At 68.3% G+C, this 48,880-nt stretch carries 42 protein-coding genes and 1 tRNA gene; 24 read left to right on the top strand and 19 right to left on the bottom strand.

Features of this window, described 5'->3' with window-relative positions; all coding sequences use genetic code 11:
* Nucleotides 1-1,679, top strand: a 1,679-nt coding sequence (locus NBW77_RS06010; RefSeq protein ID WP_250279384.1) for a MinD/ParA family ATP-binding protein, incomplete at its 5' end; no start/stop codon positions are given.
* 27 nt (nt 1,680-1,706) lie between these two features.
* Here NBW77_RS06010 and NBW77_RS06005 read toward each other — a convergent pair.
* Nucleotides 1,707-2,897, bottom strand: a complete 1,191-nt coding sequence (locus NBW77_RS06005) for a geranylgeranyl reductase family protein (protein WP_242605464.1) — start codon at nt 2,895-2,897, stop codon at nt 1,707-1,709.
* A 13-nt stretch (nt 2,898-2,910) separates the two neighbouring features.
* Nucleotides 2,911-3,873 carry a DUF5926 family protein gene (locus NBW77_RS06000; RefSeq protein ID WP_250279383.1) on the bottom strand — a complete coding sequence of 321 codons (963 nt, stop codon included), beginning with the start codon at nt 3,871-3,873 and terminating at the stop codon, nt 2,911-2,913.
* A gap of 317 nt (nt 3,874-4,190) precedes the next feature.
* On the opposite strand from NBW77_RS06000, the gene NBW77_RS05995 reads away from it, so the two are divergent.
* Nucleotides 4,191-4,706, top strand: a complete 516-nt coding sequence (locus NBW77_RS05995) for an ATP-binding protein (protein WP_131744663.1) — start codon at nt 4,191-4,193, stop codon at nt 4,704-4,706.
* A gap of 229 nt (nt 4,707-4,935) precedes the next feature.
* Nucleotides 4,936-5,673, top strand: a complete 738-nt coding sequence (gene purQ / locus NBW77_RS05990; RefSeq protein WP_131744662.1) for a phosphoribosylformylglycinamidine synthase subunit PurQ — start codon at nt 4,936-4,938, stop codon at nt 5,671-5,673.
* A 174-nt stretch (nt 5,674-5,847) separates the two neighbouring features.
* Here purQ and NBW77_RS05985 read toward each other — a convergent pair whose 3' ends face one another.
* A complete protein-coding gene (locus NBW77_RS05985; RefSeq protein WP_242605462.1) occupies nt 5,848-8,337 on the bottom strand; it encodes a SpoIIE family protein phosphatase in 2,490 nt (829 codons plus the stop codon).
* A gap of 710 nt (nt 8,338-9,047) precedes the next feature.
* On the opposite strand from NBW77_RS05985, the gene NBW77_RS05980 reads away from it, so the two are divergent.
* Nucleotides 9,048-9,407 (top strand): hypothetical protein, encoded by a 360-nt coding sequence (locus tag NBW77_RS05980; protein WP_131744660.1) that lies wholly within the window; start codon nt 9,048-9,050, stop codon nt 9,405-9,407.
* A 126-nt stretch (nt 9,408-9,533) separates the two neighbouring features.
* Here the strand turns inward: NBW77_RS05980 and purL are convergent, their stop codons facing one another.
* Nucleotides 9,534-11,840, bottom strand: coding sequence for a phosphoribosylformylglycinamidine synthase subunit PurL (gene purL / locus NBW77_RS05975; RefSeq protein WP_131744659.1), 2,307 nt, complete (start codon nt 11,838-11,840; stop codon nt 9,534-9,536).
* A 110-nt stretch (nt 11,841-11,950) separates the two neighbouring features.
* Entirely contained in the window at nt 11,951-13,114 is a 1,164-nt protein-coding gene (locus NBW77_RS05970; protein WP_242605461.1) for a DUF3027 domain-containing protein, read from the bottom strand.
* Here NBW77_RS05970 and NBW77_RS05965 point away from each other — a divergent pair.
* From NBW77_RS05965 to NBW77_RS05950, 4 genes are all read left to right on the top strand, one after another.
* On the top strand, nt 13,098-14,636 hold the full coding sequence (locus NBW77_RS05965; RefSeq protein WP_131744658.1) for an MFS transporter: 1,539 nt from the start codon (nt 13,098-13,100) through the stop codon (nt 14,634-14,636). The two genes, NBW77_RS05970 and NBW77_RS05965, sit on opposite strands and share 17 nt — an antisense overlap.
* 70 nt (nt 14,637-14,706) lie before the next feature.
* Complete coding sequence (locus NBW77_RS05960; protein ID WP_242605460.1) at nt 14,707-15,153, top strand: YgdI/YgdR family lipoprotein; 447 nt, start codon at nt 14,707-14,709, stop codon at nt 15,151-15,153.
* 52 nt (nt 15,154-15,205) lie between these two features.
* Nucleotides 15,206-16,114, top strand: a complete 909-nt coding sequence (mqnB, locus tag NBW77_RS05955; protein ID WP_250279382.1) for a futalosine hydrolase — start codon at nt 15,206-15,208, stop codon at nt 16,112-16,114.
* A complete protein-coding gene (locus NBW77_RS05950) occupies nt 16,111-16,941 on the top strand; it encodes a 1,4-dihydroxy-6-naphtoate synthase (RefSeq protein ID WP_131744657.1) in 831 nt (276 codons plus the stop codon). Before mqnB ends, NBW77_RS05950 begins: the two co-directional genes overlap by 4 nt.
* 97 nt (nt 16,942-17,038) lie before the next feature.
* Here NBW77_RS05950 and NBW77_RS05945 read toward each other — a convergent pair whose 3' ends face one another.
* Complete coding sequence (locus NBW77_RS05945; RefSeq protein WP_131744656.1) at nt 17,039-17,434, bottom strand: cold-shock protein; 396 nt, start codon at nt 17,432-17,434, stop codon at nt 17,039-17,041.
* Between the two features lie 271 nt (nt 17,435-17,705).
* On the opposite strand from NBW77_RS05945, the gene NBW77_RS05940 reads away from it, so the two are divergent.
* The gene (locus tag NBW77_RS05940) at nt 17,706-18,014 is read left to right on the top strand and encodes a hypothetical protein (protein ID WP_175324610.1); all 309 of its coding nucleotides are present in this window, start codon (nt 17,706-17,708) and stop codon (nt 18,012-18,014) included.
* Here NBW77_RS05940 and larE read toward each other — a convergent pair.
* Nucleotides 18,011-18,952, bottom strand: a complete 942-nt coding sequence (larE, locus tag NBW77_RS05935; protein WP_502799442.1) for an ATP-dependent sacrificial sulfur transferase LarE — start codon at nt 18,950-18,952, stop codon at nt 18,011-18,013. The genes NBW77_RS05940 and larE overlap by 4 nt on opposite strands.
* Nucleotides 18,953-19,016: 64 nt before the next feature.
* Between larE and purS the strand changes: the two genes are divergently transcribed.
* Nucleotides 19,017-19,271, top strand: coding sequence for a phosphoribosylformylglycinamidine synthase subunit PurS (gene purS, locus NBW77_RS05930; RefSeq protein WP_131744655.1), 255 nt, complete (start codon nt 19,017-19,019; stop codon nt 19,269-19,271).
* A 40-nt stretch (nt 19,272-19,311) separates the two neighbouring features.
* On the opposite strand, the gene NBW77_RS05925 is transcribed toward purS, so the two are convergent.
* Complete coding sequence (locus tag NBW77_RS05925) at nt 19,312-19,512, bottom strand: zinc ribbon domain-containing protein (protein ID WP_131744654.1); 201 nt, start codon at nt 19,510-19,512, stop codon at nt 19,312-19,314.
* Nucleotides 19,513-19,733: 221 nt separating this feature from the next.
* On the opposite strand from NBW77_RS05925, the gene NBW77_RS05920 reads away from it, so the two are divergent.
* The 4 genes from NBW77_RS05920 to NBW77_RS22025 all read left to right on the top strand — a co-directional run bounded on the left by NBW77_RS05920 (nt 19,734) and on the right by NBW77_RS22025 (nt 23,818).
* Nucleotides 19,734-20,084, top strand: a complete 351-nt coding sequence (locus NBW77_RS05920; protein WP_131744653.1) for a rhodanese-like domain-containing protein — start codon at nt 19,734-19,736, stop codon at nt 20,082-20,084.
* A gap of 108 nt (nt 20,085-20,192) precedes the next feature.
* On the top strand, nt 20,193-21,017 hold the full coding sequence (locus NBW77_RS05915; protein WP_242605458.1) for an HNH endonuclease family protein: 825 nt from the start codon (nt 20,193-20,195) through the stop codon (nt 21,015-21,017).
* Nucleotides 21,018-21,201: 184 nt separating this feature from the next.
* Nucleotides 21,202-23,592: a sensor domain-containing protein gene (locus NBW77_RS05910; RefSeq protein WP_250279381.1), complete on the top strand. Its 2,391-nt coding sequence runs from the start codon at nt 21,202-21,204 to the stop codon at nt 23,590-23,592.
* 100 nt (nt 23,593-23,692) lie between these two features.
* On the top strand, nt 23,693-23,818 hold the full coding sequence (locus tag NBW77_RS22025) for a hypothetical protein (RefSeq protein WP_284346890.1): 126 nt from the start codon (nt 23,693-23,695) through the stop codon (nt 23,816-23,818).
* A gap of 93 nt (nt 23,819-23,911) precedes the next feature.
* Here NBW77_RS22025 and NBW77_RS05905 read toward each other — a convergent pair.
* A tRNA-Leu gene (locus tag NBW77_RS05905) sits at nt 23,912-23,994 on the bottom strand.
* 112 nt (nt 23,995-24,106) lie between these two features.
* Between NBW77_RS05905 and NBW77_RS05900 the strand changes: the two genes are divergently transcribed.
* Genes NBW77_RS05900 through pknB form a run of 7 tightly spaced genes read left to right on the top strand, consistent with a single transcriptional unit; the run spans nt 24,107 to nt 34,194 of the window.
* Nucleotides 24,107-25,669, top strand: a complete 1,563-nt coding sequence (locus tag NBW77_RS05900) for an FhaA domain-containing protein (RefSeq protein ID WP_250279380.1) — start codon at nt 24,107-24,109, stop codon at nt 25,667-25,669.
* Between the two features lie 6 nt (nt 25,670-25,675).
* Nucleotides 25,676-26,200, top strand: a complete 525-nt coding sequence (locus NBW77_RS05895; RefSeq protein WP_131744629.1) for an FHA domain-containing protein FhaB/FipA — start codon at nt 25,676-25,678, stop codon at nt 26,198-26,200.
* Nucleotides 26,197-27,621, top strand: coding sequence for a PP2C family protein-serine/threonine phosphatase (locus NBW77_RS05890; RefSeq protein ID WP_131744630.1), 1,425 nt, complete (start codon nt 26,197-26,199; stop codon nt 27,619-27,621). The genes NBW77_RS05895 and NBW77_RS05890 overlap by 4 nt, the downstream gene beginning before the upstream one ends.
* 10 nt (nt 27,622-27,631) lie before the next feature.
* Entirely contained in the window at nt 27,632-29,113 is a 1,482-nt protein-coding gene (locus tag NBW77_RS05885) for an FtsW/RodA/SpoVE family cell cycle protein (RefSeq protein ID WP_131744631.1), read from the top strand.
* The gene (locus tag NBW77_RS05880; RefSeq protein WP_250279379.1) at nt 29,110-30,564 is read left to right on the top strand and encodes a peptidoglycan D,D-transpeptidase FtsI family protein; all 1,455 of its coding nucleotides are present in this window, start codon (nt 29,110-29,112) and stop codon (nt 30,562-30,564) included. The genes NBW77_RS05885 and NBW77_RS05880 overlap by 4 nt, the downstream gene beginning before the upstream one ends.
* Complete coding sequence (locus tag NBW77_RS05875) at nt 30,561-32,285, top strand: serine/threonine-protein kinase (RefSeq protein ID WP_502799441.1); 1,725 nt, start codon at nt 30,561-30,563, stop codon at nt 32,283-32,285. Before NBW77_RS05880 ends, NBW77_RS05875 begins: the two co-directional genes overlap by 4 nt.
* Nucleotides 32,269-34,194 (top strand): Stk1 family PASTA domain-containing Ser/Thr kinase, encoded by a 1,926-nt coding sequence (gene pknB, locus NBW77_RS05870; RefSeq protein ID WP_250279378.1) that lies wholly within the window; start codon nt 32,269-32,271, stop codon nt 34,192-34,194. Before NBW77_RS05875 ends, pknB begins: the two co-directional genes overlap by 17 nt.
* Before the next feature lie 85 nt (nt 34,195-34,279).
* Here the strand turns inward: pknB and NBW77_RS05865 are convergent, their stop codons facing one another.
* The 3 genes from NBW77_RS05865 to NBW77_RS05855 all read right to left on the bottom strand — a co-directional run bounded on the left by NBW77_RS05865 (nt 34,280) and on the right by NBW77_RS05855 (nt 37,769).
* The gene (locus NBW77_RS05865) at nt 34,280-34,927 is read right to left on the bottom strand and encodes an aminodeoxychorismate/anthranilate synthase component II (RefSeq protein ID WP_131744649.1); all 648 of its coding nucleotides are present in this window, start codon (nt 34,925-34,927) and stop codon (nt 34,280-34,282) included.
* Nucleotides 34,928-35,048: 121 nt separating this feature from the next.
* Nucleotides 35,049-36,860 carry an AMP-binding protein gene (locus tag NBW77_RS05860; protein ID WP_165485719.1) on the bottom strand — a complete coding sequence of 604 codons (1,812 nt, stop codon included), beginning with the start codon at nt 36,858-36,860 and terminating at the stop codon, nt 35,049-35,051.
* Nucleotides 36,861-36,986: 126 nt separating this feature from the next.
* Complete coding sequence (locus tag NBW77_RS05855; RefSeq protein WP_131744634.1) at nt 36,987-37,769, bottom strand: DUF881 domain-containing protein; 783 nt, start codon at nt 37,767-37,769, stop codon at nt 36,987-36,989.
* Between the two features lie 257 nt (nt 37,770-38,026).
* Here NBW77_RS05855 and NBW77_RS05850 point away from each other — a divergent pair, with 257 nt between their 5' ends.
* The gene (locus NBW77_RS05850) at nt 38,027-38,287 is read left to right on the top strand and encodes a cell division protein CrgA (protein ID WP_131744635.1); all 261 of its coding nucleotides are present in this window, start codon (nt 38,027-38,029) and stop codon (nt 38,285-38,287) included.
* Between the two features lie 176 nt (nt 38,288-38,463).
* On the opposite strand, the gene NBW77_RS05845 is transcribed toward NBW77_RS05850, so the two are convergent.
* Complete coding sequence (locus NBW77_RS05845) at nt 38,464-40,404, bottom strand: glycoside hydrolase family 15 protein (protein WP_131744636.1); 1,941 nt, start codon at nt 40,402-40,404, stop codon at nt 38,464-38,466.
* Between the two features lie 155 nt (nt 40,405-40,559).
* Here NBW77_RS05845 and NBW77_RS05840 point away from each other — a divergent pair, with 155 nt between their 5' ends.
* Nucleotides 40,560-41,087 (top strand): PH domain-containing protein, encoded by a 528-nt coding sequence (locus tag NBW77_RS05840; RefSeq protein WP_349816973.1) that lies wholly within the window; start codon nt 40,560-40,562, stop codon nt 41,085-41,087.
* An 18-nt stretch (nt 41,088-41,105) separates the two neighbouring features.
* On the opposite strand, the gene NBW77_RS05835 is transcribed toward NBW77_RS05840, so the two are convergent.
* Nucleotides 41,106-41,864 (bottom strand): rhomboid family intramembrane serine protease, encoded by a 759-nt coding sequence (locus NBW77_RS05835; RefSeq protein WP_242605455.1) that lies wholly within the window; start codon nt 41,862-41,864, stop codon nt 41,106-41,108.
* A gap of 295 nt (nt 41,865-42,159) precedes the next feature.
* Entirely contained in the window at nt 42,160-42,684 is a 525-nt protein-coding gene (locus NBW77_RS05830; protein ID WP_131744639.1) for a peptidylprolyl isomerase, read from the bottom strand.
* Nucleotides 42,685-42,996: 312 nt separating this feature from the next.
* Between NBW77_RS05830 and NBW77_RS05825 the strand changes: the two genes are divergently transcribed.
* Nucleotides 42,997-43,752 (top strand): hypothetical protein, encoded by a 756-nt coding sequence (locus NBW77_RS05825; protein ID WP_131744640.1) that lies wholly within the window; start codon nt 42,997-42,999, stop codon nt 43,750-43,752.
* Between the two features lie 29 nt (nt 43,753-43,781).
* On the opposite strand, the gene NBW77_RS05820 is transcribed toward NBW77_RS05825, so the two are convergent.
* The 4 genes from NBW77_RS05820 to NBW77_RS05805 all read right to left on the bottom strand — a co-directional run.
* A complete protein-coding gene (locus NBW77_RS05820; RefSeq protein ID WP_502799440.1) occupies nt 43,782-45,530 on the bottom strand; it encodes an FAD-dependent oxidoreductase in 1,749 nt (582 codons plus the stop codon).
* Between the two features lie 28 nt (nt 45,531-45,558).
* Entirely contained in the window at nt 45,559-46,827 is a 1,269-nt protein-coding gene (locus tag NBW77_RS05815) for a helix-turn-helix domain-containing protein (protein WP_250279377.1), read from the bottom strand.
* A 529-nt stretch (nt 46,828-47,356) separates the two neighbouring features.
* Nucleotides 47,357-47,893: a methylated-DNA--[protein]-cysteine S-methyltransferase gene (locus tag NBW77_RS05810; RefSeq protein WP_131744642.1), complete on the bottom strand. Its 537-nt coding sequence runs from the start codon at nt 47,891-47,893 to the stop codon at nt 47,357-47,359.
* Between the two features lie 106 nt (nt 47,894-47,999).
* Nucleotides 48,000-48,880 (bottom strand): phosphotransferase enzyme family protein (locus NBW77_RS05805; RefSeq protein WP_250279376.1); only part of this gene is annotated, 881 nt, incomplete at its 5' end.

Here is a 48,880-nt window from a genome sequence, read left to right as displayed (position 1 = left end):
CACCGCCCCAGTCACCACCGCCCCAGTCAGCGCCGCCCCAGGTACCCGCGCCTCATCTCCCCGGGTCCGCCGGCTTCGGTCCAACACAGGTCGACCAGCGGGTTTCCGTCGTTCCGTTCCGGCACGAGGAGCGCCCGGACGGCGCCGGACGGACTCCCGCGCCGCCAGCCGTACCACCACCCGGAAGACCCCTCGATGCCCGGGACACCCACAACAGCGGATACAACCTCGTCCACGAACAGACCGGTTACGTGAGCCCCGTCCATCCACAGGCGCCGGATTACCACAACGATACCCAGTACCCGGACGACACCCGGTACCCGCCGGACTTCGACTCCGCCGATCCACTGGGTGTCCCACGCGGCACCCCGGACGTGACGGTCGGCGCACCCCTTCAAAGCGAAGATCACTTGTCATATCCGCCCATCTCGGCGGACTACCCGGCCCAGGCACCGTCGGCCCAGCAACCGGCTGGTCCGGCCACAGCGGCACTGTCGCTGGACCAGCCGGGTATCCCACCGCTCTACCGCGACAACGGCCGTGGTTACCCCGATGGGCAGGGGCCTGGGCCGGCATTCCCCGGTCTGCCCTACTCCGGAGGATCACAGCCGGGTCCCCCGTACCCGGACAACTCCTACCCCAGCACCGAGTATCCGGCGCCACCGCCCACCGGCGTCCTGCCTGCCCACACCGACGCCGCGAACGGCAGGCCGGACGGGATGCGCCAACCTGGCGGCGCATCCAACCGGCTGCTGACCAGCGCCCTGCTCCCGACCCCACCGGACACCGCATCCAGCGGCTGGCGCAAGGTGATTTTCAGGGCTTCCGGTGGGACGATCAACCTGGGGCCCTCCGCCGACGAGGCCCGCCACCGCCGGCTCGTCACGCACATCCGCACCCCGCTGTACGACTGCCACCGGATCGCGGTCATGTCCCTGAAGGGCGGTGTCGGAAAGACCACCACCACCGTGGCCCTGGGGTCGGCCCTGGCCAGCCTGCGCGGAGACCGGGTCGTCGCGATCGACGCGAACCCGGACCGGGGAACGCTCGGCGCGAAGGTACCGCGGACGTCCGCGAACACCGTCCGGGACCTGCTCGACAACGCCGGCTCACTCCACCGTTACGTGGACGTGCGCAGGTACCTGTCGCAGTCCGACAGCCGCCTTGAGGTCCTCGCGTCCGCGAACGACCCGGAGATCTCGGAGGCGTTCGCCGACACCGACTACCTCGCTGTCGATGACATCCTGCAGCGGCACTACTCGATTCTGCTGACCGACTGCGGCACCGGGATTCTGCACAGCGCCATGCCCGCCGTCCTGAAACTCGCCGACACACTGGTGATTGTCAGCAGTTCCAGCGCGGACGGCGGTTCTTCCGCCAGCGCCACGATGGACTGGCTGGAGGCGCACGGGTACGCCGAGCAGGTCCGCGAGGCGGTGACGGTCATCTCGACGTTCCCGGTGAACGGCGAGTCCGTGGATGTGGCCGCGCTCGAACAGCACTTCGCCGCCCGCACCCGGCGGGTCGTCCAGGTGCCCTATGACCCGCACCTGGCAATCGGTGGCCGCATTGTCCTGGAGGACATGCGAAAACCGACCAGGCAGGCGTTCCTGGAAATTGCCGGCGCGGTTGCCGAACGGTTCGGGCTGGAAAGTTCGCGTCCCACACCGGCCGGGTAGATCGGCTCCGCCGGGTCACGGCAGGGCTCAGCGGGTGATTGCGGCGGTCACCCGGCGGACACCCGGGCGGCGCAGCTGTCTCGCCACCGTGGACCTGCCCTCCACGATCCGCCCGAACAGGCCGAACGTACCCGGCACGCAGGTCAGCAGCGCGTGAAGCACCCAGGGACGGCGGACGAACACAGCCTGCACCTCATGGCCGGCGTCCATCTCGGGCCCGAGCACCGCCTCGATACGGCGGGGATAGTCCGCGAGCGCGGACAGCTCACCAGCGGCGGCCCGCGCGGCGGCCTCTCCGGCGAGGCGTCCCGACCGCAGCGCGAACGAGATTCCCTCTCGGGTCCACGGGTCGAGCAGACCCGCCGCGTCCCCGGCTACCAGCACCCGGCCACGACACAGCGGCGAGCCGGCGGCACGCACCCGCGTCAGATGCCCCGAGTCGTGCAGCGGCCGCACCCCCTCCAACCCGAGCCTGCGCACCAGGTCTGCGTAGTACCCCCGCAGCGCGCCACCGTCGGCCCGGGATCCGATCACACCGACGGTCAGGATGTCGCCCTTCGGGAACAGCCAGGCGTACGAACCGGGCACCGGGCCCCAGTCGAGCAGAACCCGACCGGCCCACCGGCCCGCGACGCGGGAGCTGACCGGGAACTCGCCTTCCAGACCGACGTCCACCTGATCACACCGGACACCGACATAGGTGCCGGTCCGCCCGGACGTGCCGTCCGCACCGACAACGACCCGCGCACGGACGTCCGGCCCACCACGCGCCGACACGACGACACAACCGTCCTGTTCGGCCTGTTCCCGCAGGCCGGTGACGTGGACGCCGGTCCGCAGGCCCGCCCCGGCGGCGCGGGCCGAGTCGACCAGCGCCTGGTCGAACTCCGACCGCATCACCATCGACAGCATCGGCCGACCGGGCCGTCGGCGGGTCCGGGCCAGCCCGCCGTCCAGGGACACGGTGAGCTGGTCGATACTCCCGCGGACCAGCCCCGACAGGTCAACGCCCGCATGATCGACCGAAAGGCCGACCAGACCGCCACCGCAGGTCTTGTAGCGGGGTAGCTCGGCCCGTTCCAGCAGGCAGACCGTGGCCCCGGCCCGGGCTGCCGCGCGGGCGGCGCTGGCTCCCGCCGGGCCGGCACCGACCACTACCACGTCGAAGATCCCGTGGGACGCCTCACCGGGCGTGTCGGACGGCATATCGGACGGCATGTCGGACGGCATGTCAGCGCAGGGTGAGGGTCCGGCCGACCACGCCGGCACGCATCCGGCGCTCCGACGGGCTGAGCGGGCCGAGGTCGGCGACCGCGTCCTCCAGCCGGTCCCGCAGCGTGGCAGCCGGCGTCTCGCAGCTGTCCGCGTCGGCGCCCGGCGCCAGGTCCCACACCGGGACGACGAGGCCGTCCGCCCGGAACGAGCCGATGAAACGGGATCCGTCACCCACGGTGAGTTCGCCGGCAGCGGCCAGCCGGGCGAGGGCGTCGAGCAGGAGTTCCTCGTCGTAGGGCTGGACCCACCGCAGATGTGCCCGTTCTCCGGGACGACACCAGTAGGCCGCGTCCACCGAGACCAGCCGAGCGGTCGGGACGACGGAGGCGTTGGCCCGTTCCAGGACGGCGGCGACCTCCTGGTCAAGGCTGCCACCGTCCTCGGCCGGGGGAAGCCACCACGCGAACCCGGGATGGACGGTGATGTCCAGCGGCGCCGGGTCGAGAAGGTCCAGCAGCGTCGGACCGGTCCTGCCCGCGTCGGCAGCGGGATCCCCCGCCGTAGCCGGCGGTAGGATCACCGGGCTTGCGTACTTCCCCTCAAGGGCCGCGAGCAGCGCCCGCGCGATATCGACGCTCGCGTCGTTGGTGGCGATGCCCGTCTGCATGGCGAGAACGATGTCGCCGTTGTCCCGGACGAGCGCGGGCGCGGCCTGCGGCAGGATCGTTCCGAGCACGATAACGCGGTCGGCGTGCTCGGGATGCTCCGCGAGAAAGCCCGCGGACAGCTTCAGCGGGGCGGTGGCGCTCGGAACGAGTTCACGCAGGGCCACCAGATCGGGCTCGTCGGCGCGGCCCACGAAGGGACGCAGTACAGGCGTGGGCCGCCGCCGCACGCCATGGCATGCCTTGTAACGGCGTCCCGACCCGCACGGGCAGGGTGACCTCGGCCCGACGACCGGATGCTCTGCCGCGTCCACGTCCGCCTCGGAAGCATCCGGCCCTGGCCCGGCCGCGTACGACGACGTGACGCTGGGCGCGCGAGGCCCGGAATAGGACGGTACGGGACGGTGGGCGGTCTGTCGGCGGACGATCGTGCACTCCTCAGTTTGGCGGATCAGCTTGGCGGACTTGATACGCCCGCAAGGCTAGTACGTGCCACCGACATCTCCCGGCGACCCACCGCGGCTCGTCGCGGGCGGTTCGCCACCTCGCCACCTCGCCACCTCGCCCCGGCCGTCCTGCCCGAAGGAGTTCAAGTCGGTTAGTGGTCACTTGCCGGGGTACCACTGCCGACATGGAGATCAGATTTTCGCTGTCCCTCCCCCGCGAGGAGATCTCCATTCCCGTCGTCCGTCGGATGTGCGCCCAGTCGCTGAAGGTTCTCGGCGTGCATCAGGACTGCATCGACGACGTCGGACTCGCGCTGACCGAGGCGTGTGCCAATGTCTTGCAGCATGCCCGGGCTGACGACTGGTATCAGGTATTCGCTGACGTCGACAGCCAGGCGGCGGTCATCGATGTGGTGGACAACGGAGGTGGTTTCGACCTGCTCGACACGGACACCGTGATTATGGATGTGCCTGCCGAGGAAACGGTCTGCGAAAACGGCCGTGGAATCTGTGTGATGCGCGCGCTCATGGATGACGTCCGGTTCGACACGGTGCACGAGCCGACCCGCGGCACTCGGGTTCATCTGGAAAAACTGCTTCTGTGGGACGAGAGCGCGCCGGCGAACCGGCTCGATCGGCATGCCACCCGGTGCGGATCGTGGACCGACGGCAGACCGCTGTCCGCAACGGCCCACCGCTGACCACGACCCGCCGCGACCCACCAGCACCGATCACAGCCGATCACAGCCGATCACAGCCGATCACAGCCGATCATGAACACCGGGTCGTCGACTGATCGCCGATACACTTTCGGTACCCACTGCCCGGTCGAGCCGATCAACGGGCGCACCCGGGAACCGCGCCACGGCCAGATCTCGGGATGGCCAGATCGCGGGACGACCAGATCGCGGGACGACCAGATGAGGTGGCATGAACAGCGACCAGGACGTACCGGTCGACAACACAACGCCGGTCACGCGACGGATTGGGGTGGTGACATTCCCAGGCTCGCTGGACGACCGGGACGCCGCCAGAGCTGTCCGCCTCGCCGGCGGCGAAGCTGTTGCACTCTGGCACGGCGACATCGAACTGTCCGGTGTGGACGCGGTGGTCCTGCCCGGCGGATTCTCCTACGGCGACTACCTGCGCGCCGGCGCGATCGCGCGCTTCTCTCCGATGGTCGACGCCATCGTGAACGCGGCCCGTGACGGACTGCCCGTCCTCGGTATCTGCAACGGATTTCAGGTGCTGTGCGAGGTGGGACTGCTGCCCGGGGCGCTCACCCGAAATGCCGGCCTGCATTTTGTCTGCCGGGATCAGCCACTACGGATCGAGAACACCACGACCGTGTGGACGTCGGAATACTCGGCCGGCGAGAAGGTGGTCATCCCGGTGAAGCACGGCGAGGGCCGCTACGTGGCCGGTCCGACGACCCTTGCCGAGCTTGAAGGCGCAGGCCGGATCATTGCCCGCTATCTCGGCGGGAACCCGAACGGATCGGTCGGCGACATAGCGGGCATCTGCAACGCCGAAGGCACGGTTGTCGGGCTGATGCCCCATCCCGAACATGCGGTCGAACCGCTGACCGGCCCCGGCTCGGACGGCCTGGCAATGTTCGCCTCGGTCGTTTCCGGCGCGCTCGCCGACAGTCCGGTCACCCGTCCCTGACATTCCCCGTCCCTGACATCCCCTGGCCGTGACATCCCCCGGCCGTGACAGCCCCGTCCCTGACATCCCCTGGCCGTGACAGGCCGCCGATGATCGTCGACTTCCGGGGAGTCTGGGAACGGACGCGGACTGGAGTTCGGTGCTCCCGCACCTCGGTGTCACAGGTCAGGGGTGTCAGCCGGTGGGGAGGGGCTGCTCGGCCCAGATGGTCTTGCCACTGCGGGTATGACGGGTGCCCCAGCGCGTCGTGAGCTGGGCGACGAGGAACAGGCCGCGTCCCCCTTCGTCGAAACTGTGGGCCCGCCGCAGGTGCGGGGCGGTGCTGCTCGCGTCGGAGACCTCGCAGATGATGCCGCTGTCCAGGATCAGCCGCAGCTCGATGGGGATGCGGGCGTGGCGGATGGCGTTGGTGACGAGTTCGCTGACGACCAGTTCGGTAGTGAAGGTGGCTTCGTCCAGTCCCCAGACGGTCAGCTGACGGGATGCCTGCGCGCGGGCGTGCGCGACGATGGCCGGATCGTCGGACAACCCCCAGGAGGCGACCTGCCCGGCGTCGAGGGCACGGGTCCGGGCAACGAGCAGGGCGACATCGTCCGTGGGACGGTCAGGCAGCAGGGTCGCCAGCACGGTGTCGCAGATGGTCGCCAACGAGCGCACGGGACCAGTCAGGGCACCCCGCAGCTCACCCAGACCCGTGTCGATGTCGCGGCCGTGAGATTTGAGCAGGCCGTCGCTGTAAAGGACGAGCAGGCTGCCTTCGGGTAGTTGGATGTCCCAGGCTTCGAAGGGCAGGCCGCCGAAGCCGAGTGGGGGGCCGGCTGGTACGTCCAGGAAGTCCACGGTGCCGTCGGGCGTGACGACGGCCGGCGGGGGGTGACCGGCACGCGCCATCGAGCAGATACGGGAGACCGGATCGTAGACCGCGTACAGGCAGGTGGCTGCTATATCGCTGGATGCGATGTCGTCGGCCGCGATGTCGCCGGTGGTCATACCGCTGACGGCGCTTTCCACGAGGGTGTTCTCCTCGGCGCTGAGGCGGATGACCACGTCGTCGAGGCGGGTGAGGAGCTCGTCGGGGGCGAGGTCGACGTCGGCGAGGGTGCGCACGGCGGTACGTAGCCGGCCCATGGTCGCGGCCGCGTGGATGCCGTGGCCGACGACGTCACCGACGACCAGGGCGACCCGCGCGCCGGACAGCGGGATCACGTCGTACCAGTCGCCGCCCACCCCGACGCCGGAGCCCGCGGGCAGATAGCGGGAGGCGACCTCTACCGCGGTCTGTGCGGGGAGACCCTGCGGGAGGAGGCTGCGTTGAAGGGTGACGGCCGTGGTGCGTTCGCGGGTGTAACGGCGGGCGTTGTCGATGGAGAGAGCCGCTCGGGCACACAGGTCCTCGGCGAGGATCAGATCGTCCTGCTCGAACGGCTCCGGACGCCGGTGGCGGGCGAACATGACCGCGCCAAGGGTGGTCCCGCGGGCCCGTAGCGGCACGACCATGATCGAGTGGAACCCGAAGTCGCGGATTCGGGCGGCCCTGGGCGGGCTGTCGGTGATCCAGGCAACAAGGTCGGGGTCGGTGACCCGGTAAAAGCGGGACCGGCCGGTGGCCACAACGCGGGCGAGGGGCGAGAACTCCGGATGGGTTTCCATCGTCCCCAGCTCGACCACGGCCTCGGGGCAGCCCTCGAGGACCGACTGGTGTGCGGTGCGGTTGAGCGTGACGCTGCCGGAAAGCGGTCCAGCTACCGGCTCACCACCACTGAGCACGGAGTCCAGCAGATCAACGCTGGCCCAGTCCGCGAGCCGGGGAACGGCCAGATCGGCCAGCTCCTCGACTGTCCGCGTCACATCCAGGGTGCTGCCGATGCGGGTGCTGGCCTCGTTCAGTAGAGCGAGACGCTTCCTTGCCCAGTGCTGCTCGCTGATATCAGTCACAGCCTCAACCACCCCGTGTAACCGGCCGGTCGGATCCTTCACCGGCCAGAGCCCGACGGACCAGACGTTCTCGTGGGCCCGGTCAGGGCTGCGGGCCATGATTTCGAAGACCACAGGTTCCCCGCTCCTCACCACCCGGGCCATCTGTCTCTCGGCCAGTTCGGCGGCGGGGCCGGGCATCAGATCTGTCAGGAACAGCCCGCGTGCGTCGTCTTCTTCCATGCCGAGCGCCTGACACAACACAGCGTTCACCCGCAGAACCCGCAGGTCCGTGTCGCAGAACAGCATGCGCATCGGGGACTGGTCGAACCCCCGGTCCACCAACGTCCGTGTTTCCTCGCGCCTGCGCAGCTCCTCCGACGCGGCGATCAGGAACCACTGGACCTTCCCATAATTATCCACCAGCGGGTACGCCCACAACTCCACATCCAGAATGCGACCGTCCTGATGCTGTAGCGCCACCTGCCCGCTCCACGCCTCCAGCGCCGCCGCCGACCGCCCGGCCGCATCGGGTAGGTCCGCGGCAAGCAGCTCCGCCGCGGACCTACCCGTCACCTCGGCCGGCTTGTAACCGAACAGCCGCTGGGCGCCGGCGCCCCATCCCGTGATGACGCCCTGGGCGTCGACCGCAGCCATGGCCGCGTAGGCTTCCGGATAGAAGTCATCGAATCGGGCTTCTCGGACACCGGGATGCCGCCGCCCATGCCCACCGCCGTCCAGGTCGCCCACGCCGAATCCTCCCCTCCGCTGATCCCGGAGGAAGCAGCACATGACAGCCCTACCCGTGGGACGACGGTCAACACCCTCCCCCTCCCCGCTGCGGTTCTCGACGTATTCCGGACCGGGTCGGCAGGCGTTACGGTCCCGATCGCCGTGGTCATCCGATCGCCATAATCGGCTCCATGCAGGATGGGTATTCCGACGGGACGGACCTGGAATCATGCTGGTGGAGCTCGATCACATGGCCGAACTCCCCGGCTACGAACCGAGAGAAGGTCTTCGGCGGACCGCGTCCAGGTCCGGCGCACCACCAGAAATCGCAAGGGGAGAAACAAGAAGGCGGCCTCGGCAAGCAGGTTGGCAACGCTGCCGCACCGGTGCGGCAGGGCCACCAGGGCGCCACCAGGGCCACCAGGGCCACCAGGGCCACCAGGGCCAGGGAAGGAGCCCGCACGCCGGGCCTGGTGTATGCCGCACGACTCCCGCCGCACCTTGACTGTACAGGCGTGCCGGCGCACCGTTATATCCATGCGCTGAACGACGTCCATACGCTGAACGGAGAATTTATTTTATTTCGTGGAGGCCGCGTGAAGATTCTGGTTCAGGATCGCATGTCAAATAGTCACCCGCCTACCAGGACCGGCCGAGCCGGCGCCTCCTTACGAGCTCAGGTCATTACTTTCCGCATGCGCATACCCCCATCAAGGATGGATGAAACCATGTCAAAGAACATGCTCCAGGGGGCGGATGACCCTGCGTCACCCGCATCGGATGACGCAGGCAAGGCACGGCTGCCCACCGCATTGATCGAAAGCCAGCAGACGTTCTCGCGTATGTGGACGCTGACCCGCAGCCTCACCGAGGCGGTCGCGACCGAGCAGACGACCGTAGCCGCCCTCGCCCTCGCCTACGCAACCCACGCCCCCGACGCCGAGGTGACGGACGCCGAACGCGTCTGGCGGTACGCGCATCAGGTGCGTCACTCACTGCAGGAGCAGCTGGCGGCCGGGGCGCTCGGGGTCATCTGCGACGAGCTCGCCGACCGTCTTCTCATCGCCGCCCGCGCGGGCGACGTATGAGCCCGACCATCCACACCAACGCTCGACGGCGAGACCCCGATCCGACACCTCGGCCCATGTGCGGCCGACGCCGCGATAGTGACGGCCCCAGCGGACATCGGTCGGAGCCGTAGGTAGTTTCCGTCGCTACACCGACGGTTTCCACCTACGGCTTTCGACTGCCATGGCGCCGAAGAGGGCTGGCAGAGTGGACGAATGGGCGGCCCGCAACTCGTCCAGACCGACGGTGAAGGCGTCCTGGACATCGAGGATGTCGCCGTCCACCACACCGATACGCCGCCACGGCAGTCCACGGGCACCGCACATGTCGGTGAAGCGCAGCTCCTCCGACCGGGACACGGCCACCAGCGCGCGTCCCGCCGACTCGCTGAACAGCTCGGTGAACACGTCCGCGCCGCGGGGGAGGACGACCCTGGCGCCGCGCCCGCCACGCAGGCACGACTCGACCAGCGCCTGTGCCAGACCACCGTCGGACAGGTCGTGCGCCGCGCTCAGCATGCCGTCGCGTGAACCCGACACCAGGATCTCCGCGAGCCGCTTCTCGGCCGCGAGATCGACGACGGGTGGCTGCCCGCCGAGATGCCGGTGCGCCACCCACGCCCACTCGGATCCGCCGAACTCCGCACGGGTCTCACCAAGCAACAACAGCGAGTCACCCTCGTCGGTGAAGCCGATCGGAACCCTCCGGGCCACGTCGTCGAAGATGCCGAGGACGCCGACGACCGGCGTCGGGTTGATCGGAGTGGGCCCGGTCTGGTTGTAGAAGGACACGTTCCCCCCGGTCACCGGCAACCCGAGCTGACGGCAGGCGTCCGCGAGGCCCCGGGTTGTCTCGGCGAACTGCCACATGACCTCCGGGTCCTCCGGGGAGCCGAAGTTCAGGCAGTTCGTGACCGCGATCGGTACCGCCCCGGCCGCCGCCACGTTGCGGCACGCCTCGGCGAGGGCGAGCTGGACGCCCGCGAACGGGTCGAGCCGCGAGTGCCGCCCATTGCCATCCGTGGCCAAAGCGATACCGAGGCCTGTCTCCTCGGAAAGCCTGACCACCCCGGCGTCCTCGGGCTGCGCAAGCACCGTGTTCGCCTGCACATACCGGTCGTACTGGTCGGTCACCCATTCCTTGGAACACAGATTCGGTGAGGCGATCATGGTCAGTAGCGTCGCGCGCAGTTCGTCACCAGTGGTCGGACGCGGCAGTGTCGCCGGGTCGTCCGCACGCAGGGTGTCCAGCTCCGCGGGCCGACGGATCGGCCGGTCGTACACGGGCCCGTCGTCGGCGAGCGATCCGGGCGGGACGTCGACGACAACGTCACCGTGCCAGCGGATGACCAACCGTCCACTGTCGGTAACGGTTCCGATCCTGGTGGCAAGGACACCCCAGCGGTCGGCGACCGCCAGCACCTCGGGCAGCGCATCCGGGGTGACGATCGCGAGCATCCGCTCCTGGGACTCACTCGCCAAGATCTCGTGCGGCACCATCGACGCCTCCCGCAGGGGCACGAGGTCGAGGTCGACCGCCATCCCGCCCGGGCCGCCGCCGGCGAGCCCGGCCGCGGTCGTCTCGGTCAGCGCGCAGGTGAGCCCGGCGCCACCGAGGTCCTGGATGGCAACGACCAGTCCACGGTCGAACAGTTCCAGGCAGGACTCGATGAGAATCTTCTCGGTGAACGGGTCACCGACCTGAACGGCCGGGCGGCGCGCCGGCCCGCCGCCCTCGTCGAAGGTCGCGGACGCTAGCACCGACACCCCGCCGATGCCGTCCCGGCCGGTCTTCGCGCCGAGCAGGACGACCGCGTTGCCGACCCCGGTCGCTGCCGACGTCTGCACCCGTCCGACCGGCATCACCCCCACGCACAAGGCGTTGACCAGCGGATTCCCGAGATAGGTCGGGTCGAAGACGACCTCGCCGCCGATCGTCGGCAGGCCTAGGCAGTTGCCGTAGCCGCCGATGCCCGCAACCACCCCTGGCAGCACTCGGGCGGTGTCGGGAGCATCGGCGTCACCGAACCGCAGCGGGTCGAGTACAGCGATCGGCCTGGCTCCCATGGTGAGGATGTCGCGGACGATCCCACCGACGCCTGTCGCCGCGCCCTGGTAGGGCTCGACAAAGCTCGGATGGTTATGTGATTCGATCTTGAATGTGACAGCAAGGCCTTCACCGACAGCAACCACCCCTGCGTTCTCGCCCATCCCGACGAGCAGACGGTCACCGGCAGGCGTGTCGCGGAACTGCCGCAGATGCACCTTGGATGACTTGTACGAGCAGTGCTCACTCCACATCACCGAATACATGGCGAGCTCGGCGTCGGACGGTGTTCGCCCGAGCGTGGAAACGATGCGGGCGTACTCGTCGTCGGTCAGGCCAAGTTCGTGGTAAGGCTGCGGAACGTCGCCGGACGGGACGATGGCGGGGGCGCTGGGTGTGCCGGTCACACCGTCCATCTTCCCGGACGCTCCCGGCAGGACAAACCTTGTCGCCCCACCCCGTCCGGCATGGGGGCCGGGCCGGGGGCAGGGGCAGGGGCAAGCCGACGACCAACGGCTCAGGAGTGGCCGTAGGGCTCCGGTCCGGCGCTTTCGCCCGCGGACGCGTACCCGGAGTCGTCGGGGACCGAGCCGGGCGGGTGCGCGGTAATACCGACAAGTTCCAGGTCTGTCGGCTCCAGATCGGACGGGTCGTCGTCATACACGATCGACTCAGGATGCGCGGACGGAGCGACCAACGCCTCCGAATGGGCGCCGCAGCCATGGTCGAGCGTGGTCACCCGCCCGTCGTCCGGAGCCATCTCGTTCGCGCACACCCCGAACAGGCGTCCGAGGATTCCAGCGAGGCGTACATGAAAGCCGCAGGTCAAGCAGGCGGCAGGGGCGACCCGGGCGATCGAGGCCTCCGGGCCGGACTCTCCCGCATACCAGCGGGCGACAGCGTCATCGCGACCGACCAGGGACAGCAGGCGTGGGCGACCGAGCCCGAACTCATTCCACGCATCGGTGTCGACGAACTCCTCGACGTCCCCGAGACGCAGGGTGAGCCGCGGGTCGTCCGCGGCGGTCGGCAGCAGGTCACCGACCCCTACATCACCGGGACGCAGTCGCTCCGACCACGGCACCCACGGCGGGGCGGTCATCGCAAGATCACCGGGCAGTAGCACCACATCGTCCACCGTGACCTTCCGCATCCGCGAGGCACGGGTGACCACGACTGTCCAGACCCAGCCGGGGTAGGCCCGGACCGTGCAGGCGAACCGGTGCAGCACGAGCCGTTCGCTCTCGGCCTCGACGCCGAGATGCTCACCCACGGCGTCCGGATCACCGGCCTCGGCGACCGCGGCGGCTCGGGCCTGGTCAACAGCCGTGGCGCATACGGCATCCAAGGTGGGCGCCTTCGGCGCTCTGGGGGACCGCGCAGGCCGTGAAACCACCGGTGACCGTGGGGCCGCTGACGACCGGGACGCCGGAGCGACCGGACCCGGTTCGTCCGGCCCGGCGGCGGGCCTGTCGGGAACCGGCGCTCCCACACCCGGCGTTGCCGGGGTTGCCTGGGTTGCCTGGGTCGTCATGATTGCCGGGGTTGTCGGTGTTGCCGGGTCGAGCTGTACGTCCTGAGCCTCCACGACACATATTGTCGCCCACAGGTTCGGGAACTGCGCCGCGTGGTCGTGGTGGCCCTCCCCGGGGAGGACAGTCAGCATGGTGAGCGTGGGCACCGGCGTATCCATGGGGGTCCGGAAACTACGTGCGTCCGTGCGTCGCGGCGGCGCCGAACAGTCCGGGCTCGCTTCCCTGACAGAGCTGTCCTTCGTCAACGCGGCCGGGGACGCCCTGGTGACCGTGACACTGGCCGGATCGCTCTTCCTGACCGTACCGACCGGCGAGGCCCGGTCCAAAGTCGGCATGTACCTATTGATCACGATGGTGCCGTTCGTCCTGTTGGCGCCGGTGATAGGCCCGGTGCTGGACCGGTTCGCCTACGGTCGCCGGACCGCCCTGGCCGCGATCTGTCTGGCCCGCGGCATGCTCGCCTGGCAGCTTGCCGGCGCGATCAACGAACGGCTACAGGTCTACCCGCTCGCGCTGGGCCTGCTGGTGCTGTCCCGGGCGTTCGGCGTAGCCCGCAGCGCGGTCATTCCCCGGGTCACACCGCGGAGCCTGACCCTCGTCAAGGTCAACTCCCGGATCTCCCTGGTCAACATCGTGGCCGGATCGGTGGTGGCGCCGCTCGGTCTCGCCATCGCGAAGATCCCCCTCGTCGGCTACCCATGGGTGCTGCGGATCTGCGCCATCGTCTACATGGCGGGCGTCCTGCTGGCATTCAACCTGCCCAAACACGTCGATTCCGCCGCAGGTGAGAAGCGCGCCTTTGTCCTGAAGGAGATCCTCACCCATCGGGACATCACCGGACGGCTGCGCCGCGTCCTGGGCGGGCTTCCGGTTGCCCTCCGAGCGTCCCTGGTGCTGCGCGGCCTGGTCGGATTCCTCACCTTCTACCTCGCGTTCCTGCTACGGACGAACGGTGGCAACAACCTGTGGCTCGGCGGGCTGGCGATCTGCGCCGGCGTGGGTAGCGGCCTCGGCGTGTTCATCGGCGGGCGACTCGGCCGCCGGCGCCCGGAAGCGCTGCTGATCCTGTCCCTGCTCATGGCGGCGGGCGGATGCCTCGGCGCCGCCATCAACTACATGAAGCTCACGTCGCTACTCGCCGCGTTCCTGGTGACCATGGCCGGTTCCATGAGCAAACTCGGACTGGACGCGATCATCCAACGCGACATCACCGAGGACACCCGCAACTCCGCGTTCGCCCGCTCCGAAACCGCGCTTCAGCTTGCGTGGGTCGCGGGCGGCGCGTTCGGCCTCGTCGAGATACCGGGAACGCTTGGCTTCGCGGTGGCTTCCGCGGCGGTTCTACTCACGATGTTCGTGGAGGTCCGAGCGCTGCACCGCTCGCGGACCGCGGCCCGTACCACCCTGGCCCGTACCACCCTGGCCCGCACCGGCATGGCCCACTTCGATCCAGGCCCGCCGGGCAAGCCGTTGCCACATACACAGGCCTTCGAGGCGCCTGTTCCCGCGGACATCAACCCGCCGACCCTGGTGGACCCGCACCCGTCTACCGTCCCGGACAAACCCGACCGGGACGCAACCGCGAGGCCCGAGACGGATCCCCTCGCATCACAGCCGACCATCCCGCAGCGATCCCCTTACCGCCGGTGGGAACGAGACCTCCGGTGAGACCGATAACCCACCGTTTAGGGCGCGAGCCGACCGGCCCCCGGCCTGCGGAGAAGGATAATCTCCGATCGTGTCCGTATCTCGGCTAATCCCCCGCGCCCGGTGGCGACGCCTCGCCGCGCTGCCTGTCCTCGGCGCGCTCGTCCTGGTACTCGCCGGTTGCGACCGGCCGACACCGCTGGTGACCATCCAGTCCGGAAGAAACTTCGTACAGGCGCACGCCGCCCAGTATGATCGCGACGGTGCGGTGATCAAGGATGCCGGCTACCAACCGCCGGTCCTGCGCGCCGTTCCAGGAGACAGCGTCAACATCGACGTTCCGAAGTCGGTTGCCGACAACGGGTACTTCCTGGCGTCCAACGACACCCGCATCTCCGACATCATCACGGTGCAGCACTACCGGCTGACCGTGCCGGACGGACGGGGCCAGGTGAACCTGACCATCTTCCAGGCCCCTCACGGCGGCTCGAACGGGGCGTCGGGAAGCTGGCCGTTCCGTCTCGTCGTCCAGCCATAGCATTCATGAACTCAGGCGTCAGCTTTCATGAGGTCGGCTCCATGAGGTCCCGGTGAACCGGGTCCTGGTTGTCACAGCGGTCAGTCCGGAGGCGGACGCAGCCTGCGCCGGGATGATGGGTCCCTGGCAACCACGGGCCAACGCATCCGCCTCGGCACAGCCGTCCCGCGGCGGTCCCGGGCCGTCCTGGGACCGCCAGCTGCTCACGGCCGTGCGACTCGGTCCCTATCTGGGACGCCGATCCGGTGCGTTGACCGTCCTGGCCGCGGGAGCCGCCGGTCCGGCGGCGGCGGCCGGCACCGCGACAGCGCTGGCGACCGCCCGTGCCACCGGGGAACCGTTCAGCCTGGTCATCTCCCTTGGTGTCGCAGGCGGTTTCACCGGCCGGGCCGACATCGGTGACCTGGTTGTCGCGGATGCAGTGGTCGCCGCGGATCTCGGTGCCGAGTCCGGCCTCGACACCTCGGCCTGCGGGCCAGGGCAACGGCCCTCACCCTCGACACCTTCCGCATCCGGCGATTTCCTGAGCCTGGACTCACTCGGGCTCGGACCGTCCGTGCTGACGCCGCACGAAGGCGTCGTCCGGCGGCTCGTCGAACTTCTCACCGGCACCGGGCGTACGGTCACCACCGGGCCGGTCCTCAGCGTCTCGACGGTCACCGGGACCGACCAGCGGGCCGCCGCCCTGGCTCTGCGGTTCGGCCCGGTCGCCGAGGCCATGGAAGGGTACGCGGTCGCCGTCGCAGCGTCCGCGTTCAACACCCCGTTCGCGGAGGTCCGCGCAATCAGCAACCTGGTCGGTCGCCGCGACCGATCCGCCTGGGACCTGCCAAGGGCCTTCGCCGGGCTGAGCGCGGCCACGGCCGGACTCGCCGCCGGCATCGACGCTCTCACCGCCGTCCTGGAAACCCCCGGCAGCGCCGAACCGGCCAGGCCGGTCCCCGGACCCGGTATGTCATGACCGGTTCGAGGCCGCCATCCCCGCTTCAGCTGGCGATCTCCCCGTGCCCGAACGACACGTTCGCGTTCCACGCGCTGACACACGGGCTGGTCAAGGGCATCCCCGAGGTCACGGTGACCTTCGCCGACATCGACATGCTGAACACCCGGGCCGCGGACGGCCTCGACGATCTGGTGAAGGTGTCCTACGCGGCCCTGCCATGGCTGCTGGACTCCTACCAGCTGTTGTCGGCCGGCAGTGCGCTCGGACGCGGGTGCGGGCCACTCGTCCTCACCACCGGACGGGACGACCTTCGCGGCGCGCATGTGGCGATCCCCGGTATGCGCACGACCGCATACCTGCTGTTTCGCCTCTGGTCCGAGCGGCATGGGGTGGGCGGTATCGACGTCCTACCGTTCGACAAGATCATGCCGGCGGTGCGGGACGGGCAGTACGATGCCGGCCTGGTGATCCACGAATCGCGGTTCACCTACCCGTCCTACGGCCTCACCGCCATCGCCGACCTCGGCGACTGGTGGGAGTCCGAGACCGGTCTACCCATCCCGCTCGGTGCCGTCCTCGGCCGACGCGACCAGGACGGTACCGCGTTGTCGTCCGCGGTACGGGCCAGTGTCGCGATGGCGCTTGCCGACCCGGAAGCGTCGCGGGCGTACGTCCTCGGCCACGCGCAGGAAATGGATGCGGGCGTGGTGGACGCCCACATCGGGCTGTACGTCAACGGCTACACCCTCGAGCTCGGCGACGAGGGTTACGCGGCGGTTGAGGTGTTACTGGGGCGGGCGGCAGCCGCTGGACTCGTCCCGCCCCTACCCACCCCGCTGCGCTGAACCGAACGGACCCGTGCTGCCACCGCGCCGGCGTCCCGCAGCCGGCACAACCCGCAGCCGGCACAGCCCGCAGCCGACTCCGGGCTGGTGGCCCCGCTCAGGTATCCAGTTCGTCGGCGACCGCGTGGACGACCTTGGCCACCTTCGCGGCGGTCCGACGGTCGGGGTAGCGGCCCCGACGCAGTGAGCCCTGCACCTCGTCCAGTAGTTTGATCATGTCTTCGACCATGCTGTGGAGTTCGTCGGGACTGCGCCGGGCCGCATGGGCGGCGGCCTTCGCCACCGACGGCGGAGCCGCGAGCACCCGCACCGACAGCGCCTGGTCTCCACGACGGCCCGCGGCGACACCGAACTCGACCCGGTCGCCGGGCTTGAGTTTCTCCACGCCGGCCGGTAACGCGCCCTTGTGAACGAACACGTCACCGCCGTCGTCACGGCTGAGAAAACCGAAGCCCTTGTCGACGTCGAACCACTTGACTTTGCCGGTGGGCACGGGCGACCTCGTTCTGCGTCACGAAGGGAGACTGTCGATGAGATGTCGAGGTCTCCAAGGCTATCCGGGGACACGCCGACGGGTGGTCATGCGTGGTTATTCGTAACCCGGAAACCATCCGTGGCTGTTCGGGCAGCTCGGGATGACCGACATCCCTGGATCTTCCCGCATCCCCGACACATCCCGACTTCCTGGCACGGACACCCCGCATGGTCCGTAGGCTGGCGCATGTGGACGAGGAACAGCCGCACCGGCCAAAGGTGGCGCGATCATGAGTCTGTCCGCGCCGCCGGAGGCCCCAGGGGAAATCCGGAACCGGGCTGACCTGCTTGTCCGGACGGGCGTGGTGCTGTTCGCGATCGGGCTCGTCGCCACCGCGGCCGTCATCATCCCGTTCTTCTTCGGCGTGACCGAACGACCCGTCTGGCTGAACGTGCTCGCGGCCGGCGGGCTGACCGTCGGCTTCGCCGTCGCGCTCCTCGGCATCGTGGCCATGGTCCGCTCCCCTGCCCCGGTTGATGACGTCGACGAGACGGACCCGACTCCCGACACCGACACCGACACCGACACCGACGTCTAGTGTCCGGGAGGCGTCAGCAGCTCGTTCATGGAGCCGGAACGGAAGCCGCGTTGATCGATCTCCACCCGGTCGAAGCCCTCGACCACCGCCAGCAGATCCGGACGTGCGGTCAGGGCGCCCACCCGGTCGGCATCCACCTCGACCAGTGCCGTGTCGTCGAGGTCGCGGACCCGCAGATTCGTCACGCCCAGCTCGGCGGTGGCCATGGCCAGCCGTAGGGCGACCTCGGCCCGTTCGACCCGGGCAAGGCGCGCCGGCGACACCTCGGTGCCGTAGGAGATGCGGCTCGCCAGGCAGGCGGCAGCCGGCTTGTCCCAGGTCGACAGACCCCAGCGTCGCGATGCCTCACGGACCTCGGCCTTGGTCAGACCGGCGTCCCACAGCGGGGTACGCGCCCCCCGGACCGCGGCCGCCCGGATACCCGGTCGGAACCCGGCGACGGCATCGTCGGCGTTCGTACCGGTCACCACGTGGGCCAGCCCGAGGGAGTCGGCGAGCGGACGCAGTGTCTCGGTGAGCTCCGCCTTGCAGAAGTAACACCGGTCGGAGCCGTTGGCCCGGTAACCCGCCCGTCCCATCTCGTTGGTGGACGGCGTGAGATGGCGAACCCCGAGTTCGGCGGCGAAGCTCGTGGCGGCCCGCAGCTCCGCGTCCGGCAGGGACGACGAGACCGCGGTGGCGGCCACCACCGCATCCACGCCGAGTGTCCGGACCGCGGCGGTGAGCAGGAAGGCCGAGTCCGCGCCCCCGGAGAAGGCGACCAGCACGGATCCCAGTTCGGCGAGCCCGGCCGCAAGCCTGGCCAGCCGCTTGTCCAGATCGGATCCGACGACAGATCCAGGGGCGGAAAATCCAGGGGTGGAGTCCCCCCACGCGGCTGCCTCCGACGGCCCGGATACCTCTGACAGCTCGGCTGCCCATGATGCGGATGTCGACACGGATCCGAGCGTAGTGACCGGGTACGCCGCGAGGTCACATCGTCCACGGATAGGGTCTTCAGACGTGGCCAGGGTCGTAGTGGACGTGATGCTGAAGCCGGAAATCCTCGACCCTCAGGGACAGGCGGTGCTGGCCGCGCTGCCACGGCTGGGAGTGTCCGGCATCGTCGGGGTGCGCCAGGGCAAGCGCTTCGAGCTGGAGGTGGACGGCGAAACGGACGCCGAGGTACTCGCCCGGATCGACCGGCTCGCCGCGTCCCTGCTCGCCAACCCGGTGATCGAGGACTATGTCGTCCGGGTCGAGTCCACGCCCGGCTAGCGCCGCGTCGACCGACCTGGGCCGACCGTCGTGGAGGAGTTCAGGCGGTCGGGTCGGTCGGGGAGAGGAACTCAACCCGGCGTCCGCACGAGTCGCAGACGGCGACGCGAGCATCCGGCTCCTCGTCCGCGGGGACAAGGTGCGCCAGCGGGACGATTCCGCCGCACCACGGGCAGGTGAGCCACGGCCCGTCCGCCCCGCGCCCTGATGACTCCACATCCAGCGATTCCACGTTAGTCACGGTCCCACCGCGCACCTGCCCGCGTGGGCAAAAAGGACCTTCGATGACCGAAGCCAACCACGCAGGGCCATCGGCCCCGGTCACCAACGGCACAACGACAGGACTCCCGAAAAAACCGGACACCCATCGGCGGATGCGTACGGCCCAGGTGCGAGACTCCTGCCATGCCGGAACTGCCCGAGGTGGAGACCCGGGCTCTCTTCCTTTGACAGGATGGTCGGGTGAGCTCGGACCAGATACCTACAGTCTCCGTCGACCAACTCCCGGCCGAGACGTCGACGGATGCCGAACTCCTGCTCCTCGACGTCCGGGAACCCGACGAGTGGGATGCCGGGCACATCGCCGGCGCGGTGCACATCCCCATGGGAGAACTCCTCGACCGTCTCGACGAGGTGCCGCGCGAGCGGGACGTGGTGGTCGTCTGCCGCTCCGGGCAGCGCTCAGCCGCGGTCACGGCCTACCTTCACCGCTCGGGTTGGCAGGCCCGGAACCTCAACGGCGGAATGATCGCCTGGAATGCCGCGGGGCGTCCGATGCAGAACACCGCGCCGCATCCGCCGGCTGTGATCTGACCGCTGTCCACGGCGGCGGCCGCTGCGGCTGCGGCGGCCGCCCTACCGGCCCACGGCAGGGTGGCCGACACACCGATCCATGGCCGGCCATATCGCACGGTGGGTGACGTGGGTGACGTGGGTGACGAGACACTGGGCGTTATGACCGACCACCAACCCGCTCCGTTGACAGCCTTACCGGTTTCGTGTGCCGAGCGGAACCACAGTCGCCCGGTTCCGGCTCCAGCCATCGCCAGGATGCGGGCGCTGTGCGTGGCCCTTGCGGTGTGCCTGGGGCTTGGCTTCGTCGCGGCCGGCTGTGGAGCTGCCGACAACGTGGGGGCGCAGGCGAACGCCGGTGCGGGCGGCGGAGCCGGCGGGCGCGGGCAGGCCACCGTCGCCCGGACCGCCATCACCACGCTCCAGTCCATTCCGGTCCGCGCGGCGACAACATCACCGCAGTACCGGCGGGACGAGTTTGGCACCGCCTGGCAGGACGTCGACGGGAACGGCTGCGACACGCGCAACGACATCCTGCACCGGGACCTGACCCTGGTGAACGTGAACAAGAATGACTCGTGCATCGTGCTGACCGGAGAGTTGAAGGATCCGTACACGAACCGGGTTCTCCGCTTCAACCGTGCGCGGGCCGCGTCCGCCATCCAGATCGACCACGTGGTGGCGCTTTCGGATGCCTGGCGGACGGGGGCGGCATCCTGGTCGCCGGAGAAGCGGGTCGAGTTCGCGAACGACCCGGAGAACCTGCTTGCCGTCGACGGTCCGACGAACCAGGCCAAAGGTGACGACGACGCCTCCGAGTGGCTGCCGCCGAACCAGTCGTTCCAGTGCCCGTACGTGGCTCGACAAATCGGGGTGAAGGCCCGTTATGGGCTGTGGGTCGAGACGGCCGAACGCGACGCCATGCGCCGCGTACTCGCCAAATGCGCAGGTTAGAGCGATCGGGAATAGGGCTGTCCGGCTCGCGGCCTCCTGATCGAGCTCCCCACCCTCACACACCCTTGGTTACATCTGGCAACTATTCAAGTACAATTAACGTTCTCGTTACCAGAGCGAGCCTGCTGTGAGGGCTCCTCCCGGAACCCTCACAGCCATGTGGATGTAGTGAGTGGGTGATGGCGTGGTGGGACGGGAGGGGGAACGGCTGGACCTGTTCGACCGACTGGAGATCGGGATGGCCGTCATCGGTGTCGCTGATCGTCGGGTACGGCGGGTGAATGCGGCGACGTGTCGGATCCTGGGTCGTAGCGAGGCGGACCTGGTCGGTGGCACCTGGGACAGGCTGATCCATCCGGCCGACCGGGCGGAACAGTCGGGCTTGGCGGCACCGTCGGCAACCGAGGGACGGACCGGGTACCAGGATGTGCTCCGGTTCGCGCGTCCGGACGGTTCGGTGGTGCATGTGCTAGCCACCGCGGTGGTGCTGTCGGATGATCCGGACGGGGAACCCTACTACCTCAGCCAGTTCCAGGACATCACCGAGGAGATGGCCGCCCACCATTACCTCCGGCTGCTTCTGGAGAACACCCCGGTGACATTGCTCCTGATGGACCCGAACGGACGCATCGTGTTCGCCGAAGGCGAGGTGAGCATCGCCCATGTCAACGCTGGGCGACGGTCGTCGATCTTCGAGGCATTCAGGGGCATGACCATCCTGCCCATGGTCCGAAAGGCGTTGGGTGGGGAGCCTGTCTCGGCTGTCATCGAGGCGCACGGGCGTCAGTTCGAGGCGCACATGGTGCCGATATTCGACGTGAAGGGGATGGTGGCGTCGTTGGCGGTCGTCGCCACGGATGTTACTGATCGCGAGCGGGCGCTGGGGGAGTTGCGGATTCGATCCGCGGAGCAGGCGATCGTGGCGGAGCTGGGTCGGCGGGCGTTGGCCAGTCTGGAGCCTGATCCGTTGTGGGAGGCGGCCGCGACGGCGATCGCCGGTCATCTGGCTGCGGATGCGGTGACCGTGTACGAGTCGTTGCCGGGGCAGACGGTACCGCGGTTGGCCGCGGTCGTGGGGTCGGCGCCGCAAGCGGATCCGACGATGAACGGTAGGGGCCGGTCGGGGTTGGTGGTTCCGGTCGGTCAGCCCGACAGTCCCACCGCGCTCCTCACCGTGTACCGCACCACTCCGGGTTCGTTCGCTGATCGTGAGGTGGAGTTCGTGCAGGGGGTCGCGACCGTGCTCGGTGCTGCCGCGGTCCGCTTCCAGGTCGAACGCGACGCCCACTACCGGGCGTTGCACGACGGCCTGACCGGCCTCCCGAACCGCACCGCCCTCCTCGACCAGCTCCAACAGGCGTTGGACACCCGGTCCGCCCGGATCGGAATCCTGTTCATTGACCTCGACGGTTTCAAAACCGTCAACGACTCGTTGGGCCACCACACCGGCGACGAACTCCTACGCGAGGTCGCAACCCGGCTACGCCACGCCGTTCGCCCCCACGACACCGTCGCCCGCCTCTCCGGCGACGAATTCGCGATCCTGTGCCACCACATCACCAGCGAACGTGCCATGCACACCATCGCCGACCGCGTCGTGACCACCCTGGCCGAACCGACCGTCCTCGACGGCCGCCTCGTCACCGTCACCGCCAGCGTCGGCATCGCCCTGTCCGGCCCCGACCTCCCCGACCCCGACAACCTCCTACGCGCCGCCGACATCGCCATGTACGCCGCCAAACACCACGGCCGCGACCGCTACCTCCTGTTCGACGAAACCATGCGCGCGGACGTCCTGGACCGCCTCACCACGGAAAACGACCTCCGCCACGCGCTGGCCACCACCGGGCTCGACCTGTACTACCAACCCATCCTCACCATCACCGGCGAAACCATCGGCGCCGAAGCCCTCATCCGCTGGCACCACCCCACCCGCGGCCTCTTGCACCCCGACACCTTCATCCCCCTCGCCGAGGAAACCGGGCTGATCATTCCCCTCGGCCGATGGGTCCTGCACACCGCCTGCCACGCCGCCGCCGCATGGACCCACGGACCACCCCCCATCCCCCCACCCCACCTCACCGTCAACGTCTCCGCCCGCCAGCTCACCGATCCACAGTTCCTCCCCGACCTCACCGCCCTCCTGCACGCCACCAACCCCGACGACCGCTACCAGCTCTGCCTCGAAATCACCGAAAGCACCCTCATCGACGACACCGCCGCCGTCACCCGCACCCTCCACGCCCTCCGCAGACTCGGCATCACCCTCTACATCGACGACTTCGGTTCCGGCCACTCCTCCCTCAGCCGCCTGCATCGCCTCCCCCTCGACGGCCTCAAAATCGACCGCCGCTTCATCAGCAAAATGACCGACGACCCCGCCGACCACGCCATCGTCGCCGCCGTCATCCATCTCGCCCACACGCTCGGTCTCACCGCCATCGCCGAAGGCGTCGAAACCCCCGCCCAACTCGCCGCCCTCATCCACCTCCACTGCGATCTCCTCCAGGGCTACCACCTCGCCTACCCCTGTCCTCAGCTCCCCGCCTATCAACCCACCACCACACACCCATAAGACGACCGCCCGATATACACCCAGGCTGGCAAGGATGGCGTTCACCGAGGCGCCGATCGCGGATTCGCCCTGAGTAATTGCGGATGTCGGTGTAATGCCGATGTCGGTCGTTCGCCGGTCAGCCACGCTCGCCCGGCTCGCCCGGCTCGCCCGGCTCGTCGGCTCCGGCGGCCGGCCCCCGCCCGCCGGGGCGGTGTTACCGGAACAGGGCGGACTCGCGGGCTGATCCTGCACACGGAGCGGACCGGGGAGCCGTCTGCGGGCGGACATGACACGAGGCGACCTGGCGTGTAAACACGCAAGGCCGCCTCGACTCGCGTGGGCGAGGGGGGAGTTGAACCCCCACGTCCGTTAAGACACACGGACCTGAACCGTGCGCGTCTGCCATTCCGCCACTCGCCCGAGTGCGACTATCACGCTACCACGCGATCCACGCCGCCCAAGCTGTGGGCGGCGCCCCACCGGAAGCATACGATCTCAGGGCCGGTAGAAGGCCAGGAGGAGGGAGGCCGAGATGGGCGTGCTACAGCGCTTCGAGCGCCGCCTGGGCGGCCTCGTCGAAGGCGCGTTCGCCAAGGTCTTCAAGGGAGGCGTCGAACCGGTCGAGATCGCCAGCGCGTTGGCCAGAGAGACCGACGACCGGCGCGCGACCAGTTCGAACCGGGTACTCGTCCCCAACGAGTTCGCCGTCGAGCTTGCCAGTGGCGACTTCGCCAGGCTCGCCCCCTACAACCGAGCGCTTTGCGACGAGTTGGCCGAGATGGTCCGTGAGCATGCGGCCGAGCAGCGCTACACCTTCGTCGGGCCGGTCGGTGTGCGCCTCGCCGAAGCCGGCGATCTCGACGTCGGAGTGTTCCGCATCCGCAGCAGCGTCGCCGCGGCCGACCCTGGCGCGGTGGCCGGTCGACGCGGTACCGGACGACCCCGCTCGACAGTTCCGGGAGTACCACGCCTCATCATCTCCACCAAGCCCGGGCCGGACGGCCGCGCTGGCGGGGAGGAGCGTGAATATCCGTTGGACAGCGAAGTCACGGTCATCGGTCGCAGCGTCGAGTGTGATATCCGTCTCAATGATACGGGGGTTTCGCGCCGGCACGGTGAGGTCCGCCGGATGCCGGACGGCCAGTTCGTCTACATCGACCACGGCTCCACCAACGGGAGCATCGTCAACGGCCGTCCAGCCAGCCAGGTCAAGCTCGTGGATGGCGATCAGATCGAGCTGGGCGCGACGATCCTGGCCTTCCGCCGGAATGATCCGCGCAACGCCGAGGCGGGCCGTGTCGCCGGACGTACCCCAGCAGCCGCGCCGGGTCCGGCAGCCCCGTACCCGGCCACGCCTGTGCCGGCCGTTCCCATACCGGCGGCAGCCGCACCGGCTGATCCTCGCGGGCGGCCGGCCGACCCGTACCGGGGCGCAGACCCCTACCGCGACGACCCACGCCGGGGCGATCCACGCCGCGACGACCCACGACGGGGCGGCCAACCCGGGGGCTACCCCGCGCCACCGGCCGACCCCTACCGCGACGACCCGTACCGGGGCGAAGACCCCTACCGCGACGACCCACGCCGGGGCGACCCACGCCGCGACGACCCACGCCGGGGCGATCCACGCCGCGACGACCCACGCCGCGACGACCCACGACGGGGCGGCCAACCCGGGGGCTACCCCGCGCCACCGGCCGACCCCTACCGCGACGACCCGTACCGAGGCGGAGACCCCTACCGAGGCGGCGGGCGTCCCGCAGCCGGCCAGCCCGTGGAGGGCCGGCCGGCCGATCCGTATGGTGGCGGTCCGCGCTACGACGAGCCCTACAGGGGGAGGGAGGGCCAGCACCGTGGTGGCACAGATCCTCAGGATCCGTATGACCCGCTCGACGCCCGGACGACTCGACCGCCCCGGCCGGGCTACGGCGACCCACGACGCGACGGCCCACCGGCGGGTCCTGACGATGACGACATGCACGAACAGCAGACCTACCGTCCCGGTCACCTCCCGGCGTCCGGACGCCGGGAGCCGTACGACGGTGACCGGCAGGGCGGGCCGGACGCGCCAGCTCCGACCGACCGCGGCTGGTAGATCGCTATGAACGGATCCGAGCCCAGCGACCTCGTTCTGCTGGTCGTCAAGATCAGCTTTCTCGTACTGTTGTGGGCATTCGTGCTCGCCGCTGTCCGAGCGGTGCGTCTGGACATGTTCGGCCCGACAAAACGCCAACAGCAGCACATGCAGGCGCCGATACGCCCGTCTCGCCCGGCCCCGGCCCGCCAGGCGGCGCCCCCTCGCCCGACGAACAAACCTTCTAGCCGACGATCACGCACACCAAGCAAACTTATCGTTACAAAGGGTCAACTTGCAGGGACGACGATTCCGCTCGGACCGGCGCCTGTCACCATCGGACGTGCGCAGGACTCGACTCTGGTACTGGAGGACGACTTCGCTTCCGCGAGACATGCAAGACTCGTCCCCCATGACGGCCAGTGGTTCGTCGAAGATCTGGGCTCGACCAATGGCACATACCTCGACCGCACGAAAGTGACCAGTCCCATGCCGGTACCTCTCGGCGCGCCGGTCAGGATCGGAAAGACCGTCCTGGAGCTTCACCGGTGAGCCTTAGGCTTCACTACGCCGTCCGCTCAGACGTCGGCCACGTCCGCGAAGGCAACGAAGATTCCGCCTATGCAGGCGCGCGGCTGATTGCCGTCGCCGACGGCATGGGTGGTCACGCTGCCGGCGAGGTCGCCTCCTCGACCGTAATCTCACAGTTGGCCAGCCTGGACGAGGACATCGCCGCCAGCGAGATCCTGGAAGCACTGGCCGACTCCGTGGACGAGGCCAATGCCCAGCTACGCGCGATGTCCATCGAGGATGGATCGCTGGAAGGCATGGGCACCACCGTCACCGCCCTGCTGTTGGCAGGGACCCGTCTTGGCGTCCTGCACGTCGGCGACTCCCGTGCCTACCTGCTACGCGATCAGGTCCTGAACCAGGTGACCCACGACCACACCCTGGTACAGGACCTCGTCGACCAGGGACGGATCACCCCCGAGCAGGCCGACACCCATCCTCAGCGGTCGTTACTGATGCGGGCTCTGGACGGCCGTGACGTCGAGCCGGACCTGTCCATCCGCGAGACGACCCCGGACGACCGCTACCTGTTGTGTACCGATGGACTGTCCGGGGTCGTGACCGAGGCCACCATCTTCGAGGCGCTCCTACTGCCGACACCGCAGGAGGCCGTTGACCGACTGGTCGAGCTCGCGCTCAAGGGCGGCGGCCCGGACAACATCACCGTCGTCGTCGCCGACGTGGTGGACGAAAACGATGTCGACGGTGACGAACCGCTGGTCGCTGGCGCTGCCGCGGAGAAGCGGATCGTGCCGGGAGCGACACCCGCCCGTACCGGCCCGAACCCGCGATACCCCGACCAGGAGTCACCGGCCGCCAAGGGCGCCAGGATCGGCCGGCCCGGGGCTCACCGCCACGAGCCGGAACCGGACCATCCGGTCGAGGACAGGTCGAACGATCCCACGCGGCGACGGGTGCCCCGGCCGGCTCTGATCGGGCTGTTCGCCGTTGTCCTGCTCGGTGCCGCGGTCGCCGGAAGCTGGATCTACGTTCACAGCCAGTACTACGTCGGTGTGGACAAGGAACATGTCGCGATCTTCGAGGGGATCAACACCAGCTTCGCCGGAATCTCCCTGCACAAGGTTCGGGAGCAGGAGATGCCGCTGAGCGAGCTCACCGAGCTGGCCCGTAACAAGGTGAAGAACGGCTACCCGGTGAGCAGCCTCACCGAGGCTCGTGACTTCGTCAAGCGCCTTCGGGAGACGCCGTTGCTTACGACGAACCAGGCCACTGCGACAGCCACCCCGACAGCGGCATCGACGGCGACATCGGGCACCGACGCCGCCGCCCAGAAGTCGACCGGGAGTGTTCGCGGCAACCTTGGCGACATTGCCAGTGCGATACCGTCCTGTGACCCCATTGTGACTACAGCCTGTCGCCAGACAGCCACAGCAACAGGATGACACCCACAGGATGACAGCTCTCCCCCCGCTGCGCGGTAAGGCCGTCGACCTCACGGGAACCTTCGCCCGGTTCCCGGTGCCGGCCGGAGCACAGTTGCCTCCGTACCGTCGGCGAGAGCTGTCGCTCCTGCTGTTCGCGGGGCTGCTCGCCACCGCGGCCCTGGCAGCGGTCGTACTGGCCGTCAACGGGAACATCACCTTTTCGGTGTTCACCTACGGTCTGGGGTTCAGCGCGCTGTGGGGGCTCGCCCATCTGGCGGTACGCCGGTTCGCACCCGCCGCCGACCCGCTGCTGCTGCCGATGGCGGCGGCCCTCAACGGCCTCGGCCTTGTAATGATCTACCGGATCGACCTGGCCAAGACGGCTGCCGCCGAAAAGGCTGGCCGGCACCCCCCGCCCGTCGCCGCCCAACTTCAGCTGGTGTGGACACTGCTGGCACTGGTGGTCTTCGTGCTGGTACTCGCGGTCATCCGGGACCACCGGCTGCTGTCACGCTATGCCTACACGTCCGGGCTGGTGGGACTGGTCTTCCTACTGCTGCCGGCGATGCCGGTGGTCGGCGCGACCATCAACGGCGCCCGCCTGTGGCTGCGGGTCGGCCCGTTCACCTTCCAGCCCAGCGAACTTTCGAAGATCATTCTTATGATCTTCTTTGCCGGTTATCTGGTGAACAAACGGGAGGTCCTCTCGGTCGTCTCCCGTTCCTTCCTCGGAATGCAGTTCCCGCGAGCCCGCGATCTCGGACCGGTTATCGTCGCCTGGCTCGCGAGCCTCGGAGTCCTCGTCGTGGAGAAGGACCTCGGGTCGTCCCTGCTGTTCTTCGGCATGTTCCTGGTGATCCTCTACGTGGCCACCGAACGGGCGTCCTGGGTCGTCATCGGGCTTGCCCTGTTCATGCTCGGCGCGGTGGCGTCCTACCAGATGTTCGGACACGTTCAGGTCAGAGTGGACGGCTGGCTGCACGCCTTCGAGGGCAACAGGCCGGCCAGTACCTCCTACCAACTGGTGCAGGGCCTGTTCGGCTTTGCGGCGGGCGGGATCACCGGTACCGGACTCGGGCACGGCAGCCCCCAGCGGGTTCCCTTCGCCAACACCGACTTCATCGTCGCGAGCATCGGTGAGGAACTCGGCCTCACCGGGATCATGGCGATCCTCGTCATCTACGGCCTGATCGTCATGCGTGGCCTGCGGGCCGGCGTGGGCGCCCGTGACCCGTTCGGCAAGATGCTTGCCACCGGCCTGTCCGCATCCTTGGCCCTGCAGGTGTTCGTGCAGGTAGGCGGCGTCATGCGGCTCATCCCACTGACCGGTCTGACTCTGCCCTTCATCTCCTACGGAGGATCGTCGATCGTCTCGAACGCCGCCATCATCGCGCTGCTGCTGCGGATCAGTGACTCCTACCGCCGGCCCGCGTCGTCCGAGCCGGCCGCGCCACTGTTCGACCCGAACGCGGTGGCCGACAGCCCGACGCAGGTGGTGCGGACGACATGAACTCCCCCATCCGCAAGGTCTCCATCGCCTGCATGGTGCTCTTCACCGCACTACTGATCAACGCAAACTGGCTTCAGGCCAAGGACGCCGACACCCTGCGGCACAAGTCCGGCAATGCCCGTCAGATAACCGAACGGCTCGAACGAGAGCGAGGTTCGATCGCCGTGGCCGGCGGCCAGACTGTCGCCACGTCCGTCCCGTCCGACGACGAGTACAAATACCAGCGGCAGTACCCGGCCGCGTCGCTCTACTCCAACGTCATCGGCTACTACGGGCTGTACACCTCGGCCGGGCTGGAACGATCCCAGAACGACTTCCTCTCCGGCACAGATCAACGGCTGTTCGTCTCCAAGGTCTCCGACCTGATAACCGGTCACACCCAGCGTGGTGGGAGCATCGTCACCACGCTCGTGCCGCAGATCCAGCAGGTGGCGACCACCGCGCTCGGCAACCGCAAGGGCGCGGTGGTCGCCCTCAACCCGAAGACCGGCGAAATCCTTGCCATGGTGACCAACCCGACCTACGACCCGACGCCACTGGCCAGTCACGACGATGCCACGGCCAGCAAGGCCGGCCAGGCGCTCAACACCGACCCGAACAAGCCACTGCTCAACCGCGCGGCGCAGGAAACCTACCCGCCGGGCTCCACCTTCAAGCTGATCACCGCGGCGGCTGCACTCAACGCCGGCCACCAGCTTGAGGAACGCATCCCCGCGCCCGACCAGCTCCCACTGCCGCAGAGTAAGACCGTCCTGCCGAACTTCGGCGGCGAACGCTGTGATGACGGGGAAACCGACACCCTCATCCACGCCCTGACAATCTCCTGCAACACCGCCTTCGCCAAGCTCGGCATCGACCTCGGTGACAACGCCCTGCGGGCGCAGGCCGAGGCGTTCGGTTTCAACTCCACCGTCCCCGACTTCCCCCTGGCGCAGGCCACGAGCGTCTACCCGACCGAGAAGCTCGACGGCGCGCAGACCGCGCAGTCCGCCATCGGGCAGTTCAACGACCGCGTCACCCCGTTGCAGATGGCCGAGGTCGCCGCCGCCATCGGCAACAACGGGGTCCTGATGCGGCCCTACCTCGTGGCCGAACTCCTCGGCCCGGACCTCAAGGCGATCAGCCGAACCGAACCCCAGGTGTACAAACGTCCGGTCAGCCCACAGGTCGCCGCCCAGCTGAACACGATGATGCAGAGCGTCGTCACAAACGGGACAGGTACCAAGGCGCAGCTCCCCGACGTCGCGGTCGCAGGCAAGACCGGCACCGCCGAACACGGCGACAACACCAACCCGCACGCCTGGTTCGTAGGATTCGCCCCGGCCGTCAACCCGACCGTTGCCATCGCGGTGCTTGTCGAGGACGGCGGCGGTGAGCTCGGTACCGGTGGCTCGGTCGCCGCTCCTGTCGCCAGGCAGGTCCTGAAGGCCGCATTGGACGTCCGCAGATGACCGGCCCGCAGCCTCCCTTCGGGGAGGCACCGGACAGCCGGCCCAACCCGGCAGCCATGCCGTTCGGTGCCTCGCCGAAGGGTACGGTCCTCGACGGTCGCTACCTTCTTGAAGGACGCATCGCCACCGGCGGCATGGGTGAGGTGTGGCGGGGTCTCGACCAGACGCTCGGACGTCCCGTCGCCGTCAAGCTGCTGCGTCCCGAGTACGCCAGCGACGAGTCGTTCCTCGTCCGTTTCCGCGGCGAGGCACGGCACGCGGCCCGGGTCTCGCACCCCGGCGTGGCATCGGTCTACGACTACGGCGAGGTCATCACCGATGGTGATCGACCTACCGCCTATCTGGTCATGGAGCTGGTCGAAGGCGAACCGCTGTCCGCGCTGCTGCACCGGGAGAAGCGGCTGTCACCGGAGAAGACCCTAGACGTCTTGGGGCAGGCCGCCGACGCGCTCCAGGCCGCGCACGCCCTCGGCGTCGTCCACCGCGACGTCAAGCCCGGCAACCTGCTGCTACGGACCGACGGCGCGGTCAAGGTGACCGACTTCGGGATCGCGCGCGCGGTCGACGCCGCGCCACTCACCGCCACCGGGATCATGATGGGGACGGCGTACTACGTCTCCCCGGAGCAGGCATCCGGCCGGCCGGTGACACCGGCCAGCGACGTGTACTCCCTCGGTGTCGTCGCCTATGAGTGCCTGGCGGGCCGGCGTCCGTTCGACGACCGCAACCCGATCGTCGTCGTCATGGCACACCAGCAGGACGATCCGCCGCCGCTGCCGCCCGACATCCCCGACGCCGTCCGCAACCTTGTCGAGGCTGCGATGGCGAAGGATCCAGGACGCCGACCGGCGTCCGCCGGTTCGTTCGGACGCACCGCCGCCGCGATCCGACGGAACCTGTGGAACGCGGACATGACCCGTCGTGGTGTCGGACCGATGCCTGTGCCCCGGTCGGACGCGGGTGGGGAGGCGACCCTACGGCGGCATGGGCCGAACGGGCCGTCCACCGGGTTCGACCCGACGGGGGCACCGCCTGTTCCCGACCGGCCGCCGTCATGGACCCGTCAGCGATCCTGGGCGGCACCGCCGCACGCAGCCTCACCCCATGCCGCCCCTTCGCAGGAGGAGCAGGCACGTTGGGACGCCCCGTCGTCCTGGGACGTGAAGGCCTCTCGCGGACTCCGCGACCCCCAGGGTCCACCCGCGTCGGCGGCTGGCCCCACTGCCGCGGGCTCCGCAACCGCAGGCTCCGTAACCGCAGGCTCCGCAGCCACCAGCCGCCCGGACGTCCACCCCGCGAACGCCTCCGCCTGGCAGCAGGCGCGCGCGGACCGCACGCCGACCGATCTCCAGCCGTGGGAAGGGCGGGCGGCCCGGCGGCGTGCCCACGGCGGTAACGGCGCCCCGGCTACCGGCGGGCGACGCCTGTCACTACCCATCCTGATAATCTTACTGATAGTAACCGTTACTATCGCTGCGCTGATCACCCGGACGATCGCCGGAAGCGGTAGGTCGTCGCAGGGCGCACCGCCGCTGACATGGGTGGTGCACGCGTCCGGATCCGGAGGTGGCATCGTCACCGGTGGCAGCACGACCGGGGACGACCGTGTCTCGGGTGGCCCAGCCACCACGACGACCAGGATCGGACCGGGCGTTCGAGGACAGTTCACGGGTACCAGCCCGGGAAGCGGAAAGGCGAGCACGGGTGGCAGTCGTGACTGAGGTGTCCGGGACCGAACCTCGCCTGGTCGGTGGACGCTACGAACTGGGCGAGATCCTCGGGTACGGCGGCATGGCCGAGGTCTACCGCGGGCATGACGTCCGGCTCGGACGCGAGGTCGCGGTGAAGACCCTGCGCGCGGACCTCGCGCGCGACCCCACCTTCCTGGCCCGGTTCCGGCGTGAGGCGCAGTCGTCGGCCGCGCTGAACCACCCGGCGATCGTGTCCGTCTACGACACCGGCGAAGATCTGATCAACGGCATGACCATCCCGTACATCGTGATGGAGTACGTGGAGGGACGCACGCTGCGCGACGCGCTCCAGCACGAGGGCCGGTTCACCGAGCGACGCGCCATGGAGGTCACCTCCGACGTGTGCGCCGCGCTGGACTACAGCCACCGGATGGGGATCATCCACCGGGACATCAAGCCCGCGAACGTGATGTTGTGCCGGGACGGCTCGGTCAAGGTGATGGACTTCGGTATCGCCCGGGCCACCACCGCCACCACATCCCACATGACCCAGACCGCCGCAGTGATCGGCACCGCCCAGTACCTGTCCCCGGAGCAGGCCCGTGGGATCCGGGTGGATGCCCGCAGCGACGTCTACTCCACCGGGGTGCTGCTCTACGAACTGCTGACCGGGCAGCCGCCGTTCCGCGGCGACTCACCGGTGGCCGTCGCCTACCAGCACGTCCGGGAGAACCCGCAGCCGCCGTCCAGTCACGACCGCGACATCACGCCGGACGCCGACGCGATCGTGTTCAAGGCGATGGAGAAGGATCCCGACCACCGCTACTCCACCGCCGGGGAGATGCGCGACGACCTGGAGCGCTCCCTGGCCGGCCGCCGTATCTACGCACCTCCGATCATGAGCGACCAGCTGGCCACCCGGATGAACCCGGCCATGACGAACGGCGGGACGCAGGCCATCTCGCGGGACCGCGACCCCTACTACGGCAACGCCTTCGAAGACCCCTACGGCCAGACCGGCGGCTACAACCGGGTGGGTACCGGTGGTGGCGGATCGGTCGATGACGGCCCGCCACCGCGGGAGGAGCGGCGATCCGGAGCCTGGAAGTACATCCTCGCCGGCCTGTCCGTGGTCGCGGTGTTCATCGTCGTCACACTGGTCGCGACCCACCTGCTCAGCAATAGCAAGGGCGGGACCGGTGACCCTGCCGCGGGAAAGGCGAAGATCCCGTCAGGGCTGATCGGGCAGTCGGTGACGGTTGCGAAGAACAGCCTCAGTTCCACCGGCTTCAACAACGTCACCACGACACCCGTGCAGAGCGACGCGAAGAAGGACAGCGTCACCAAGGTCGATCCGGTGGAGGGCACCCTGGTGGCCAAGACCACGGCCATCAACCTCTCCGTGTCGTCCGGGCCCGGCCAGCTCGTCGTCCCGGACGTGGTCGGCGCCACCCAGGCCGAAGCCACCAGCAGGCTCAAAACAGCGGGGCTCACCGTCCAGATCCTCGCCTTCACCGACGCGACAACCCGCAAGGTGGGCACGGTCGAGTCCACCGACCCCGTGTCGGGATCATCCGCGGCGCCCGGTGACTCGGTCACCGTCTACGTGGTCAGCCAGCAGGTCACCGTCCCGAGCGAGAAGGGTCAGCCCCTCGACGCGGCGGTCAGGGACCTCCAGCGGTACGGCTTCAACGTGACCCAGCAGTCCGTGTCGAGCACCGACCCGACCGGCACCGTGGTCAGCCAGAGCCCGGGTAGCGGTTCCGCCGGCCGCGGGTCGACGGTGATCCTCTATGTCTCGCAGCAGTCCACCGACTCCGGGACGCCGACGCAGACGCCGACCAAGAGCCCGTCGCCTTCCCCGAGCGCCTCACCGTCGTCCTCCACAAGCCCGACTCCGACGTCCTCGAAGACCCCGCGATTCGGTGGCGGCGGATAGCTGACCCCGCCTTCAGCCCGGTCGAGAGACCTCAGCGTCAGGCGAACCCTGGGCCAGGCAGACCCTGGCCCAGGCAGACCCTGCCTCAGGTGAACGCGGCCTGGCGCAAGGTCTCGACCTCTGTCGACAATGCCGGCGCCACTGACAGGGCGGTATCGTCCCCGCACTCCGACAGCCATCGCGCCAACAGCAGGTGGCCACCTTGGGTCAGCACCGACTCCGGATGGAACTGGACGCCTTCCAGCGGAAGGGTCCGGTGTCGCAGCGCCATCACGACACCGCTCTCGGTACGCCCGGTGACCTCGATCTCGTCCGGCAGCGTCGCGGGGTCGACCACGAGCGAGTGGTAGCGCGTCGCGGTGAATGGTGACGGCAGGTCCGCGAGCACCCCGACACGGGAGTGATGTACCACGGACGTCTTGCCGTGCAGCAGCTCGGGGGCACGTCCGACGGTGGCCCCGAACGCGACCGCGAGGGCCTGATGGCCCAGGCACACCCCGAGCATCGGGATGCCGGCCAGGGCGCATGCCCGCACCATCTGCACGCTGACGCCGGCTGCCTCGGGCGTGCCCGGCCCAGGTGAGATCAGCACCCCGGCGACGTCCAGGGTGGCCAGCTCGCCGGCGTCGACCTCGTCGTTACGACGGACGACGCTGTCCGCGCCGAGCTGGCCCAGGTACTGCACCAGGTTGAACACGAACGAGTCGTAGTTGTCCACGACCAGGATCCGCATTGCCCCGATCCGCATAGCCTCATCCCCTGTCTGCCAGGTGTCGACCGGTCCGCATGTCCGACCCCGACCAAAGGCAGCGCGATCATATCTTTGTGCGCCGCCGGAGGCCTGGAAACACCGATCAGCCGCGGGCGGCGGGCTCCTGACCGGCGTCCGTCTGTGCGACCTTGCCCTGCTCCGCCCTTACCTTCTCCTCGTCGCGCAACGCCCGGCGCAACACCTTGCCGATTCCGATCCTCGGCAGCGGTTCAGTCCGGAACTCGACGATTTTCGGGATCTTGTAGGCGGCAAGGTGTTTGGCGGCGTGTGCCCGCATCTCCTCGGTGGTGAGCGTCTCTCCGGGCCGCAGCACCAGGAACGCCTTGACCGTCTCGCCCCGATAGGCGTCCGGTACACCGATCACCGCGACCTCGGCAACCTCGGGGATCCCCGACAGGACCTCCTCGATCTCGGTCGGATAGATGTTGAACCCGCCCGCGATGATGAGTTCCTTCTTGCGGTCGACGATCTCGAACCAGCCGTCGGTGTCCATCCGCGCGATGTCACCGGTGAGAATCCAACCGTCCTCGGTCAGCGTCGTCCTGGTGGCATCCGGGTTCTCCCAGTAGCCGGTGAACACCTGCGGACCCCGGATCAGCAGTTCACCGGACTCACCCACCGGCATCTCCTTCGTGTGGTCCTCCGCATCGACGATCTTTGCCTCGGTGGACGGGACGGGCAGACCTATCCAGCCTGGGCGGGTCGCGCCACCCAACGGGCCGGCGTGGCTCAACGGTGACGTCTCGGTCATGCCGTATCCCTCGACCACCGCCGTACCCGTCGCGGACTCCCATCGCTGCTGGAGCTCGGCAGGCAGCTTCATCGCGCCGGACACACAGCTCCTGAGCGAGGTGAGGTCCGCGGTTCTTGCCCGTGGACTGTCCAACAGCGCCTGGTAGATCGGCGGCACCCCCGGAAAAATCGTCGGACGGTGCTTGGCGATGGCGTCGAAGACCATGGCCACATCGAATTTCGGCAGCAGCACGATGTGAGCGCCGAGCAACACCCCCTGAATCATGCACAGCGTCATCCCGTACGCATGGAACAGCGGCAGGACTGCGATCATCACCTCCCGTCCGGGTCTCGCGTCCACAATCCACGCGCAACCCTGCACGGCATTCGCCACAAGGTTGCGGTGGGTCAGCATCGCGCCCTTGGCCGCACCGGTCGTTCCTGTGGTGTAGAGCAGGACCGCGACGTCGGACGGCGCCGCGGCCACCGTGGCCCTCACTGGCTCCGACCGGCCCAGCCGCAGCACGGCGAGAAAAGCATGCGCGCGGGCTCCCGCGGGCAGATCCGTTACGATCTCCGCACGCTTCTGGCGGGCCTTGGCGACAGGCAGGCGCAGTAGCAGCTGGTCCTTCTTCGGCAGGAAGTCCGGAATGGACGTGGAGATCACTTCGCGGACCTTCGTCCGCCCGGACCGACGGGCCGCCTCCACCGCCGCGTACGTACGGTCCAGGCAGATCACATACTCTGCCCCGCAGTCGGACAGCTGATGGGTGAGTTCGGCCTCCGTGTAGAGCGGATTGGCCTCGGCAACGATCGCACCGAGCCGCAGTACGGCGTAAAAAGCGATCACATGCTGCGGACAGTTCGGCAGAATCAGCGCGATCCGGTCGCCGGCCCGGACACCCAGTTTCGCAAGACCTCCGGCAAATTCACCGATCTGTTCCTGGACCTGGCTGTACGTCAGGGTCGTCCCGAAGAAGGAAAACGCCGGGCTCAGCGGAAATCTGGCGGCAGTATTCTCGAACAGCTGACCCAGTGTGATATCGGGAATCTCCACATCAGGAGGGATGCCTTCGTCGTACGATGACTGCCACGGCCTGTCAGCATAGGTGGTGGCTTCGGTCTTGGCGGTCTCCCGCCCGGTCGTCGATCCACCTGGCATCGTGGGCACGCTCCTCATCAGATTGCGGTTGGGCGCCATTCTGGCAAGGAAACGACGGAGAAACATCTCCGGCAAGCCAGGGTCGGCCCGATCGGCGCAACCGCGTTGCCGGAGGCCTCCGGCAACCTACCGGGGGAGCGGGGTCGCGGCACGCAGCACCGTACCGCCCTGATACGCCGGGAGCCGGACGTCCCGGTCGATCTCAACGTGGTAGCCGAGCCCGTACGCATCCACGTACTGACGATAGATCCCGACCCCGGAGTCGACGTCGAGCGCCCGGACCATCGACGCCGTATCACCGATCGCTGAAACCGTGAACGGTGGTGAATAGACCTTGCCCGCCAGCAGCAACGTGTTACCCACACACCGGACGGCCGTGAGCGCGGTGACCCGCTGACCCATGATCGTCATCGCCTCCCCGCCACCCGACCACAGGGCATTGACGACGGCCTGGACGTCCTGCTGGTGGACGACGAGATCATCCGGTACCGGTGAGGGCACCCCGGGTTGGCGTGGACGGGTGCGGGCCTGCGGGGGCGCGTCGTCCAGGACAACGGTGACGGCCGGCCCCGCGACCGCGGTCAGACCGGCGGGCGCCAGCAGGGCGTCGGCACGGCTGCGCTCGCCGATGATCCGTGGGTCGTCGGTCGAACGGGACCGGGTGTCCTGCGCGATCCGTGCCCTGAGTTCGGCGGCTGCGGCATCCAGGTCGGCAACCTGCCGCTGACGTTTACCGATCAGCGGAGCAAGGTCCTCATGGCTTGCACGCAGATCGACGCCCCCCGCCTCGACCGCACTGACGACGAACGCGAAACCGGCAAGCGCAACCACGACCGGTACCGCGAACCGCCAGGTCGAGTTGGGACGACCGACCCACCACGACGGCCGCCCGGCACAGCGCGTCAGCATCCGTATGCTCCGCCCGTCCCTGTCCCACTCGATGCCGAGCCGGTCCCCCCGAACCCGGAGTCCTTCCCGAACCGGCACAGCCGGTTTGAGAGGCCCGGGCCAGCTGGATGTGAGCCTACGCGCAGTCGCGGGACGAATGTCTACCCTGTGGGCACGTGGTCCACACCGTCGGAGGTCGGTGCCGCCGGTGTGGACGATTTCACCAAGGTCGCAAAATTGACAGGATTGTCGCATCAAGATTGCCAAGGAGTCGCACAGTGCCCGTTTCCCGGCGTCGCAAGAAGAAGTCGACCTACTCCCCGCCCACGGGCACCCAGGTCCGCAAGCGCAAGCCACCGTCTCCGCCCTGGATGGGCGCGCTGATCCTCGCCCTCTTCCTGATCGGGATCGCGTGGTTGCTCGTGTACTACTTCTCCAACGGCGGCATCCCCGGGATGGAAAGCCTCGGCGGCTGGAACATCCTGGTTGGGTTCAGTTTTGTCGTGGTTGGCCTCGGCGTGGCCACCCAGTGGCGCTGACCTGCGACATCACTCGCGGTCCGAAGTTGCACGGCTGTCATTCGTCCCCAACGGTTGTCCACAGTGTGGATATCGTTCCGCTGGGCACTCCGGGCTCCGGCCGTGATCTGCCGGTGTGAGGTGCCGGCCCCGACAGCGGGTCGGGGCCGGCCGACCGCACGCTCAGAACGGGACGATCAGGACGATGATGTCGGGTGGGCCGGGCTCGGGTGGGCAAAACCCGAGCCGTCCTCGGCGCGTATCACATGCATAACCGCGTTGATCAACGCCAGATGGGTGAACGCCTGGGGGAAGTTGCCGAGATGCCGCCCCGTGCTCGGGTCGAGCTCCTCCGCGTACAGGTCCAGCGGGCTCGCGAAGCTCAGCAGGCGCTCGCAGTGCTTGCGGGCCCGCACCAGCTCACCGATCTCCACCAGGGCGGACACCAGCCAGAACGAGCACATGAGGAAGGCGCCCTCCTCCCCCACCAGACCATCGTCGGTCTCCTCCACCCGGTAGCGCAGCACGAGACCGTCGACGGTCAGCTCGTCGGCGATCGCGAGGACCGTGGCCCGGACCCGCGGATCATCCGGCGGCAGGAACCCGAGCAGCGGCATGAGCAGCAGGGACGCATCCAGCGCTTTCGATTCGTAACACTGGGTGAAGACCCCTCGCTCGTCGAGACCGTTCGCACACACATCGGCGTGCATCTCGTCTGCGACGGCCGCCCAGCGGGCCGCGGTCTTCGAGTCCCCACGCATCGCGGCCAGCCGCCGACCACGGTCGGCGGCAACCCAGCACATCACCTTTGACGAGGTGAAGTGCCGAGGTTCCCCACGTACCTCCCAGATGCCGCAGTCCGGTTCACGCCAGTGTTCGGCGGCCGTGTCCACCAGCCGGACGAGCACCGGCCACAACCGTTCCGACAGGTAGTCACGCGAGCGGGTGTGCAGGTAGACCGAGTCGAGGATCGCGCCCCACAGATCATGCTGACGTTGGGAGAACGCGGCGTTTCCGACCCGGACCGGGAACGCCCCGTCGTACCCGGACAGGTGTCCGAGGACCTGTTCGTTCAACCGGCTCTCACCGCCGACCCCGTACATGATCTGCAGGTCGTCACCGTTCTCGCAGAGGTCCGCGATGAACGAGAAGAAGTCGTTCGCCTCGTAGTCGAGACCGAGGGTGTAGAGCCCCCACAGGGCAAAGGTCGAGTCGCGTATCCAGCTGTACCGGTAGTCCCAGTTGCGCTCACCCTGCGGGGTCTCCGGCAGGGACGTCGTGGACGCCGCGAGCAGCGCGCCGGTCGGGGCGTAGGTCAGGCCCTTCAGCGCGAGCGCGCTACGTTGCAGATGCCCGCGCCACGGGTGGTCCGGGAAGACTCCGCGAGACAGCCACTGCCGCCAGAACGCGGTCGTCCGCGTCACCGCAGCCACCGCCTCCGCGTAACTTGCGGGAAGGAAGGGCTCACTCGCCCGCCAGCCCAGAGCCACGAACGCGGTCCCGCCCTCGGTCAGCGTGGTGCGGGCGTGCGCTCGACGGCCGTCGAAGCCCAGCCGCAGGTCGGTACGCAGCCGCAGGGTGATGCCGCGGTGGCCCGACTCGGTCGGGCTCCCGTCATCAACGGTGAGCGCACTGCCATAGCCGTCATCCTCATACGCCCATCCGGCCGGTCTGCTGCCGTAGTCGAAGTTCGGCTCGCACAGCAGCGTCAGATCGACCGTGCCGTGCTCGCAGCGGGCCAGCCGGAGCAGGACATGTTCGGCATCCCAGTCCGTCGGGGTGCGCCGGTGGGTCCTGGAACGCTGCTGAGTGCGGTGCCAACGTCCGACGATCAGGCAGTCGATGACGATGAGCCAGCCGTTCGGTGTCTGCCAGGTCGTCTCCAGGATGTTCGTTCCCGGCAGGTAGCGGCGCCCGGCTGGGACTGTCGTCCGGTCGGGGCCGAACCGGAAGCCGCCCGCGGACCGGTCGAGGACCGCGCCGAACACCGACGGGCCGTCCGGCCGCGGCAGACACATCCACTCGATGTTGCCACTGGGGGCGACCAGGCATGTGGTCTCGCAGTCGGAGAGGAACCCGAACTCGGCGATCGGCGGGAACGGACTCCCCGGACCACGTCTTGTCGGTGACGATGCCACGTCCGCCCTCCTCCTGCGCCTGCGTGCTGCGCGGGACGCGGAGCACCGGACACAACATCACTAGAAGCAACAGCAAGACAGCGGATAGTAATCGTCGCGGGTGTCTGGCGGACGCAGGCCGCGCTGGACGGGCATGTGGCGACGCGAACTGTGCTGTGCTGGGTGCCGTGCAGGACGACGATGCGCGGGACGACAAGGTCACCAGCAGAAGTGCCCACGACAGGATCGCCCCGCGCGTCGCCCCGCGCGTGTGGTCGCCTCCGTGGTGGCGGGTGGCCTCGTACGCGGTGGCGGGCGCGGTTACACTCACGGTCTCGGCAGTCGAGGAACTCGCCTACCGGTTCGGTTCGCTGGACGCCGCGGGTCGCCTGCTGATCGCGGTCACCGGAGCCGGCCTGCTCATCCTGGCCGTACGCGACGCCGTGGCCCGGCCGGCACTGCGTGTGGACGACGGCGGGATCGACCTGGTGGACGGGATCCGCCGCCGGCATCTGCCGTGGGCCGCCGTGCTACGGGTCCGGGCCGACACCCTGACCCACAACCGCCGGGGGGTCCACATCCGCATCCTGACGGTGGACACGATCGACGGCCCGGTACTGCTCAGCCGGCGTCAGCTCGGCGCCGAACCCGATCGGGTCGCCGACGCGGTGGAGGAGATCCGGCTGCGCCTCAGCCTCGGTTGACAGCCTCGGTTGACAGCCTCAGGTGAGCGTGGACGTCCGCACCACCGCGGCCAGGAACAAGGCACCGAGGATGCCGCCGACGGCCGCTGCCTGGAGCCGGCCGCGGCGCGGCGGAATGTAGGCGTAGACCGCGCCGACCAACAGGCCGACCACGAGACCACCGATGTGTCCCCATTTGTCGATTCTGCTGATGGTGAAGGTGATGACCAGGTTGATACCGACGATGACAAGGATTGCCGACGTGTCGGCCCGCAGCCGCCTGGCAATCACGTAGTACGCGGCGAAGAACCCGAACACCGCGGTGGACGCCCCGACCGAGAAGGTGTTGAAGCCGTTCAGCAGATAACTGAGCGTGTTCCCACCGACGGCACAGACGACGAACAGCGCGAGGTAGCGCGTCCGGCCGAGGATCTGCTCCAGTTGGTATCCGAGCAGGTAGAGCGCGTACATATTGAACAGGATGTGCAGAATATTCGCGTGCAGGAAAGCGGCGGTCACGAGCCGGTAGTACTCGTTATTGCTCGCTATCGATGGGCCGTACAGGGAGTAATCCTGGGTGAAGGTGTTGTCCGTGCCGCTGCCGGAAAGCCCCGGCAGCCCCTGCAGGAAATACGCGACCACGCAGAGGCCGATGAGCACCTGGGTGACCAGCCCAGGGCGTCCCATCACGGCCCGCCCACCGAAACCGCTGCCCGGCCGGCGGGCGGCACCGTCGCCGCGACGGGCGGCCGCGCCGGCTTCTTCCGGACAGTGGAACCCGACCGGCGCGGGACGCATGCACTCAGGGCAGATCGGGCGCCCACACCGCTGGCAGGACACGTAGGTCTCGCGGTTGTCGTGTCTGTAGCAGTGAGGAACAGGCCGGTCGCTCGAGGATGGGATGTTCTGGGATTGGACGTTCCGGGCCTGGGCAGCCGGCGTCCAGCCGTCCGGCACGCCAGGCGGCCCGGCCGTGGGACGCCAGGCATCGGACCCGGGCAGGCGCTCGGCGGGCTCGCTGGGACCGGTGGGGCCGCCATCCGGCTCCGACCAGGGCGAGCTCATTACACCGGTCCCGTCATCTTCGGGCCTCTCAGGCCTGACGTCGTTCGACAACGACCTGCCGCACCACGATGTCGGTGGCCGGGCGGTCCTGAGCACCTGTCTGGGCCTTGCTGATCGCGTCGACGACGTCGGTGCCGCGGGTGACCTCACCGAAGATCGTGTGCTTGCGGTCCAGCCAGGTCGTCGGCGCTACGGTGATGAAGAACTGGGAACCGTTCGTACCCGGGCCCGAGTTCGCCATGGCAAGAAGGTACGGACGGGAAAAGCGCAGGTCCGGGTGGAATTCGTCAGCGAACTTGTAGCCCGGGCCACCACGGCCGCTGCCGAGCGGGTCACCACCCTGGATCATGAAATCCGGAATCACCCGGTGAAAGATCGTCCCATCGTAGAGGGGCGTCACCTTCTTCTCGCCCGTTGCGGGATCGGTCCACTCCCGGGTGCCGGTGGCAAGCCCGACGAAGTTCGCGACCGTCTTGGGCGCCTGGTTCTCGAACAGCAGGATCTCGACGTCACCCTGGGTTGTCTTCAGCGTGGCGTACAGCTCCTCGGCCATGAGGCTCTCTTCCGTAGAGTTGGTAGCGGCTGATCACCGGTGGCGGTCGGTGTCATGTCCGATGTCCAACGGCCGCCGCGGTGTCGATACTCCGCCGATCGTATGCGCCGGGTCCCAGTGGCTCGCGAGGCTGCTTCATCCGAACATCACCCGGCTTCGAAGGTACGTCAACAGGGCGCCCAGACCCCACATGACAGCCGCGAGAACCAAGAGTATTACTACGAGCACAGTCCGCATAGGTGTTGCGCGGAGCGCAACGATGGGTAGGGCAGTCCCAGCAGGTCGTGGCGTGGGCCCGACGAAGGGAAGCTGATGAACACCAAGCTGACGGAGAAGATTTCATACGCCGCTGAGCACGTACCCGTGAACGAGATCCCGACCGCAGCGAGGACCGCGGCCAGGCGTGCCGGGACGACGGTGTCACGTGCCGCGACCAGAGCTGGTGAAGCAACCGGGTCCGCCGTCACGGCGGGCCGTGCGAGCCGGAAGATGGCCTCTGGCCAGGTCGCAGCCGTCGCCTCCACGGCCGGCCAGTCCGCCGCAAGCGTGAGAAGCCACGTAGCCGCGGCATCGGGACGTGCCGGGCGACGGATCGAAAGAGCCCGACTAGCCGCCGAGTTGTCCACGGAACGTGCCCGCAACGCCACCGAGCTACAGCTGACGAAGAGCCGGTCCCGACGCGCCCTCCACAACGAGGCGAAAGCCCGCGCCCAGGCGGAGAAAGCTCAGTTCGTCCTGGAGCAACAGCTCGCCAAGGCCGAGCGGAAGATCGAGCGGGTACACCGGCGCCGTCGCCGGGGGATCATTGCGTTCCTGCTGATCGGTGCCGGTGCCGGTGCCGCGGTAGCGGCCCGCGCGAATGTTCGGCGGGCACCCGCGAACGAGCCGATCACAGCGACGACCGTCAGCCCGTCCGCAGTGAGTGACCCGAATCCGGCGGTGTCCAGCCCCTCTGACACGGGTCCTTCCAACACCGGACCTTCCAACACCGGTCCATCCAGCACTGGTCTGCCCGGTGCGGGCAGCGAGGTGGACCCGATCGCCGAATCCGGCCGCGGCATCCGGTAGGAGGCAGGGCTACCCAGGCAGCTCCTGCGCTAAGAACGCCCGATGCGGTAGGCCGCCGGGGCATGATCGGGTACCGCCGGATGTATCGGGCGAACCGGTGAAACGCGGCGATAGGGCGACCCGACGGGCGGGCGCGTGTCGCGTTCGCCCTTGTTCGGCCACAGGGACATCGCGCGTTCGGCCTGCGCGGTTATGGTCAGCGACGGGTTGACCCCGAGGTTGGCCGTTATCGCCGCGCCGTCGATGACATGCAGTCCGTCATATCCAAACACCCTCTGGTAGGGATCAATGACCCCGCTGGACGCGGAATCCCCGATGGGGGCACCACCGAGTATGTGTGCGGTCATCGGGATGTCTAAAATCTCCGTCAGTGTGCCGCCGGGAAACCCGCCCATGCGCCTGGCGATCCGGCGGGTCGCGTCGTTCCCGACGGGAATCCAGGTCGGGTTGGGTTCGCCGTGACCCTGCGCACTGGTCAACCTGAACCGCCCGAGCAGACCTCTTCGTCTCGTGACCTTCAGTGAGTTGTCTCGTGACTGCATGACCAGAGAAATCATGGTGCGCTCCGACCATCGCCACGGCAGCGGCAACGACACGAACAGAAGCGGATGCCGCAGGGCCTCACGCGCGAACCTGACCCAACGCGGCGTTCCGTGATCACCATCAGTCATCAGCGTGGCCAGCAGGGCCATCGCGTTGCTGCCCCGACCGTAGCGGACCGGCTCGATATGGGTGTCCGCATCCGGGTAGAAGGAGGACGTGATCGCGACCCCACTCGCGATCCGCCTGTCCGGACGGAACCTGGTGGCTCCGACAATTGACTCCGAATTCGTGCGGGTGAGTTCACCGACTCGTGGCGACAGCGCCGGCAGCACGCCAGTGTCCCGCATCGTGAGCAGAAGCCGGGTGGTACCCAGTGCGCCGCCGGCGAACACCACCTGACGGGCGTGCCACGTCCGGCGGCCCCGGCGGATCCAGGACCCGGTACGGACCGTCCCGATCTCGTACCCACCACCGGGCAGCGCACGGACCACGGTTGCCTCGGTGTCGGGAAAAATCCGGACGCCGTGCCTCTCCGCGAGATAGAGATAGTTGTAGTCCAGGGTGTTCTTCGCGTTCCAGCGACAGCCGGTCATGCATGCGCCACATTCACGGCAGCCGGTACGGGTCGGTCCCGAGCCGCCGAAGAACGGGTCCTCGACCTCGACATCGGGTTCTTTTCTCCCGTCTCGGCCGAAGAACACGCCCACGTCGGCGAGCCGGAAGGTGTGACCGACGCCCATTTCCTCGGCAACCGCCCGGAACACCTCGTCGGTGTAGGTCGTCGTCGGGTTTCGCACCACTCCGAGCATGCGTTCGGCCTGGTCATAGTAAGGAGCCAGTTCGTCCCGCCAGTCGGTGACATGTCCCCACTGCCGGTCGGTGTAGAAGGCGTCCAACGGCCGGTAGAGAGTATTTGCGTACACCACCGACCCGCCGCCGACAGCCGCGCCGGAAAGAACGAGAACGCGGCCGAGCAGGGTAATTTTCTGAAATCCGTGGCAACCCAGCCGAGGTGCCCACAGATACCGACGTATGTTCCAGTTGGTCGCGGGAAGCGCCTCTGGCGGGAATCTCCGGCCAGCTTCCAGAACAATGACCTGATAGCCCTTTTCCGCCAGCCGGAGGGCGGCGACGCTGCCGCCGAAGCCGGAGCCGATCACGATCACATCGGCGTCCATACCCTCAGGCAGATCGCCCGACGACCCGTCTGGCACCACCGAACCACCCCCGGACATGCCCGTTCCTGCCATTCCTCACTATCTCTCAGGCGGCGCCGCTGGCTCGCTGCGGGCGGACCCGAGCCTGCGCGGCTCCGGCAGCGGCTGCCTGCTCAATCGCGGCAAGCTCCGGAAGAGCGACCGAGTCGGGCTCCGCTGCCGACATGGCGACCGCGGGCCCGACCTCGACACGACGCACAGCGACGGCCGGAGCCGCAATCCACGACCGGCACGACCGGCACAGGCATTCCGACGAGGATGCCGGCAGGTGGTCCAGCCTCCGGAGCAGGTGGTCGGCGGGGTCGTCGACCCGACCGGCGCCAAGGCTTGGCCCGACGGTGTCCACCAGGTGCATGGCCAGTTCCGCCGCATTCCACGAACTATCGCTCAGGATGTGGGTGAGCCGGTCTCGGGCGGCGCCGAAGGTCTGCGGGTCGCGCCGCATCGCCCTGGCCAGCGTCCCGACAACCTGCTCGGCGGCTTCGGCGACGGGATGAACCGTGCGGCGAGGCCCGATCGGCCCGGCCTCGGCGGTTCGTAGGGTGCCCGCCGGGGACGCGGGGACAGCGGGCGGCACCGCGGCAGCGGACGCCGGCACGGGCGACGCGGGGACAGCGGGCGGCACCGCGGTGGCCGTAACCAGCGAAAAATCCCCGACCACCGTCAACGCATTGGCCATGGCGGCACCCGTGATTCGGGCACGGCGTCGGGCGGCGGCAGTCGGCCGGTCCGAAGCGGCCCGCGAGCCTGTCACGCGCCGAGCGCGCCCGGCGACGCCCGGCGTGCTCCCGGCACGCGGGCCATCCGCGTAGTCGGCCTGCGGGTACTGGGCGGGAGCGGTCTTCGCGGCGCGCGTCTCGCCAACGCCCACCTTGACAGCAGTTGCGGATTCGGCTGCCCGAACGGAGTCGGACATGCTCAGCGCGAAGCTCGCGGGCCGGCCGGCGGCCGGCCGGCTCAGCCCGATCAGCCAGCCCAGGTTTCGTAGCAGTCGGATCTGGCGTTGTACGTGGGTACGGCTGTAGCCGGTCTCGAAGGCAAGCGTCACGAGCCCCGGCGCGCAGGCCGCGACAGACCCGGGCAGCGTCGTCCGGGTCGGTCCGCTGAAAGCGTCCGCGGAGTGGCTGGCGATGGCAAGCGCCACGAGCTTGGCCGCACGGGGAAGACCGGAGCGCAGCACCGCACGTTGCCAGCCGGAACGATCCGCCACAGGCGTCCCGGAGTCGGACGTGGGCATGAGCACCAACGCGCCCGGGATCACCAACTGCGTCCCCACGTTTGCGTGCCGGGGCAGAGCCCGGGTGTCCTCGACCACATTCCTCCTTTCGCCCTGTTGGCGTATACAGCCAGAACAGCGAACCTGTACCGAAAGTAGTTAAATTCTCACCAGGCACACCGGCTTACGCAGGAGCCGGATGCCTCGGTCCACATCGGCCGAAGCGCGCTCAAGCACGGTACCCCGGCGATACGGGCGGCAGCGCCCATGCCGACCACCATCGACACACGGGGACAACACAACTTCACGAACACGTTGTGTAACATTTGAGAGGTTGATGAGGCTCTTTGCGTAATCATCCCTGGTGCGACATCACCCTGGGGAGTAGATGGTTGACCTTTAGTTGTTCTGAAACATCCATGAGTTGGTCGTCGCTGGACTCAACGGACACAGGTGATGCCACACCCTGCGATCGGTATACGGACATGCGTAGATCAATATTCGGACACCGTGGACGATGGCCTCCACCTTGCGAGAACCTGACAGATCAGTCGCGCTGGCGAACAAAAACGCTACACAACAAAACGAAATAACCGCCACTGGAGAGGGTTGGCCCCCCGGTGTGGATTCACCTCAACCGACCAGCGGTCCCGGTCGGTCTCTTGGCGAGTGATCGGGGCGGTCCCGGGTCCGACTGATCGATTCGAGACAGGGTGCGCCGTTCGAGGTCCAGCAGATGCCGCTTACGACCGATACCACCGGAATACCCGGTCAGCGCTCCGCTCGAGCCAATCACTCGATGGCATGGGACGATTACGGGAAGGGGATTGCGGCCGTTGGCGAGCCCCACAGCCCGGAAGGCCGAAGGCCGACCGACCGCCGTGGCGATCTCCGCGTAGCTGCGGGTCGCACCGTAGGGGATGTCCGCCACAGCGTCCCACACCGCTCGTTGAAACAGTGTGCCAACCGGGTGCAGCGTCACATCGAAAGCAAGCAGATCGCCGATGAAGTACGCCTCGAACTGTTCGATCACATCCCGGAAGGCCACCGGGTCGGGTTCAACCCCGGCCGGCCACGGCAGCCCGGCGTCCGGCTCCCCCATGTGGACAGCGCACAGACCGACATCGTCACCAACCAGCAGCAGCGGGCCCAACGGAGAACTCATCCTGGCATATCGGGTAATACCGTCCACGCCGGCTGACGCTACCTTCCTGCTACTACGCAGGAAAACGATGGCATCACAACAACAGTACGGAGGTACTCGATGAACATCAGCCTCTCCTTCTCAGGTAATCGTCCGCAAGATCGCAGGATGTAGCGGCGTACCGCGCCACGCTCGCAACCGCGTCAGCTTCCGGATGGGACCCGAGCCATGCCACCAACAACAGTCGGCGCAACAGGACGAAGGTCGTCACCATAGCCTCCTCTTCCACCGAAACCGGCAGGTGACGTCGATACTCGGTCAGCCAGGCGTCCACCAGCTCGGCCACCTCGGGGACATGTTCGATGAACGACAGGGACGCGGCAAGATCGTAGAGATACCAGCTGAACCCGCAGTCGTCGAAGTCGATAACGGTGATCTCACCGGACCCCCCGTTGACCAGCAGGTTCGCCAGCCGCATATCGGCATGGACCAGACCGAACCGGTCGGGCGCATGCCCGAACCGCCGGATCCTGCGGCGGACCTCGTCGGCGGCGCGGGCCAGGACGGCGACACCCGCCGGGTCGGCATCCGCCGCCCCGCCACGCTCGGCGCCGACAGCGGCACGCATCCCGTCCCGCCAGGCACCCCAACGGCCGCCCGAACCAAGGGTCGTATGCCATGTCCAGTCGAACCGGGTGAAGTCACTCGGGCGCCGCCACCCGCGAACATGTCGATGAAGGCGTGCCGTGATCTCACCGAGTTCGGTGAACCCGCGGACAAGAGCCATCCTGTCGGATGGCTCCGGCGAGGACCCCTCGACCCAGTCGAAGAGCACCGCGTAGCGCGGTTCGCGACACTGCGGGCCACCAGCCTTGCCGGGGTCATCGGACGAGGTGCCCACTCGGGACGGATCAGGCGTGGCTACCGTCACCAGGTCACCACGGCGGGTAGGAACGACAGCGGGGGTACGCACCACACCATCACGCCGCAACGCTCGCACCCAGGCGA

This window comes from Frankia sp. Cppng1_Ct_nod (assembly GCF_920656135.1).
Taxonomy (GTDB): domain Bacteria; phylum Actinomycetota; class Actinomycetes; order Frankiales; family Frankiaceae; genus Protofrankia; species Protofrankia meridionalis.
The sequence above is the reverse complement of the archived record's forward strand: the minus strand, read 5'-3'. Positions and strand labels throughout refer to the sequence as shown.

Excerpts from the sequence above, each read along its gene's own strand:
- NBW77_RS06005 (WP_242605464.1), bottom strand. The coding sequence starts at position 2,897 with ATGCCGTCCGATATGCCGTCCGACACGCCCGGTGAGGCGTCCCACGGG.
- NBW77_RS05995 (WP_131744663.1), top strand. The coding sequence starts at position 4,191 with ATGGAGATCAGATTTTCGCTGTCCCTCCCCCGCGAGGAGATCTCCATT.
- purQ (WP_131744662.1), top strand. The coding sequence starts at position 4,936 with ATGAACAGCGACCAGGACGTACCGGTCGACAACACAACGCCGGTCACG.
- NBW77_RS05980 (WP_131744660.1), top strand. The coding sequence starts at position 9,048 with ATGTCAAAGAACATGCTCCAGGGGGCGGATGACCCTGCGTCACCCGCA.
- NBW77_RS05965 (WP_131744658.1), top strand. The coding sequence starts at position 13,098 with ATGGTGAGCGTGGGCACCGGCGTATCCATGGGGGTCCGGAAACTACGT.
- NBW77_RS05950 (WP_131744657.1), top strand. The coding sequence starts at position 16,111 with ATGACCGGTTCGAGGCCGCCATCCCCGCTTCAGCTGGCGATCTCCCCG.
- NBW77_RS05940 (WP_175324610.1), top strand. The coding sequence starts at position 17,706 with ATGAGTCTGTCCGCGCCGCCGGAGGCCCCAGGGGAAATCCGGAACCGG.
- NBW77_RS22025 (WP_284346890.1), top strand. The coding sequence starts at position 23,693 with ATGTCGGTCGTTCGCCGGTCAGCCACGCTCGCCCGGCTCGCCCGGCTC.
- NBW77_RS05900 (WP_250279380.1), top strand. The coding sequence starts at position 24,107 with ATGGGCGTGCTACAGCGCTTCGAGCGCCGCCTGGGCGGCCTCGTCGAA.
- NBW77_RS05895 (WP_131744629.1), top strand. The coding sequence starts at position 25,676 with ATGAACGGATCCGAGCCCAGCGACCTCGTTCTGCTGGTCGTCAAGATC.
- NBW77_RS05885 (WP_131744631.1), top strand. The coding sequence starts at position 27,632 with ATGACAGCTCTCCCCCCGCTGCGCGGTAAGGCCGTCGACCTCACGGGA.
- NBW77_RS05880 (WP_250279379.1), top strand. The coding sequence starts at position 29,110 with ATGAACTCCCCCATCCGCAAGGTCTCCATCGCCTGCATGGTGCTCTTC.
- NBW77_RS05875 (WP_502799441.1), top strand. The coding sequence starts at position 30,561 with ATGACCGGCCCGCAGCCTCCCTTCGGGGAGGCACCGGACAGCCGGCCC.
- NBW77_RS05865 (WP_131744649.1), bottom strand. The coding sequence starts at position 34,927 with ATGCGGATCCTGGTCGTGGACAACTACGACTCGTTCGTGTTCAACCTG.
- NBW77_RS05860 (WP_165485719.1), bottom strand. The coding sequence starts at position 36,860 with ATGCCAGGTGGATCGACGACCGGGCGGGAGACCGCCAAGACCGAAGCC.
- NBW77_RS05855 (WP_131744634.1), bottom strand. The coding sequence starts at position 37,769 with ATGCTGACGCGCTGTGCCGGGCGGCCGTCGTGGTGGGTCGGTCGTCCC.
- NBW77_RS05835 (WP_242605455.1), bottom strand. The coding sequence starts at position 41,864 with ATGCGTCCCGCGCCGGTCGGGTTCCACTGTCCGGAAGAAGCCGGCGCG.
- NBW77_RS05830 (WP_131744639.1), bottom strand. The coding sequence starts at position 42,684 with ATGGCCGAGGAGCTGTACGCCACGCTGAAGACAACCCAGGGTGACGTC.
- NBW77_RS05825 (WP_131744640.1), top strand. The coding sequence starts at position 42,997 with ATGAACACCAAGCTGACGGAGAAGATTTCATACGCCGCTGAGCACGTA.
- NBW77_RS05820 (WP_502799440.1), bottom strand. The coding sequence starts at position 45,530 with ATGTCCGGGGGTGGTTCGGTGGTGCCAGACGGGTCGTCGGGCGATCTG.
- NBW77_RS05810 (WP_131744642.1), bottom strand. The coding sequence starts at position 47,893 with ATGAGTTCTCCGTTGGGCCCGCTGCTGCTGGTTGGTGACGATGTCGGT.